Genomic DNA, 57,671 nt, shown 5'->3' with positions numbered 1-57,671 from the left:
TGTCCTTCTACCGGCGTGAATTACTTGCGCAGACCCAGTTTCGTAATCAGCTGTCGATAACGTTCCAGATCCCGGTTTTTCAGATAGTCGAGCAATTTACGCCGTTTGCTGACCATGCGTAGCAGCCCCTGGCGGGAGTGGTGATCCTGCTTGTGCATTTTGAAATGGTCGGACAGTTCAGTAATTCGAGCCGTCAACAGTGCAACCTGGACTTCCGCCGACCCGGTATCACCGGTAGAGCGGGCATATTCGTTGACTATCGTGGACTTATGTTCGGCGCTTAAGGCCATTCGCAAGCTCCTGTTCTACAATCATTTTGCCTAAAAATCAGAGCGCGTATTCTACCCGCGCACCGGTCCGTTATACAAGCACTCCGCAAGGAAATGCCCTTTTTTCTTTGTCAGGCGCGCCTCAGCCGGCGCTGCTTACCAGTCGCTGGGGCGCCACCCGGCCGTCAGCCAGAACCCGGCCCACCCCGATAAAACGGTGTGCATCGCCGACAAACAGGCGCACCAGTCCGCTGGTCGGAGCTCGTGCGATCTGCACTGCCTGACCCTGGCAGAGATAATAGGCTGTGTTATCCGTCAGCACCAGCTCCGGCCAGTCATCCAGCGCCGCCTCGATCGGCAGCAGGGCCCGATCCAGAGCCGCCAGTTCCTCCTGTTCGGCCCGCTGTTCCAGCTCGTCCAGGGTGATCGCATCCGCCACGGAAAAGGGGCCGGCGGTAGTGCGACGCAGAGCCGACAGATGGGCCCCACAGCCCAGCTGGTGGCCGATATCTTCGGCCAGGGTGCGAACGTATGTTCCCTTGGAACAATGCACCTCCAGCACCATCTGATCGCCCTCCAGGCTGATCAGTTCCAGACTGTGGATGGTTATCCGGCGCGGCTGCCGCGCGATCTCCTTGCCCTGGTGGGCAAGTTTGTAGAGCGGCTGGCCATTGACCTTGATCGCCGAGTGCATTGGCGGGATCTGCTCGATCTCGCCAATAAACCGTGCCAGAATCGCCTCTACCTCGACCCGGCTGTATTCTCCCACCGGCTTGCGTTCCAGGACCTCGCCCTCGGCATCGGCGCTGGTGGTGGTCACCCCCAGCTGACAGGTGGCCCTGTAACGTTTGTCCGAATCGAGCAAAAAGCCGGAAAACTTGGTCGCTTCACCGAAACAGAGCGGCAACAGACCGCTCGCCCCCGGATCCAGATTGCCGGTGTGGCCGGCCTTGGCGGCCTTGAACAGCCGCTTGACCTGCTGCAAAGCGGCATTGGAGGTCAGTCCGATCGGTTTGTCCAGTAACAGAATGCCGTTGACGGGACGGCCTTTGGGACGACGCCTTGCCACTAACTGACTACCTCACTCGTCGCGTTGTTTATCGGATTTAACCGCTTCATCGATTAAACGCGACAGTTCATTACCCCGGGCCATGGATTCGTCGTACACGAAACGCAACATGGGAACTGTGCGCAAAGTCATGCGACGACCCAGTTCATGACGCAGGAAGCCACTGGCCCGGTTAAGTACTTCCAGGCTTGCGGCGATATCCTGTTGTTGATCGTCGAGCACGGTAATAAAGACCTTGGCATGTGCCAGGTCGCGCGAGACTTCCACCGCAGAGACGGTCACCATGCCCAGGCGCGGATCCTGGATCTCCTGCTGAATCAGGGTTGCCAGTTCGCGCTGCATCTGCTCGCCGATACGCCGGGTTCGGCTGAAGTCTTTAGCCATGGAGCCTGCCGTTGGGTAATAAACGTTGTCTGTGGCGGATCAGATCTGACGTGCGACCTGGAACCGTTCATAGACTTCGATTTGATCGCCGACCTTGACGTCATTGTAGTTCTTGACGCCGATGCCGCATTCCATGCCCTGTTTCACTTCGTTAATGTCGTCCTTGTAACGGCGCAGGGATTCCAGTTCTCCTTCGTAAATCACCACATTCTCGCGCAATACGCGGATCGGATTATGCCGCTTGACCACACCCTCGGTGACCATGCAACCTGCAATAGCGCCCAGCTTGGGCGAGCGGAAAACATCCCGAACTTCCGCCAGACCGATGATCTGTTCCCGGGTCTCCGGTGAGAGCAGACCACTCATCGCGGCTTTCACTTCATCAATCAAATCATAGATGACACTGTAGTAATGCAGGTCGACCTCTTCCTCGTCGATCAGGCGTTTGGCCACCGCATCAGCACGTACGTTAAAGCCAATCAAAATGGCATTGGAAGCCACGGCCAGGTTCACATCCGACTCGGTAATTCCGCCCACCCCACTGGCGACGATCTTGACCTTGACCTCGTTGGTGGAGAGTTTCTCGAGTGCGTCGGTAATCGCTTCGACCGAACCCTGTACGTCCGCCTTGAGCACAATGTTGACCACCCCGACTTCACCTTCTTCCATCTGCGAGAACATGTTCTCCAGTTTGGCGGCTTGCTGACGGGCCAGTTTTACATCACGGAATTTGCCCTGGCGGTACATCGCCACTTCACGCGCCTTGCGTTCATTGGGGACCACCACCGCATCGTCACCGGCACTGGGTGTACCGGAAAGACCAAGAATCTCGACCGGAATCGAGGGACCAGCCTCTTCAACCTGTTCGGCTTTTTCATTGAGCATGGCGCGCACACGGCCGTACTCAAGACCGGCCAGCAGAATGTCGCCTTTACGCAGAGTTCCTTTCTGGACCAGAACCGTCGCGACCGGGCCGCGGCCCTTATCCAGACGGGATTCGATCACCACGCCCTGGGCATTGCCCTCGCAGGTAGCCTTGAGCTCCAGAACTTCGGAAACCAGCAGGATGGCTTCCAGTAGCGACTCAATGCCCTCCCCGGTCGCGGCTGAAACATGGACAAACATGGTATCGCCACCCCACTCTTCAGGAATGACATCCAGTTGCGCCAGTTCATTCTTGACCTGGTCGGGATTGGCCTCGGGTTTATCCATCTTGTTGACCGCGACGATCAACGGCACACCGGCAGCCTTGGCATGTTGCACTGCTTCCTTGGTCTGCGGCATGACGCCGTCATCAGCGGCGACCACCAGAATCACGATGTCCGTCGCCTGGGCACCACGGGCACGCATGGCCGTAAATGCGGCATGGCCCGGGGTATCAAGAAAAGTGATATCCCCGTTTTCCTGTTCGACATGGTAGGCGCCGATATGCTGGGTAATGCCTCCGGCTTCCCCGGACGCCACCTTGCTGCGACGAATATAATCGAGCAGGGAGGTTTTGCCGTGATCGACGTGGCCCATAATAGTCACCACCGGCGCACGATGAACCGCTTCGCCGACTTCGCCCTCGAGAACCAGGTCATCTTCGATCGCGTCAGCCTTGTGCAGTTTCGAGATGTGTCCCATCTCCTCGACCACCACAGCAGCAGTTTCCTGATCCAGAACCTGGTTAATGGTCACCATGGAGCCCATACCCATCATGACCTTGATCACTTCAGCGGCCTTGACCGACATTTTCTGCGCCAGCTCGGAGACGGTAATGGTTTCAGGCAACGCCACTTCATGCACGATCGGCGCATTGGGCCGTTGAAAACCGTGCTCCCCGGATGAACCGGCTGCCACAGGACGGGATTTTCCCGAGGAACGCTTGCGCCGTTTGCCTGACTTGTCAGCGGTAACGTGCAATTCCTTGCGGCCATAGCGAGTACCGCTGTCATCCTGGTGCCGTTCCTTACCTTTTTTCGCCTTGGCGGGGCGAGCGCCCGGTTTGGTTTCCTTGGCTTCCTCGGCCTGTTTGCGCGTAATCTCTTCCTGCTGCTGTTTGGCGGCAAGCGCTTCTTCTTCGGCCTTGCGCTTGGCTTCAAGCTCAGCTTCGCGCGCCTTGCGTTCTTCTTCCTCGGCGCTGCGTTTAGCCTGAATTTCCGCCTCACGCTGCTTGGCCGCTTCTTCAGCCTGACGCCGCTCTTCTTCCAGCTTGGCCTTTTCAGCCAGAACTTGTTCTGCCTTTTCCTGTTCCTGCTCCATCACCGTACTGCGCTTGACGTAAGTTCGTTTCTTGCGCACTTCGACGGTAACTGACTTACCTTTACTGTGTCCGCCGGTCTGGCGGAGCTCGCTGGTGGACTTGCGGCTCAAGGTGACTTTCTTCGGTTCCTTGAGGCCATTGCCCTCTGCGCCATGCTTATTGCGCAGGAACGACAGTAATTCCATTTTTTCGGCATCCGTAATCGTCGCATCAGCGTCGGACACCGGCAGGCCTGCTTCCTTGAATTGTTCCAGCAGCCTATCTACCGATATACCTACCACTTCTGCGAACTGTCGGACGGTTACATCTGCCATATAATCTCTCTCCTGCTCCTCAGCGTTTTAGCTTGTTTTACTGACTTTGTTCTTCAGCAAACCAAGGCTCGCGCGCTTTCATAATAAGTTGCGCGGCTTTTTCTTCATCCATTCCATCAATCTCCATCAGCTCGTCGACAGATTGCTCGGCCAGGTCTTCCATGCTGCAGATTTCCTTGCCGGCCAGCTTGTAAGCCAGGCTCTGGTCCATACCTTCCATGTTGAGCAAATCTTCGGCTGGTTCGGCACTGTCAACGGTTTCTTCAGTACTGATGGCGCGGGTCAGCAGGACGTCCTTGGCCCGACCACGCAATTCTTCAGCGATCGACTCGTCGAATTCCTCAATCGCCAGCAGTTCATCCATGGGAACATAGGCGACTTCATCTATAGTTGTAAAACCTTCCTGTACCAGGATTGAAGCCACTTCTTCATCCACGTCCAGCGAGTGCATAAACTGCTTCTGAACCCGCTCGGATTCTTCTTCGCTCTTGCTTTCCATGTCAGCGACAGACATGACATTTAATGTCCAGCGGGTCAGTTCACTGGCCAGTTTAACGTTCTGGCCACCCCGACCGATGGCCTGGGACAGCTGCTCCTCGGCCACGGCGATATCCATGGTGTTGGTATCCTCGTCCACCACGATGGATTCAACGTCCGCCGGTGACATGGCGTTGATCACAAACTGGGCAGGATTTTCATCCCACAGAACAATATCGATACGCTCACCGGACAACTCGTTGGACACTGCCTGGACGCGCGAGCCGCGCATACCTACACAGGCGCCGACCGGATCGATGCGTGAATCGTTACTGCGTACCGCAATCTTGGCCCGGGAGCCGGGATCGCGAGAAGCACCGAGAATATCAATCAGACCTTCACCGACTTCAGGGACTTCAATCTTGAACAGTTCGATCAAAAACTCGGGAGTGGTACGGCTGACAAACAGCTGAGGGCCACGGGCTTCGGGACGAATTTCCTTGAGATAGCCGCGTATCCGATCACCGGGGCGCACCGATTCACGCGGGATCATATCTTCACGTGGAATAATCGCATCGGCGTTTCCACCCAGGTCGAGATAGACGTTGCCGCGTTCAACTCGCTTGACCACGCCCATTACCAGCTGGCCGACCTTGCTTTCATATTCTTCAATAACCTGCGCGCGCTCGGCTTCACGAACTTTCTGTACGATAACCTGCTTGGCAGTCTGGGCGGCAATACGACCAAACTCGATTGATTCGACCTCTTCCTCGACAAAATCGCCGACCTGGATATCAGGCTCTTCAAACTGTGCCGCACTCACCGTGGTTTCGCGCTCCGGATGCTCCATGGCGTCATCTTCCACCACTTCCCAGCGACGAAAGGTTTGATAGTCGCCATTGTCCCTGTTGATACTGACGCGCAGATCAACATCGGTGTTGTAGCGTTTTTTGGTCGCCGTGGCCAGCGCACCCTCGATGGCGCCAAAAATGGTATCCTTGTCCACGCCTTTCTCGTTGGATACCGCATCAACCACCATCAAAATTTCTTTATTCATAACCCGGCCTCTGAAAGCAAAATCAAATGCAAGCTAACTGTTTAAATTCGTTATCGCTTCGTTTCATAAGCGATTAATGACTCTGCATAATCGCATCGTAATCGGGGTTCAGATTGGCTTTTTCAACCTGATCCACGTTTAATTCATACACCTCACCGGCGTCATCAATAATCCGCACGACATCGCCGTCGACGCTCTCGATACGTCCCGCCAGCTTGCGTCGCCCGTCAAGCATATGGCGCAAGCGCAGTTTGACTTTCTCACCGATAAAACGGGCGTAATGTTCAGGCGTAAACAGGGGTCGGTCCAGTCCCGGCGAGGAAACCTCGAGATTATACTGCCCCCGGATCGGATCCTCGACATCCAGTACACCGCTAATCTGATGGCTGGCCTGCTCACAATCTTCCAGGGTGATACCTTCCGGCGAGTCAATGAAGACCCGAACCACTGTATGCCTGCCCTGGGACTGATGCTCGACGCCCACCAGCTCATAACCCAGCGCCTGTACGGCCGAGGCGATCAGTGTGGTTAGCCTGTCTGTTGCCCGTCCCATTTTTCGGTACACCCCTAAACAAAAAGTGGGCGCGAGGCCCACTTCCTGAATAACACCAAATTCGTGCCGGATTGTAACACCTTATATATAGGCCCGGCAATCCTGCAAAGTGAAATTTACCCCCTTACCCCGCAGCCAGCAAGGCCCTCGACCCCCCACCGGCTCAGGGAAAGGCCGGAATAGTCGGGTCGACGTCACGCACCTCGGCTTCCGGATGGTGCTGTTTGACCCTCTTCGAGAGCGTTTCGACCTGCTCCACGGGCACATCGACCATTATCAACAGATATCCCTGCTCGATCCTGGTCCGGAATCCCTTCAGCCGGCTATTGGGTATATTGACCGCCACCATGGTCGAGGCAAACAGCCCGATCAGGGCCCCGCCGACGGTAATCGAGCCAACCGACAAGACCTCGAGGCCCGGGACGATATAACCCATTATCACGGCCAGAGTGCCGAGCAATACCCCGGCAAAAGCGCCGACAATGGCCCCGAGCTGGGCACCATGTATCAGATCACTGCGTTGCAGGAGGGACGCTTCGGGCAGGTCACCCAGTTCCATATCGGAACGGGCCAGTACATGAATGTGCCGTTCTTCAACTTTTGCCAGCAACAATTCGTCATGAACCGACTGGGCCGATTTAACATCGGGAAGTATGAAATATAATCGTCTTCTCATCGGATATCTCCTTCCTCTTATCGAGGGTTGGTCGGGCCGAACCCGATCGTTGGAGAAGAATTTCGCCTTGTTATTCCCAGTATAGTTGACAAAAACAGTTTGAATAGCGTGTTCCACCCCATCTGGATTGTGCCCATATGCCTCATCGCCTTTCCCCCTGAATACAAGCCCCGGCCCCTTGCGTTGGGAAGAAGACACCTGCAGCTCCCAAAACAGAACGCCCCGCCCCTCGCCGGCGGGGCGGGAAATCGCCCAGGCCTGTCTCTTATCGGCCGGTATTGCGGACACCTGTTTTGCGTGTAGAGTGTCCGATAAAGCGCCAGCCGGGGGGCAGGCAAAACAGGGGGAGTATGGCAACGCTGCAGTTTCTCGGCGCCACCGGCGAAGTCACCGGATCGGCCTATCTGATACGCACTGACCGCAGTACCCTGTTACTCGAGTGCGGGTTACATCAGGGTCGCGGCGCCGATCAGGCCAATGAAGCGCCCTTTGTGTTTAGCGTGGCCGAGATCGACGCGGTCGTACTCTCGCATGCCCATCTGGACCACAGCGGCCTGTTGCCTAAACTGGTGAAGGAAGGCTATCGGGGACCGATATACATGACCCGCGCCACCCACGATCTCATCGAGATCATGCTGCACGATGCGGCCTTTTTGCAGATGAAAGATACCGAATGGGAAAACAAACAGCGCAAGCGTGCTGGAAAATCCCTGCTTGAGCCGCTGTACACTGATAAGGATGTCGAAAACACACTGCAACTGCACCAGACACTCGATTACAGGCAGCGTACCCCGATTACCCCGGACATACAGCTCCAGTACCATGATGCCGGCCATATACTCGGCTCGGCGATTGTGGAACTGACATTCGATGATTCCGAGCCTCCCCGCCGACTCGTCTTCTCCGGCGATCTCGGGAATATCCACCATCCGCTGTTACAGGACCCCGCGTTTTTGCAACAGGCCGATACCCTGATGCTGGAATCCACTTACGGGGATCACAACCATCGTTCTTATCCTGACACTGTGGAAGAATTTTATCAGGCCCTGCAAGCTGCCAATGATGCCGGAGGCAATGTCCTGATCCCCTCTTTCGCCGTGGGCCGCACTCAGGAGATCCTGTTCTGGCTGGGCAAGTTTTATCGCCAGGGACGCCTTTCCCAGCAGCAGATCTTTCTCGACAGCCCCATGGCCATCTCTGCCAGCGAACTCTATTTTCGCTATCTGCATCTGTTCAATGACGATGATGCACAGACTTTTGTCAAAACAGTCAAACATCGCTGGGAGGAGTGGTTACCCGGTCTGCGTTGCACACGAACGACCGAGGAGTCAATGCAGATCAACCAGATTCACGGGGGAGCGATTATTATCGCCGGAAGCGGCATGTGTACCGGTGGACGTATCAGCCATCATCTGAAAAACAACCTCTGGAAAAACAATACGCACCTGATCATCGTCGGTTTTCAGGCCGCCGGAACAGCCGGCCGAGCCCTGGTCGACGGTACCAGACAGCTCAGACTGTTCGGTCACGAAGTCCAGGTAAAAGCTCACATTCATACCCTCGGCGGGTTCAGCGCCCATGCCGACCAGCAACACCTGCTTGAATGGGCCGGCCACTTCAAACCGCGGCCGAAGCTCTACCTGGTACACGGCGAACAGGACAAGCGCGAAATCCTGCAGGCACAGTTTCGCCAGCAATACGACTGGAATGCCCACTTGCCCGCCTACAGGGAAAAAATCGAGCTGTAGGAATAAACACCTTTTCAACGCAGAAGCGCAAAGAAAACCTGTAATAGTTGGCAGATAGCAAATGGCAGTTGATAGAAGCAGGGGTGGCTGTACTGCACTTGAACAGTGCAGGCTACTATGCACCATGCTGAGGCAGTGGCATGGAGGAAGAACGAGGCATACGGACGGGTATGATTATCGCGACGGATATTAGCATCAGGCAAGAAAACAATTGTGTCTTTGTGTCTTTGCGCCTCGGCGTTAGTCTCTTATTTTATAATCACGCCTCCACTGTGCTAAGTTAATAATATCATTTCAACGAACGGGAAAATTCATGCGTATTGCACTCATTGGTCTGGGCAAGATGGGCGCCAACATGGCCCGGCGGTTGTTGCGCCAGGAGATCGAGGTGGTCGGTTACAACCGCTCGCCGCAGATCGTTCGCGAGCTGGCGGAGGAAGAAAATCTGATCCCTGCTGACAGCCTGGAGCAGGCGATCGAACAGTTACCGGCACCGCGCATTGTCTGGTTGATGTTGCCCGCCGGCGAAGTGACCGAGCAGACCTTGCAGGCCCTGCCCGGCCTGCTGCAACCGGGCGATATCGTGGTCGACGGCGGCAACGCCAATTATCACGACAGCCAGCGCCGCGCGGCCTTGCTGGCAGAACACCAGATTGGCTTTGTCGATGCCGGAACCTCCGGGGGTGTCTGGGGACTGAGTGAAGGTTACTGCATGATGGTCGGCGGAGAGCGGGCCCACGTGGAACCGCTGCTGCCGGTATTCAAGGTGCTGGCTCCTTCTGCCGACAATGGCTGGGCCCATGTTGGTCCGCCTGGCGCCGGGCATTTCACCAAAATGATCCACAACGGCATCGAATACGGCATGATGCAGGCCTATGCCGAAGGCTTCGCCCTGCTGCAGGGGAAACGGGAGTTTGATCTGGATCTGGGACAGGTCAGCGAGCTGTGGCGTCACGGCTCGGTGGTACGCAGCTGGCTGCTGGATCTGAGCGCCGGGTTTTTACAAGAGGATCAGCAACTGACCAACATCAGCCCCTACGTCGCCGACTCTGGCGAAGGTCGTTGGACAGTGATGGAGAGCATCGATCAGGGGACCGCCGCACCGGTGCTGGCGTTGGCTCTGCATATGCGCTTCGCCAGCCAGGATGACACGGCCTATGCAAATCGTATCCTGGCCAAAATGCGTGAGGCCTTTGGCGGCCATGCGGTAAAATCAGAATGATGGAACTGGACCCCTGCACCTTTATTGTTTTTGGCGCGACCGGCAATCTGGCGCGTAACAAGTTGCTGCCTGCCCTTTACCATCTGGAAGAAGCCAACCGGCTTCCGGAAGAGATGTGCGTGGTCGGGTTTACCCGCCAGGCGATGAGCGAGGATCAATGGCATAAAGAGGTCACTGAACTGTTGCGCGAGCGTGCGCGCGACGGCCTCAACGATAACGTTATGCAGCGCCTGTTACAGCGCCTGCATGTATTCAGTGGCGATATGACCCACGGCGAGTCATTACAGGATCTCAAGGCCTATCTGGAGTCCAATCCCGGCATCCCGACAAACCTGGTCTTTTACATGGCGATCCCGCCTTCCTACTACTCGGCGGTCAGCCAGGCCATTGCCAGCGCGGGACTGAACAACGAAACTCAGGGCTGGCGTCGGCTCGTTATCGAAAAGCCCTTTGGCTATGATGTGCAAAGCGCCACCCAGCTGGACGAAAATCTGCAAAAGACTTTCCACGAGAAACAGATCTTTCGAATTGATCATTATCTTGGCAAGGGCATGGTGCAAAACGTGCTGGTCTTCCGTTTTGCTAACGTGATGCTGGAGCCATTATGGAACCGCAATTACATTGATCATGTGCAGATCACCCATTCGGAGACCCAGGGGATTGCCGGCCGGGCCGCGTTTTATGACCGGGTCGGCGCCATGCGCGACATGATCCAGAGCCACCTGTTGCAGATGCTGACACTGGTTGCAATGGAACCGCCCGCCAATCTGGACGCCGAGTCCCTGCGGGACGAGAAGGTCAAGGTACTCAAGTCGATCCGCCCCATTCCCCGGCGCGCCACTAACGCACACGCCTATCGTGCCCAGTATACTCGCGGCAAAATCGACGGCCGGAATGTAGCCGGTTATGTCGATGAAGACGGTGTTCCCACCGGCAGCGCCACCGAAACCTATGCCTCGCTGAAACTGTATATCGATAACTGGCGCTGGCGCGGCGTACCGTTCTACCTGCGTACCGGCAAGCGACTGGCCCAGAACAGTTCCATGATCAGCATTCGTTTCAAGCATCCGCCGCAACAGCTGTTTCGCAAGACCCAGATTGAGAAACTCAAACCCAACTGGATCCTGCTGGGTATACAGCCCCGGGAGTGTCTGCGTATGGAACTGCAGGTCAAGGAACCGGGGCTGGAGATGCAGACCCACACTACCCGCATGGACGCCAGTTATTGCGGCATCAACGCCTATCCGCTCGATGCCTACGAAACCCTGTTGCTGGATGTCATCGAAAACGACCGCTCGCTGTTTTTACGTTACGACGAAATCCAGCTGGCCTGGGAAGTTGTCGATCCCATCGTCAAGGCCTGGGACAGTGACAACGAATTTATCCCCACCTACCCCGCCGGTAGCTGGGGACCGCCCGAAGACACCCGTCTCTTCGACCACGAAGACCACGACTGGCGCAACTCGCTCGACGAAGAATGACAAAAGACTCAACGTAGAGGCGCAAAGTCCGCAAAGGAATAATTTATTACTTAATTTATTGCACAATCCGCAAAGATAACAGTACTTATCCGAATGCCTTGCTATTCATCCCTCTGCACTGCCCAAAGGGTGGCGCATAGCAAGGCATCCTATCCGGTTTTTAATTGACGCACAGCCGCGTCCACCTCTGCTAACTGTCACTGCCAACTTTTACATATTTTCTTTGCGTTCTCTGCGTTCTCTGCATCCTGTGCGTCTTTGCGCCTCTGCGTTAAAAATTCACTGATTCCCGGCATACCAGGCGGCGCCGAGCAGGCCGGCGCGTGGGGTGGTGATGGCTTTGATCGGCATTGTCTCCAGCAGTCCGTTCATCGGTGGCTTGTTGTTGAAAGTAGAAAGAAAATCGCTTTTGTCCAGAGCCGCAAGCAGATGGGCGGTAATACCGCCGGCCAGATAAACGCCGCCGGTGGCCAGGCCCACCAGGGCCAGGTTGGCGGCGCAGCTGCCATAGATACGCAAAAACAGTTTCAGTGTCTCTTTGGCCTGTGGATCTGCCTCCGCCAGAGCCAGGCGGCTGATGGTCTGCGGCGGGTCATCACTTTGCATCACGGATTCGGCTTCAACACCGTGACGCCAGGCATAATAACGATACAACCGTACCAGCCCGGGCCCGGAAAGGATCTGCTCATAACTGACTCGTGCACTACTGCGCTGTAAAAACCGCAACAGATCGGCCTGTTCATCATCCAGCGGAGCGAAGTCCATGTGTCCGCCTTCCGAAGGCAAAACCACCCTCTCTCCCTTATGTGTAGTCACCAGGGCCATTCCCAGACCCGTACCCGGCCCGAGTACGACCCGGTTGCCATCGGTCGTCTGCCCTGTTTGCAACAGGTGATAATCGCTCGGCTGCAGAGTCGCCAGGCTGTAGGCATTGGCAACAAAATCATTGATCAGGTGGACCCTCTGGATGGTAAAGCGCTGTTCCAATCGCTCGCTATCAAGCGTCCAGGGCAGATTGGTGAGGGCAACGCGGCGATCCCGCACCGGTCCGGCCACGGCAAAACAGGCCGAGACGATTTGTGAATGAATGTCGTAATCACTCACAAAACGCTCCAGTACCGTCTCAAAATCGGTAAAGTCGCTGGCCGGATAGTGCTGCTCACTGTGCACTACAATCTGTCCCGCCTGCACCTCGGCCAGCAGGAGCCGACAGTTTGTCCCCCCGAGGTCCCCGGCAATAATCATGACGACTCCTGCAGCTCATGGGCGGCGGCCTCGTCCAGATACCATTCAATGCGCCCCGACGGGGCCAGTTTCTGAACCGGATACCTGCGCTCGGTATCAGAACCCAAAACCCGGGCGATCACCGGGGCCTTCGCCTCACCGCTGACCAGCAACATGAGATAGCGAGCGGTGTTGAGCACCGGATAGGTCAGAGTTACACGCCAGCTGTTCAGTTTCTCGACATAAACACTGACCACCGGGGTGTTGGTTACAGTCAGGGCCGAGCTTTCAGGGAACAGTGACACGATATGCCCGTCATCCCCGACACCCAGCATAATCAGATCAAAACAGGGATGACCATTGGTTCCCCGATGAAGATTATCCAGTACCTGGCGATACTCCTCCACGGTGGTTTCAATATCGGGCAGGACATGGATGGGGTGCACATTGGCTTCCGGAATCGGAACATGATCAATCAGGGCTTCACGGACCATTCGGTAGTTACTGTCGGGATGATCGGCCGGGACATCCCGCTCATCACCCCAGTAAAGATGGATTCTGTCCCAGTCAAGATTTTCCCGCTGCAGCCGTTCGTAAACCGGTTTCGGCGTCGCACCACCGGCCAGAGCAACATGAAAACTGTTGCGGGCACGGATCGATTCATTGGCCAGTTCCATCCACCGTTGCGCGGCGGCACGAACCAGTTGTTCCCGGTCGAGAAAAACCTGATACGACTGCTGAGATTTCAAGCATGGCCTCCTGCGTTGATTCACGGTTCAAATCAACATACACTAATTAGGGTAAAGACTCTCTATAACTTGGCCAGTTCCTGTTCTCATGTCAAGACATACAGCCTCCAGTGACATCGAAGAAAACGGCTACCAGAAAGCCTGCGAACTCCTGCATGAATGCCGGACTCGTGTGGGGTTTCTGGCCAGCCCGACAGACAACGATAATTATCGGCGCATCTGGTCCCGTGACGGGGTTATCCTCTCTCTGGCCGCCCTGCTGACCGGAGAATCTGAACTGATCGAGGCGTCCAGAGAAACATTACAGACGCTGGCGCGTTATCAGGGACCGCATGGTGAAATCCCCAGTAACGTGGACCCGGCCGCGCAACGTGTCAGCTATGGTGGTACTACCGGCCGGATAGACGCCTGTCTCTGGTTTGTCATTGGCTGCGGGGAATACTGGAAAGCCAGCGGCGATCGCGAATTCATCGAAAAGATGGTGCCGGTACTGGAAAATATCCGCTTCCTGCTCGGTGCCTGGGAGTTCAACAACCGCGGCCTCATTTATGTGCCTCAGGCAGGCGACTGGGCCGATGAATATCTGCATTCCGGTTATGTACTGTATGATCAGCTGCTCTATTTACAGGCCCTGCGAAGTCTGCGAACCGTGCATCAGGATCTGCAGGGCACCAGCGACCATCCTCTCAAGGAACGCATCGCTCATCTCAAACACCTGATTCAGGCTAACTACTGGTTCCATAACGGGGAAGGAATTCCTGATGACGCCTATCATGAGGTTCTTTATCGCAAGGGGCGCGAAGCGGCGTCAGGCTGTGCCGGACGATACTGGATGCCCTTTTTCTCCCCTACCGGCTATGGTTATCGTTTCGATGCGTTTGCCAATATTCTTGCCTCCCTGCTGGATGTCGCCGAGGAGAAACAGAGTGAAGCGGTAGACGACTTTATTCACTCCATTACACCGAAAAAACTGTCTCTGATTCCGGCATTTCATCCGGTTATTCATCCCCCGGATCAGGACTGGACGGATCTGCAAATGACCTTTTCCTATACTTTCAAGAACAAACCGCATGAATATCATAATGGGGGTTTATGGCCGATGCTGACCGGCTTTTATGTTGCCGATCTGGCCAGCCGGGGCAAAGACTCACTCGCCCGGCAGTACCTTGCCGGTATACACCAGGCCAACGCGCTGGACAGCGATGATGAAGCCTGGAGCTTTCCCGAGTTTGTCCATGGCAGAAAATTGACGCCCGGCGGGACCCGAAAACAGGGCTGGAGTGCCGCCGCAGCATTAATCGGCCACTGGGCTCTCAAGGGCAAAAGCCTGTTTCGGATCGACCATGACTGAGCGCGTTCTGATCTGTACCGATCTGGATCGAACCCTGCTCCCCAATGGCCATCCGCCCGAGTCCTCCCTGGCGCGTCCACGTCTGCGCCAGCTGGTTGAACGGGACGAGGTATACCTGACCTATGTATCCGGGCGTGACAAAGTGTTGTTGAACGAAGCAATCCGGGAATGGCATTTACCTATGCCCGATTATGCGATCGGGGATGTGGGTACTACCTTATACGCCATTGAAGGGGATCGCTGGCAGCTGATCAGCGCATGGCAGGAAGAAATCAGCCGGGACTGGGGCGATTACCAGCGCACCGATATTGACGGATGGTTGCAGGATATTGACGCACTGACGCTGCAGGAAGCTCACAAGCAGAACGATTACAAACTCAGTTATTATGCCCCTGTCGATATATCCATTGATGCGCTACTGGACGAAATCAGACAGCGACTGGATGCACGTCCCATACGTTACAACCTCATCTGGAGTATCGATGATCCCAAACAAATCGGCCTGCTGGATATTCTTCCGCAGCGTGCCAACAAACTGGAGGCAATCCGGTTTTTAATGCAGTCGCAGGAATTCACGGTGGATTCGACTGTCTTCTCCGGCGACAGCGGTAATGATCTCGAGGTACTGACCAGTGAGATCCAGGCCACCCTGGTCAACAATGCCAGCGATGCCATCAAACAGCAGGCCACCGAAATAGCCTGGCAAAACGGCTATGCCGACAGACTGTATATTGCCCGGGGCGATTTTCTCAAAATGAACGGCAACTACGCCGCCGGCATCCTTGAAGGCCTGGCTCACTACATTCCCCAAATCAAGCAATGGCTATCAGAAGCGGGAAGCAGTCAGGATCGTGGAAATTAACGCAAAGGACGCAAAGACGCAGAGTTCGCGAAGAAAGCCGTTTATTCTTAATACAACAATTCAACTATCCAAATAATCCAGAAATAAAACTTTGCGTTCTTCGCGTCTTTGCGTCCTCTGCGTTATATATCCCCAACCATCTATTTAGTCATTAGGAATCCTGATTTTATCGAGGAAGTTATAGTATTCGATCCCTTCGATAATGCCATCGGCATAACTTTTTTCCGTAAAATAGATGCGGGGCTTGTCGCGCAGTTTATCCAGTTCCGGACTGTGGTTGGCCACCACGACACCAAGAGTACTGCCTTGCAGCATTTCCTCATCGTTACCCGAATCGCCGATGACCAGGATATGGTCAAGCGGCATACCCCATTTGATTGACAAATAACGAATGGCCAGCCCCTTGGAGCACCGGATGGGTAACAAATCAAGATTGGTTTTTTCCGAAAGAATCGCCTTGGCATGCAGGTCATGGCGACGTAGATGACGTTTGATTTCCCGAACACCCGGTGCTTTTTCAGGATCAATGGTATAGGTAATTTTATGTTCGCGTTGTTCTGACTCCGGGGCCAGTTTAATACCGGGACATTCGCACATGACTTTGCACAGTTCTGCCGGCTTCCAGCGATAATCCAGGTTCCGCCGCCAGGCATTATCTTCAACGATGCGTTTATCCTGATGGACATAGTGGATTTCGGAACCTACCGAAGTAATCAGGATATCCGGAGTAGGAAGATCGTAGTCTTTTAAAAATTCCAGCGTAGATTCAAGGGTTCGGCCGGTCGCCAACCCCATGCCGATGTGCGTGGCATTTTGTTCCAGATAAGCCATCAAACGTTTCAACGCTGCCTCGTCACCAAACAGGGCGTTATCGATTGCTGTAAAGCCAATTCTATCAAGCGATACCAGCCGGGTCTTTCCCTCAGGGACAAAATAGGCACGATACTGGTGTTCACGAAATCCGCTGATTTTTTCAAGATAGGTCATAGCATGACCTTCCCAGCTGTAATGTCGATGGGAACCTTCGTAGCCCTGTTTTGACCAGAATTCCCATTGTTTTTTATCGGACAGGGCTTTGAACAAGGCATTGGCAATATCCTCACTGTCATGAGGATCGATCAGAATACCGTTCTGACAGTTGGCGACGATTTCATTTGGTCCGCCATCATTGGTCGCAACGATGGGCAGACCACTGGCCGCTGCCTCGATCAGCGTCAGGCCAAACGGCTCGGTCAATGCCGGATTAACGAATACGCCACCGGTTCGGGCGGCAAGCCGGTAAAGTGCCGGAACATCGTCACTGCTGTGATGCTTTGGATAAGCGACTTTACCATAGAGGTCGTACTTGTCGATTAATAGCAGTAGTTCCTTGAGAACTGCCCGCGCTCCTTTTTCCATTTCGCTGATATCATTACGATTGCCCGCAACAATCACCAGGTTGGCTTGTTTTTGTAGCTCGGGCGACTCACCATAGGCCTTGACCAGGGTGGTGATATTCTTGCGTTCGTCAGCACGGGACAGGGCCAGTATCATCGGTTTTTCCGGCTGCTGAAGAAAGCGCGCCAGTTCACTGGCGATTTCCGGCAATTTTTCATCTTTCTCGGGCGGGCGGAAACGGCTGATATCCACGCCGGGTGGAATCACTTCCTTCCGCGAAGGATGGTAATTGTCGTATTTGGCGTACTGCTGCTCAACTTCCTGATGCGTACTGGCGACGATCATCGCGGCAGTACCCAGTGCGATCTCCTCGGCTTCGATGCGCTGGCTGAGATTGTACTGGGATTCGAGTTTTTCCTTTTTAACGCCTTTGTTCAATAACTGACGTTGTTTTTCCCGGCCCAGTGAATGGCCGGTAAAGATCATCGGTGTGCCCAGCAAACCGGCCAGGCGTGCCGCTACCAGACCTGCATCGGCGTAATGACCGTGAATAAAATCCGGCACCTGACCGAGCGAGCGGATATGTTGCAAGGCATGGTCGATAAACTCATCGAGGTAAGGCCACAGGACTTCCTTACGCAGATAACGGCGAGGGCCGCAGCGCAGGCGGATCAGATTGGCTTTGGGGGAGAGTTTTTCCTGCGCGTGACTGTAATCAGTAGCAACTTTGGGATCTTCTACCAGTCTGGTCAAAAGATCGACACGTTCGACATCGTCGCGGGCTGCCAATGCTCTGGCCAGCTCAACCACATACAAACTTTGGCCGCCTGTATCGGCATCCCGTCCCAGTTCGAGATTATTGGCACGGATCAGCCCATGTACACTGATTAAAACAATATAAAGTTTGTCGTTGTCATTATTATTTTTCATAGTGTCCAGAGATAACGGTAGTAACGATAAAATTCCTCGTCCTGATTGATGGCCCCACGCAGGCTGCAGATAACTGACGCGAATTCCACGGCTCGCTGCAACTTGACTTCATCAGGCCAGTCTCTGAGCAGTCCCGCCAGCCAGACAGCACTGAAGCCATCGCCTGCCCCAACGGTATCGACCAGGCGTCCAACCTCGACAGGAGGGATATGGCGGGTTTCCTCTGATTTTACCAGCATGGCACCTTCGCTGCCGCGTGTCACAATAGCCGCTTCCCAGCTATAGCTTTCAAGCATCCCCCGCGTGGTTTCCTCGATCAGTTGACTATTATTGCTCTGGCAACCACTCAGAGTAGTCAGCTCATCGTCATTCAGTTTAATCCAGTTTATGCCCTGTAATAGTTCATCCAGTTGCATCTTGTTCCACCATGGCGCACGCAAATTGATATCCATGAAAATGGCGGGCGCGCTCTGACGCAACAAGGAAAGCGTTTTGGCAGAATCTGGCGTGCGACCGATCAGTGAGCCATGATATAGTGGGCCATAGGCGGGATGGTCATACAGGTTTTTGACCATGCCGGGCATGACATGGTCATAGGCAACATCGGAGACAATATCAAAATCGGGTTGCCCGTTTTCCAGGCTGACCCGGACCTGGCCGGTGGGGTGGTCCGGATCCTGAAACACTGCCGAGGTATCCATCCCCCATTCATCCATGGCGCGCAGAATCCGATCTCCGAGCCTGTCATGACCGACCCGGCTAACGAACAACGGCGCCAGGCCCAACCCCTGCAGATGCCATGCGACATTGAACGGAGCACCCCCGAGCACCTCGGTGCCATCAGGGAACATGTCATACAATACTTCACCAAAAATAACCGGTCGCATCGGCGTAGACAAACCTGTCATGCCCGTCTCCCCTGGGCGTAAATCAATTTATTTATCATACAAGAGCTACATTCGGTCATACAGGCGAATTCCAGGCTTTTCTGGCATAAAAATTGTAGGGTATTTATGATAACCGAACATGTGGTTATAATCGTCATCGACTCCATTCCTGACCAATCAGGTTAAGCATTTATTATGTCTGTAGAACACATCATAGAACGCGCCTACGAGATTCTCAATCAATCGATTGTCTATTATCGTGGTAAACCGGTAGGTACTGTTGCCGCACTGAAACAGACGAATCTTGCTGCAGCGAACTATGAAGAATGCTTTATTCGTGACTTTGTTCCCTCCGCGCTGGTATTTCTGGCGGACGGCAAACCCGAAATTGTTCGCAACTTTCTGGAGGCGGTTCTGGAATTGCGAACCAGCGAACGCACGGTTGCCGGTCATGAAATCCAGCCCGGTGTCATGCCGGCGAGTTTTACCGTAGCCACCGACTTCGACGGTAACGAGCGGCTACAGGCCGACTTTGGCGAAAAGGCCATTGGTCGTGTAGCCCCGGTTGATTCCATGATGTGGTGGTTGATTCTGTTGTTTATCTACACCCGTAGTACCGGCGATAATTCACTGGCCAAACGAGCCGACTTTCAGCAGGCTATGCGGCAGATTCTGCATCTTTGTCTCAAGGACACCTTTGAGATCACCCCGGCTCTCCTGGTGCCCGATGCCTGCAGCATGATCGATCGACGCATGGGGATTTATGGCCACCCTCTGGAGATCCAGGCCCTGTTCTACGGGATCTTGCGAATTATCCATTCCCTGCTCGAGGAAAAAGAGCCTGAAAGCGATAACTCACTGGTTAATACCGCCATGACCCGTGAACAGGCGCTGCAGAGCTATGTGCGTCTGTTTTACTGGCTCGATCTGCGGCGACTGAATGAAATTCACCGCTATACCACCGAGGAATTCGGACACGACAGCGTGAATGTCCTCAATGTCTATCCCGAGTCAATCCCCGACTGGGTGATTGAGTGGATGCCCGACGACTGCGGATATCTTGTCGGTAATGTGGGCGTCGGACGCATCGATTTTCGTTATTTCTCCCTGGGGAATCTGCTGGCTATCATGTTCGGTCTGGCATCCGATGAACAGTCCGAGCGAATTATTCGTCTGTATGAGTTACGCTGGCCAGATCTGGTCGGCGCAATGCCGCTGAAAATTATCTATCCGGCCATGGAAGGACTGGAATGGCAGGTCCGAACCGGTAGTGATCCCAAAAACGCCGCCTGGTCATATCAAAATGGCGGCAACTGGCCTGTGTTGCTATGGCCTTTCGTGGCTGCAGCACAGAAAACCGGTCGCGGAGATCTGGCCGAACGCGCCTTCCAGATCGCCCTGAATAAACTACCACTGGACGAATGGCCTGAGTATTATGACGGCCGTTCCGGACGCCTGATTGGCCGGCGCTCGAACAGCCATCAGGTCTGGACCGCGGCTTCGCTCATTTTCTCCTACAAACTACTGGAGAATCCCGGCTTGCTCGATCTGCTTCCCCATTAAGGGGACAGCGGTATTCCTGCAACACTTGTATCCGGTATAATTCCAGCTTTATCAAACAAACCCTCAGTCATGTCAGACGAACCTGTTGAACTCAATGCCGCCGAACTGCGGCAAAAGCTAAACCTGGAAACCGGACAACTCTCCTGGTCCGAATTGCAACGTCACTTCGCCCGGGGGGTGGTAGTCGTCGTCGGCCCACATCTGGACCTGATCGACGTTGCTGCAGCATTTGCCGAGGATAACAGGCGCCAAATCGAACAGTGGATTCAGCAGGAACAGCTTGCCCGTGCGCATGACGAGCATGCATTGAAATGGACCGAGCAGGAAACCGACTTCTGGAGCGTTGTTGTCGCTCCCTGGGTGATCGTGCAGGAAATCAGTGCACACTGATAATTACGATTAACCCGGTGTTACACCCGGTATTCGATATCGCCATCCAGTTCCTGTTTCAGTACCGAGATCACTTGCTTGCGTGACTCATCATCATAGGGACGGGCAAGCACCTTACCCCATACCGGGTCCGGCCAGGCCGTATCCTCCTGGTATCGCACAACATGATGGATATGCAGCTGCGGAACCACGTTACCCAGCGCGGCCACATTGAGTTTATCCCCGTTAAATCCGCGCATAATGGCCTGTCCCAGTCTTGAGGACTCCCTGACCAATTGTTGTTGATCGTCGGCAGTCAGCTGATAAATCTCCTCTATATCGTCGCGATCCGGAACCAGGATAAACCAGGGGTAGTTGGCATCCTCCATCAATAGCAGATGACACAGTTCCATTTTTCCGACCGGCAAACAATCTTTCAGCAGTGTTGGGTGAAGGCCCTTCAAGAAACCACCTCCTGATTCGTTGTTATAAAATCTTCTGCCAGCGCAAGCTTTTGCTGGCGAGTCAGTTTGCGGATTTCGGCTTCGCGTTTCGCGGCCATCGAACGGCTGGCGCAGGGTTCCTGGTAAACCAGCTTGACCGGGCGCCGGGCACGCGTATACCGGGCACCCAGTTTATTGTCCTGATTATGCTCGAGAATACGACGTTCCGGATCGATTGTGATACCGGTATAAAGACTGTTATCGCTGCATTGCAGCATATAAACGTACCAGGCATTCGAATTTTTAACCATTTTGTGCAAAATCAAATAAGTGTTATAACAATCGCTAACCCGAGCTGCTAATTATGAAGTAAATCATGACACCCGGCATCTTTCAATTCTCACTGTTATTTAGCATCCTGATTTTCCTGGCTGCCGCCGTTGTTATCGCGATATTCGGTGTCAGGATGACCCATGTCGCCCGTCAGCTGGCAATCCGAACCCGTATGGGCGAGGCTCTGATGGGGACCATCTTTATCGGCGCATCCACTTCCCTGTCGGGTATTATGACTTCCGTTACAACGGCCAGCTACGGCTATGCCGAATTGTCGGTCAGCAATGCGCTTGGCGGAATCGCTGCCCAGATGTTGTTTCTCGCCATTGCCGACATGTTTTATCGCAAGGCCAATCTGGAGCATGCCGCCGCTTCCGCAGAAAATCTGATGATGACGGCCTTTCTCATTATATTATTGAGTATCCTGTTATTCGCAACAACGGTACCCCATATCAGTATTTATGCAATTCATCCCGCCAGTCCGCTACTGATCATATTTTATCTTTTCAGTATCCATATCCTTGCCAGAACACACAAAATGCCGATGTGGGTACCTAAAAACACTCGCGATACCCGCCATGAATCGACCAACAAGCCATCTCGCCGTGCCCCCGGTATTGAAAAATTGTGGTTACAGTTTGCCTTTTACGCTGCAATGGTTGCCACGGCAGGCTGGGTCCTGGCCCAGACCGGCATGCAAATCAGTCAGCAAACCGGTTTATCCCAGGGGGTGATCGGGGGTGTATTTACTGCGATCTCTACCTCATTACCTGAACTGGTGATTGCCGTAGCGGCAGTGAGAATGAAGTCATTGACTCTCGCGGTCGGCGATATCATCGGCGGTAATCTCTTCGATACCCTGTTTATTGCTGTTTCAGATTTTGCTTACCGCGAAGGGTCAATCTATGCGGCCATCACGTCGGTAGAATCAACCTGGCTGGCGATTACGCTGATAATGAGCGGTATACTGATGGTCGGGTTGCTGCACCGCGAACGTCATGGCCCGGGCAATATAGGCTGGGAGAGTGTTTTGTTGATAACAGTCTATTTGCTGGGATTGCTGGTGCTGCTGCTTCAATAAAACCTGCCAACCGGTGTTTCAAGACTCAGGATAGATTCAGCGGGGATACATTTAACCGTTTCACAGATATTCCGGGAAAGAATGCACAAATATAAAACCGACAACATTCCTTCTATAGCTTGTTATCAAGCTGGCCAGCCTGCTTACCTCTGGCAGACGATATTTTAAATCAAGGAAACTGGCCCGGTGTGGATTATCGAGGGGACAAGGTGTAACCCCGAAGTTCTCTGGCAAACTCTTCCAGAGCCGCTATACCCGTGTGTTCTGCATCACTGCACCATTGTTGTAACCATTGCAGACGCAAGGTAGAACTGGCTGCCGAACGGGCCCACAGTTCCTTGAGTTGCTGTTTATAGCGATAAACCGTTTCCAGAGTCTGGTTTTGACTCAACGCCTCATTTAAAATCCGGTTGTCCTGACTGTCGAGTTTCAGATCTTCACGCGTCATCCATTTACGCAACCGCCGATAAAACCGGCGGTAACTGACGCCCAGTTCATATCGTTCCGACTGTAAGACCGGGGTCACGACCTGACGACCATACAACTTGAGTACATGGAAACGGTTACGCATCACCGCACGCAGAGTTTCCATATCCAGAGCGCACTTGTCAGGCAATCGACGGGGGCGCGGTGCAACAGTTCTAACCCGTGCCAGCCCCAGCAAGCTCAACAGGCGAATATAGACCCAGCCCATGTCCAGTTCCCACCACTTATTGGCCAGTTTGGCTGACACCGCATGTGCATGGTGGTTGTTGTGCAGCTCCTCCCCGCCGATCAGAATTCCCCAGGGAACAATGTTGCGCGAAGCATCGCGGGTTTCATAATTACGATAGCCCCAGTAATGACCGATGCCATTGATCACGCCGGCCGCCCAGATCGGGTTCCAGAGCATCTGCACGGCAAAGATGGTAATTCCGATAGGGCCGAACAGAATCACATTTATCACCAGTAGCAACATGATGCCGGCAAAGGGATGGGGGGTGTAAAGTTGGCGTTCCAGCCAGTCATCCGGGGTACCCTTGCCATACTGTTGCAAGGTTTGCTGATTGGCCGCCTCGGCGCGATACAGCTCGCTGCCCTGCAACAGCACCTTGCGTATCCCCTTGACCTGCGGACTGTGGGGATCCTCCTCGGTTTCACATTTGGCGTGATGCTTGCGATGAATCGCCACCCACTGACGGGTCACCATTCCGGTGGTGAGCCACAACCAGAAACGGAAGAAATGACTGATGATCGGGTGCAGTTTGACGCTGTTGTGCGCCTGGGCCCGGTGCAGGAAAATGGTCACACTGGCAATAGTGATATGAGTCACAACCAGCGTCCATAGTACCAGTTGCCAGGGGGTCAGGGACCAGAGGCCTTCAAGATAAGTCGTCATTAATATTCTCGCTAAATCGGCGTTCGTTTAAAAATAGAAGTAAAAAGGATCATTTTCCACGCCACTGGACATTATAAAGGTCGTGACGGCGATCATGCAGATTCTGGACCGTACCACTGTTACGCGCCACCTGCAGGGTTTCGGGTCGTAAATCAGCGATGGCGACCGTTTCTGCATTCGGAGTGGTATCGGCTGCAATCCCGTCTCGCGCAAAGGGAAAATCACAGGGCGTCAGGATGCAGCTCTGAGCATACTGAATATCCATGTTATGTACATTCGGCAGGTTCCCGACATTACCTGACATAACGACATAAAACTGGTTTTCAACCGCCCGGGCCTGGCAACAATAACGTACCCGCAGATAGCTCTGGCGTTCATCCGTGCAGAACGGCACGAACAGAATCTGGACCCCCTGGTCCGCCAGGTGCCGGCCCAGTTCAGGGAATTCCGAGTCGTAGCAGATCAACACCCCTATCGGACCGCAGTCGGTTTCGATGGCATTGACTGCCCGGCCACCCTCGATATTCCACCAGTAAACCTCATTGGGCGTGGGGTGGATCTTGGCCTGCTCGTGAACCCGTCCGTCACGCAAAAATACATAGGAGATATTCTCCACCCGGCCGCCCTCAACCCGGGTCGGATGAGAGCCGCCGATAATATTGATGTTGTAACGCAGCGCCATCTCGCGCAACGCTTCGACAAAATGAGGCGTATACTTGGTCAAAGCTTCAATCGACTCGGACGGACGCAGCTGCTGATCTTCGATGGACAGCAACTGGAGGGTGAACATCTCCGGAAATACCACGAAGTCGCCCTGATAGTCGGCCACCACATCAACAAAGTATTCGACTATGCCCAGGAACTCATCGAAGGATCGCACCCGGCGCTGCATGTATTGCACCGTGCCGATGCGTACCGTATCCGGCAATCGCTCGCCATAGCGCTTGCTGCGTTCCTGTTCCTCCTCCTGCGGCACCTTGGGGTTATGCCAGACGAGGTGCACGGCATAACCCAGCGATTCCCGATCGGAATCCAGATAGTGCTCGATAATCCCGATAATCTCGAAACCATTGCGCAACTGGAAAGACAGGACCGGATCGCGCAATTTTTTCTGTTTGACCTGCTCGACATAGTCCTCGACCGAGCTGAACCGCTTGATGCGTTTGGCCAGGGTCGGCAGGCGTCCGGCAAACACAATTCCCTTGAGTCCCAATGATTCGCAGAGTTTCTTGCGTTCATTGTACAAGCGGTTACCGATCCGGTAACCGCGATACTCGGGATCGACCACCACTTCCATGCCGTAAAGCCATTCGCCTTCGGGGTCGTGCCGGGACGCATAACCATTACCGGTAATTTCCGCCCATGTATGCGGTCGCAATGCCACCTTGCCGGAAATACGAAACGTGGCGCAGTAGCCGACTACCTTGTCATCCGCCAGCACTACGAATTGACCCGCCGGATAATTATTGATCTGACCGCGAATCGAGCCTTCCGAATAACCTGACTGGCCGCTGCTACTGCGATATGCCCTGTCAGTCAACGCGGCAATCGCCGGGACATCCTGGTTGGTGGCATTACGGACTGTCAGATGACTGCGTGGATTTTTAAACGGAGTTGAACCACCCTGTTTCGCCATAGTGTCAGTGCCTGTCAGGGCCGGTCAAACTATACCGGCAAGTTAATCTAAAATTCATTCAAATAACTCTGTGTTGTTCCGGATAAACCGGATTACTGCATGTAGGCATAGCCTTCTTCATTCTGCAAGCGGATAATTTCCGCATCGGCCATCGGGACCATCTGGACAAACCCATGAATATCTTTCGGCTCGAAACCATGTCCCCGGGCGGCAATCCGGCACATCCGAATCTCGATCACATCGCCCACTGTCAGGCTCCGGGCACGAGTGACCAGATCCTTGTACTTTAGATAGTTCTTTATACCGAAAAAGGAAATTTCGTCGCCATGCAGAACCAGTACGATCGAAGCAGCAAACGGATCGGCATTATAGACCTGACTAAGATAACTGGCCCGATCCAGTATCTGCTCGAACTCCCCGGAACTCGATACCGCCACATCATAAACAACCTTTTGAGGCTGGTAGTCATACTCCTGCGCCTCGGCCCTGCCCCATGGCGCCTGTTCAGCGGCACTAACGCTCCAGCTGCTCAGGATCAGCACCATTAGCGGTAATATTCGGTTCATAGCAGAGCCTCTTGTTGGATTTTGCTTGAAAAATTCTAGCATCTTGCGTCAGTCACAGAACATGAGGAAGCCGGTGATGGCATTCACTCACATGGTGGTTTTTGTGGATAATTCTGATCGCAACGTTGCAAGGCTAGCCGTACCATGGGGCACATTCGGCCGGCGCACGCTCCGCGGCCAGCTCCTGCAGGCGAGCCTGCCAGTCTTCCAGGCCGGCTTTCCAGTCGGCCACAAACTGTTCGAGCGACTCGACAAATTCGGGCTCGTGCTGTTGCCGGTTGATTGTGCAATGGACCACCACCTGACCGGAGTGCCTGTCCGCCTCGGCGGTCACGGTCCATTGCAGAGCATTGGGGCAACCCGGCAGGGTAAAACGCACGCCGTCGCGCAGGATTTCCTGGTGGATGGCAAATTCGCCCCAGAGGCAATAAATGCGCCCCCGGTCACCCTGATGGGACAACACCGTCTCGATCGAGGCACACCATAATGGCAGGTTATCGATACGCAAATAACGTTGCAGTTCGTTCGGGGTAAATGGCAGGCGGGCAGTCGCGTAAAATTCCATAATAGGTGTCAGAACAGTCGAAAACTTCGTTTTTGCTATCCAGTCCGGACGAGTGTCTTCATCATAACAAAGCCACTCCTGAATACCAGCCTCGAGCTGTGTGCTGTGCACAAATTCCCGGCAAAATAAATTTCTCGCAAACCTTCCGGGACTGCCCGCAACCGGGCATTAAAGGGTAAACTACCCGCTTTTCAGCGGTTTAACCCATCATGTCCGATTACGCTCTGTTTGTCACCGCCCCACTGCACCTGGAATCGCTCCTGGCCGAAGAGCTGCACGCCCTGGGCATTGACCAGGCACAGGAAACCCGAGGCGGAGTCAGTTTCCGCGGCACACTCGAAGAGGCTTACCGGGTCTGTCTGTGGAGCCGGGTGGCCAATCGGGTCCTGCTGGAACTGGCCAGCTTCACTGCCGATTCACCCGAAGCCCTGTACCGGGGCGTGCAACAGATCGACTGGCGTGACCATTTCGGGGTCGCCGATACCTTTGCTGTCCAGTTTCAGAGCAGCCAGTCGACCATCACCCACAGTCAGTATGGTGCGCTCAAGGCCAAGGATGCGGTGGTGGATCAATTCCGCGAGCGAGAAGGCGAGCGTCCGTCGATCGACACCGGCTGGCCGGACGTGCGGATCAATGTCTATGTGCAGCGCAACCAGGCCAGCGTCAGTCTGGATCTCTCCGGCGATTCACTGCACCGTCGTGGCTATCGACGCGCCGGAGGTGCGGCACCGCTGAAAGAGAATCTGGCGGCGGCAATTCTGTTGCGCGCCGGCTGGCCGACGATTGCCTGTGAACAGGGGACACTACTGGACCCCATGTGTGGTTCTGGCACCCTGTTGATCGAAGGCGCCTGGATCGCCGGGGACATTGCCCCCGGGTTGCTGCGAGGTTACTGGGGTTTCAGCGGCTGGCGCCAGCATCATCCGTCGCTGTGGCAGAAGCTGTACGACGAGGCGCAGCAGCGCCGCGAACAGGGCCTGACCCGACTGCCGGCGATCCACGGCTATGACATTGATGAGCGGGCTATCGACGGCGCCCGGCAAAATGTCCAGGCCGCCGGACTGGAGGACGCCATCGAACTGCACTGCCAGTCGCTGCAGCAACTGCAGCCCGACCCGGAACTGAAACCCGGTCTGGTCATCGTGAACCCTCCCTACGGCGAACGACTGGGTAGCGATTCCGATCTGCCCGGGGTGTATCAACAGCTCGGCCAAGCGCTCAAACAGCAGTTTGCCGGCTGGCAGGTGGCCCTGTTCACCGGCAACCCGGAACTGACCGGCCAGTTACAACTGCGCAGCCAGCGCCGCCACAGCCTGTATAACGGCCCCATCGAATGCAAGCTGTTTCACTACACGGTGGATAAACAGCACGATATCAGTCCACGCGGCTATCCCCGACCGCTAACGCCAGCCGAGTTCACCGACAATGCCCGGATGCTGGCCAACCGGCTGCAGAAAAATCTCAAACAGCTGTCACGCTGGCTGGCACGGGAGAATATTCACTGTTATCGGCTATATGATGCCGACATGCCCGAATACGCGCTGGCTATCGATGTTTACGAAGGGGACCAGCGTCGGGTCCATGTACAGGAATACGCACCGCCGCGCAGTGTGGATAGCACCAGAGCCCGGCAACGGCTGCGGGAAGCACTTGGCGTGATTCTCGATACGCTGCAGATCGACGAGCAGCAACTCTTTTTCAAGGTGCGCCAGCGACAAAAAGGCACAGCCCAGTACGAGAAACTGGCCGAGCAACGCCACTTTTATCCGGTGACGGAGAACGGTTGTCGTTTCTGGGTCAATTTCGAGGATTATCTCGATACCGGGCTGTTTCTGGATCACCGCCTGGTTCGCGCCCGCCTCGGTGAGCTGGCCACGGACGGCGATTTTCTTAATCTGTTTGCCTATACCGGCACGGCCACGGTCTATGCCGCCCATGGCGGTGCCCGCAGCACCACCACGATCGATATGTCAAAGACCTATCTCGACTGGGCGCGGCGCAATATGGAACTCAACGAGCTGAACGACAGTGAGCATCGCTTTATCCAGCGCGACTGTCTGGAATGGCTGCAACAGGAAGTCACAGCCCCGCAGTACGATCTGATCTTTCTCGATCCGCCCAGCTTCTCCACCTCCAGGCGGATGCAGACGAATCTGGATATCCAGCGTGATCACGTCTGGCTCATCCGCCAGTGCATGAAACGGCTACGCAAGGACGGGATATTGCTGTTTTCCACCAATCTGCGTAACTTCAAACTGGATGAAACAGCTCTTGTCGCTTTGGCGATAACCGATATTCATCGTGAAACGCTGCCGCGTGATTTTGAGCGCAACCCCAAGATTCATCATTGCTGGGAATTTCGACACCGGCACAAACCGGTTCTGTCGCTGAAATAAACTGTAACTGAACCGGCCTTCCCGAGGCCGGTCCGGTTTGGTTTGCTTCGAAGTGGCTGGTATGGAATACCTGTTCAGCGCAGACCGGCACGATTTTCACACTGGCCGATCTCCTCGCTATTCATACCAAAGATTTCCTGCAAGCCACTGAACACGCAAGTGGCATATTCATCGGCTGAATTATCAAAGTTCTGGGTAGTAATGACACCGGGTAGCCGACGACTGCACTGGTCAACCAGCCTGTTGACCTGCTGCAAGCATTGCTTTTCACTGGAGCCGATACAACGAACAAAGGCCGGATCCTTGCAGGGTCCCAGCAGGTCGTCATAGGACTGGGCGACATAGGTTTCCCGACTGATTTGCTCATCAGCAACCAGGAGTGATGGCAATACACCCAGAAACAAAAACAGTACAACAAAATACCCACACTGAGCCGGGGCATGCGCCCGGCCTGACAGCCTGCGGTGTTGAGAAAGAGTGAAACGCATAACTTATCCCCTGACGCGTCAATCGACGCTCGAAAACCCCGTCGCTAGCGACTATGCTTGATGAAAGCCCTGATGAGCGATACCCATGACGTTGAGATTCGCCCGACTGTTGTTGTTATCTTTCAGTTTGATTTTCACCTCCGCCATAGCGGCCCAGACAACCGACAATACCCCGACCAGAAGCATATTGCAGCTGACTGTCGAGGAAGTCATCGGTCCGGCCACGGAGGATTATATCATCCGGGCCATCGAACGTGCGCCACGTGAACAGGTTGGCCTGATAATCATTCGTATGGACACGCCGGGCGGGCTCGACAGCGCCATGCGCGGCATTATCAAAACTATCACCAATTCCCCGATTCCGGTTGTGACGTATATCGCACCAACCGGCTCACGCGCCGCCAGTGCCGGCACGTACATTCTTTACGCCAGTCATGTTGCCGCCATGGCGCCAGGTACCAACCTGGGGGCCGCTACTCCGGTTAAACTCGGTGGACCTGGCCAACCGGACAAACAGCCCGACAGCGAGTCGGACAAAGCCGGGGACGCTCAATCAGCCAGCGAACGCAAAGCCATCAACGATGCTGTGGCCTATATTCAGGGCCTGGCAAAATTACGCAATCGCAATGCCGAGTGGGCCGAACAGGCGGTTCGCCAGGCCGCCAGCCTGTCTGCTGGCGAAGCCCTGGAGAAAAACGTCATCGACCTGGTCGCACGCAGCACGGCCGATCTGCTGAAGCAGCTCGACGGACGCGAACTGGAAGTACTGGGTCAGACAGTAACCCTCAATACACTGGAGATGGATGTTAACACCGCCGAGCCCGACTGGCGTAGTCGTTTGCTGAGCGTGATCACCAATCCCAACATCGCCTATATCCTGATGTTAATCGGTATTTATGGGCTGATATTCGAATTCTCCAATCCCGGGGCCATTGTTCCCGGTACCATCGGCGCTATTTGCCTGCTGCTCGGACTTTACGCCCTGCAGTTACTGCCGCTCAATTATGCCGGCATGGCGCTGCTGCTGCTGGGCATCGCCCTGATGATCGGCGAAGCCTATCAGCCCAGCTTCGGCATTCTCGGTATTGGCGGGCTAAGCGCCTTTGTCTTTGGTTCCATCATATTGATCGACACCAGTGCGCCCGGCTACGGCATTAACCCGGGCGTCATTGCCGCATTTGCCCTCAGCAGTATGCTGATGTTTGTCGTAATCATTGGCCTGGCCCTCAAGGCAAGGCGACGACCGGTCGCAAGCGGTATGGAGCAACTGCTGGCGGATACCGGCACGGTGATCACTGCCGGCGATCACCGGGCCACCATTTTTATTCACAGCGAACACTGGCAGGCTACCAGCGATCAACCGCTACAGCCGGGACAACGGGTCCGGGTGATTGCGGCCGATGGACTGACTCTGCAGGTGGAACCACTGGGTGAACCGGCCAACGAGGAGAAGTAACATGAGCGATTATACTTTATATATTATTATCATTCTGGTTGTGGCGTTTTTATTCAGCGCCATCCGCATTCTGCGCGAGTACGAGCGTGGTGTGATTTTCACTCTCGGGCGCTTCTGGAAGGTCAAGGGCCCCGGTTTCATTATCGTTATCCCGTTGATCCAGCAGATGGTCAAGGTGGATCTGCGGATTATCGTAATGGACGTCCCCAGCCAGGATGTCATTTCTCAGGACAACGTCTCGGTCCACGTCAATGCCGTGGTTTATTTTCGGGTCGTTGATCCGGAGAAGGCCATCATTCAGGTGGAAGATTATTATTCGGCCACCAGCCAGCTGGCCCAGACAACCCTGCGATCGGTGCTGGGACAACATGAGCTGGATGAAATGCTCTCCGAGCGCGACAAACTGAATGCCGATATTCAGGAAATTCTGGATACACAAACCGATGCCTGGGGCATCAAGGTCAATAATGTCGAAATCAAACATGTGGATCTCGACGAGAGCATGATCCGCGCCATTGCTAAACAGGCCGAAGCCGAACGGGTGCGGCGCGCCAAAATCATTCATGCCGAAGGCGAACGCCAGGCAGCGAGCGAACTGTCCAACGCGGCGGAAATTCTGGCGCGGCAGGGTTCCGCCCTGCAACTGCGTTATCTGCAAACACTCACAGAAATCGCCAACGACAAGACCAATACCATTGTCTTCCCGCTGCCCATGGACATGCTGGAAACCCTGACCAATAACCTGAAGAAATAGTCACGCTCAGGCCGAAGGCTATCGAGCCTGCAAGGCCATATTCAAGGCATGCCCGGGCAAACACGGTAACCCCGGTGAACATCCTTTGCTCGGGCCTGCCAAACCCCGCTTTCAGGGCTTGGGCTTGCACAGCATCTCATAGGCGGCATTAATGGCCTGGAGGCGCCAGGCCTCACCGCCTCTGTCGGGGTGATGCTGCATCGCCAGACGCCGATAGGTCTGTTTAATCACGTCATCCTCCACCGGATCGTTCAGGCCCAGCTCCGCGAGGGCGTCTGCCCGACTGTCAAAACGAGCAAAGTTACGCCAGAATGACTCGATCAATCCCGCCACCTCTATTTCGGACATATTCTCCAGATTTTTGATATCCAGATAATAATCACGTAGTGGATCCGCGCTTGTGAGGCCGCTGTGCCCGGCAACATAGGGGCGCAGGCGAATATTCAGTGGGGATATTTCCAGCACGGCACGCTGCTGACGCAAACAATCGAGCTGTAAATGATACAACGCATGAAACAGCAGAAAGTGCATCTGAAACAGCTCAAGCACGGGAGCCGGCCGTTCGTTGGAAAAACTGAAATAGCCCCTCTCTTTCAGGAACTGCAAAAGATCGTACTCAGCAATTCCGTCAGGGGCTTGAGTCAATATTTTCTCAATATCCTGGTAAAAGTTACCGGGCAGAAGGTATGGGACAGGGGCAGAATGCTTTGACATAACCGGGCGGGAAAACCGCTTTATCGATCCAGAATCAATTGCAGATGTATTTCACCCATCACGTGTTCAACCTCGACAGTATTGAGGTCCGGAAGCCGCTGCACCAGATAGGCGCAGGTGGCAGTGATCATGGATTGATTGTTTTCATCAAATGCCTGTAATAAATGCATAGCCACGTATCGGGCGCGTTGCAGCTTATCCGGACTCGAAACAGGTTCACCAGCGAACAGGAAACCTCGATCCATATCCTCATCCATCTTCTTCAGAAAATCACGTTGCCGGCCAGGCAGGCGGCTATTGCGGTCAAACTCAAGCACGATATTTCCGTCTATTTTCAAACTCAGTAGCGACTGCATCATATTACCGTAATGAATGAAAAACAGGCAGTCAGAAACCTACTGCACATCGGGCTCAGGTGTTATCGCTTATATCCCAGAAAGCATGCTGCTTGTCCAGAAATTCATCATAAGGAATATAGTGAGAACCATCGCAGGAAAAAGTCAGACCGACAAGACCATTGAATATATTCAGTGTTCCTGAACGTAAATAAAGTGTTTCGTCCATAAAACGTAAAACTTTAAACGCCTCAAGCACCTCGCTGATTTTGTCAGCCGGAACTGCCGCTTCACCCGAATATGACTGATGTGGATAAGCAAGGCAGATAGCAGGATCAATTAGTGAGTCGATATCGAGCAGCCGGTAACGATAGGGGTCTTCCATTTGCCAGATGATCGCGCGGCTACTGGAAAAATGGAGGATCACATGATACACCCCATGCTTGGTCATCAACTCCTCTACCACGGAAAGAACAGTATCGAGTTTCTTATCCATTTCACTGTCGACGCGTGACTGGTGAAACACCGTACCCCGAATCGAAGGATCGCCCTTGATTTGTTGCCAGTAACGCGGCTCCTCGTAAAGTTCACGGGTCAAGGGAAGATCACGCAGGTCAAAATCAGCGCCAAGAAAACCCAGAACCTTGCCGTCATCATTTCGCACCAGCTGAATCGCTGTTAACGAGGGACGCATGGCACGCAAACTGATATAGGCATCGGACAAGAGAAACCCAGAGCTGGGAACCGCCTCGCACATATAAGGGCGTGCAGAGCGATCCCGGCCAAAATCATTTTCAAAAATCCCTTCGCGTGAAACATTGTCGCTTATCTGGACCGCATCTGTATCCATTGCATACAGATACTTGCAGTTAGGTACCCTGTCCAGCTTCTCCTGCAATACCGCATCTATCGCCCGGCGATCACCCCATACCCGGCTGCAGGCTTCGGCGATTTCATACAGGGGGTATTGCAGTAATTTTCTCAGCGATTCGCGCTGACGAACAATGCTCTCTTTCAGAGCGGCTTTGGGATCAGTCACTACACTTTCCGACGATGTTATTAAAAAGATGATTCAAACTGACGCAGGCGTGAGCGTAATTCGCTGACCTCATCCAGCAATTCCAGTGCCAGGGCGACGCCGGCAAGGTTAAGCTCCAGGTCATGATACAGGTGCATGGCGGCTCGCACGCGAGGCAACTGACTGGCCACAAATTGCCACTCGGCCGTTTCCAGGTCGAAGGGTTCAACAATTCCCTCCTCGACCAGTGCCACGATGGCGTCACGTTCGACCCGGCAGGCGCCACTGAGATCATCCAGCGTCAGTGTCGTCGTTTCATCGAGAATGATACCGGAAAGCGGTTCCTGCTGCCCCGTCATGATTCACACTCCCATCCCGGCACGCGGGTTAAAGTCGAATTCCTCGGCCATTTGCTGATAAAAGTGCTTCGCCTTGTCACTCTCGGCCGGAGGCTGGATAATTTTCAAGGTGACAAAGAGATCGCCCGGTGTTTTGCCCGGGATACCCCGGCCCTTGAGCCGCAACTTGCTGCCGCTCTGGGAATTGGCCGGAATCCGCATATCCACTTGACCATCGGGCGTCGGCACCTTGACCCGGGCCCCCAGCGCCGCTTCCCAGGGCGCCAGTGGCAGATCCAGATAAATATCCCGGCCTTCGACGCGATATAACGGATGCGGTTTGAAGTCCACTTCCAGATACAGGTCGCCGGACTGTCCGCCGCCCATACCGGGATGACCCTGTCCCGCGAGACGGATGTGCTGCCCCTGACAGACTCCCCTGGGAATGCGTACGTTCAAACTGCGTTCGCGGGTCCGCACATGCCCCTGCGGGTCTACTTCCGGCGCCTGCAGAGTCAGATTACGCACCGTACCGTGGAAAGCATCCTCCACATCGATCAATACCCGGGCATGATGATCTTCCCCGCGGCTGCGAAAGCCGGCGTCGCCCATACCGCCATGCTGGCCGAACAGCGTTTCAAAAAAGTCGCTGAAGGATGCGGCGCCGGCGCCTCCCCTGCCGCTGAATTCAAATCCGGCATCCCAGTCCGGCGGCGGCCGAAAATCCTGGCCACCCTGCCAGTTGGCGCCCAGCTGATCATAAGCGGCGCGCTTTTCGGGATCCTTGAGCACTTCATAGGCTTCCGCCATCTCCTTGAAACGCTCCTCGGCATCCGCTTCCTTGCTGACATCAGGGTGATACTTACGCGCCAACTTGCGATAGGCGCGTTTGATCTCATCCTGTGTGGCGTCGCGCTCAACGCCCAGTATCTGATAATAATCCTTATATTCCACCTTCGGCTCCCGTTAAATACAGCTTTCTTATGATTAGGGGGTGCAAAGTGAAATTTCAAGCAACCCCGCCATCAATCCTTCACCGTCAACCTTGTCCCCTCAGGAAGACTCCTTCAGTTTGGCGAACGCGGCGGCCATGGTGGTATTGGCCTGCTTGCCAGCCGGCTGCCTGTCCGTTTTGGCGGGCTTTTTACTGGTCCGTGGCTTGCTGCGGGAATTACTATCCCGTGGCCCGCCCGCCGGTTTGCCGGGCTCATCCGTCAGGCGCATTGATAATCCCACCCGGTTACGGGCAATGTCCACTTCCATCACCTTGACCTTGACGACCTGACCGGCTCTGACCACTTCGCGCGGATCGCGCACGAAACGATCGGCCAGGGCCGAAATGTGGACCAGACCATCCTGATGAACGCCGATATCGACAAAGGCCCCGAAGTTGGTCACGTTGCTGATCACCCCTTCGAGTAGCATACCCGGTTTCAGATCCTTGAGGGTCTCCACGCCTTCCTTGAAACTGGCAGTCTTGAACTCGGGGCGGGGATCCCGCCCCGGCTTGTCCAGCTCGGCGATAATATCGCGTACCGTGGGCTCGCCAAACCGCTCGTCGATGTAGTCATTGGCCGCCAGGCTGTTAAGAAAACGGCTGTCGCCGATCAGCGAGTGAATCTCCCGGCCATTATGTTTCAGAATGCGTTCGACCACCGGATAAGCTTCGGGATGTACCGCCGAGGCATCCAGCGGATTGCGGCCATCACGAATCCGCAAAAACCCGGCGGCCTGCTCAAAGGCCCGCGGGCCCAGTCGCGCTACCTCCAGTAACTGCTGGCGATCTGAGAATGCGCCGTGTTGTTCCCGATGCGCGACAATATTGGCCGCCAGCAAGTCACTCAATCCTGCCACTTGTGATAATAGCGGCGCCGAGGCGGTATTGATTTCCACCCCCACGGCATTCACACAATCCTCCACCACGGCCTCGAGCTGGCGGGCCAGCTTGCCCTGGTTGACGTCATGTTGATACTGGCCGACACCAATCGATTTGGCGTCGATCTTGACCAGCTCCGCCAGCGGATCCTGCAGGCGCCGGGCAATGGAGACCGCGCCGCGATAGGACACATCCAGCTCGGGAAACTCCCTGGCCGCCAGCTCCGAGGCCGAGTAGACCGAGGCGCCGGCTTCACTGACCATCAGCGAATGAACGGCGGGCTGGGGATACTGACGCACCAGCTCCTGCACCAGCCTGTCGGTCTCCCGCGATGCGGTGCCGTTGCCGATGCTGATCAGTGCCACCTGATGTTCCCGGATCAGTCCGGCCAGAGTCTCGATCGATGCCTGCCATTGCTTCTTGGGCGGATGCGGGAAAATCGTGGTCGAGGCGACCAGTTTGCCAGTCTGATCCACCACCACAACTTTGACGCCGGTGCGCAGACCGGGATCCAGCCCCATGGTAGTACGTGTGCCGGCTGGTGCGGCCAGCAGCAGATCACGCAGGTTTTCACCGAAAACGCGGATCGCCTCTTCCTCGGCGCTCTCGCGCAGGCGCATGAACAGTTCACTTTCCATCTGCAACGACAGCTTTACCCGCCAGGCCCAGCGAGCTGACTCCAGTAACCAGCCATCTGCGGCCCGGCCCGCATCGCGCAGCCCGAAATGGCTGGCTACCATGGCATCGCAAAGCCCCATGGCGGCAACATTCTCGAGATCATCCTGAGCGGGCACCATTAACTTCAGGCGCAACACGCCTTCGGTACGACCGCGAAACAACGCCAGCGCCCGGTGCGAGGGGATCTTTTTCAGCGCTTCACTGTAATCAAAGTAGTCAGAGAACTTGGCTCCCTTTTGCTCCTCGCCGGGCGCTACCCGGGCCACCATCTGGCCCCTGTCCCAGAGCCGCTCGCGCAGTTGCCCGACCAGATCGGCCTGTTCGGCGGCGCGCTCCATGAATATCTGCCGGGCCCCTTCCAGCGCGGCGTCGGCTTCCTCCACCCCGACATCGGGGTTGAGGTACTCACCGGCCAGTGACAACGGATCCCGGTTGGGATCCTCGAGTAGCGTATCGAGCAAGGGTTCCAGCCCGGCTTCACGGGCGATCTGCGCCCGGGTCCGGCGTTTGGGTTTGTATGGAGCGTAAAGATCTTCCAGCCGGGTCTTGGTCTCGGCTTCCGCCAGAGCTGTTTGCAGTTCCCCGGTCAGCTTGCCCTGCTCGCGAATCGATTCGATCACGCTGGTACGACGGTCCTCGAGCTCCCGTAAATAGCCCAGCCGCTCATCGAGCTGACGCAACTGGGTATCATCAAGACCGGCTGTAGCCTCCTTGCGATAACGGGCAATGAACGGCACGGTCGCCCCATCGTCCAGCAAACGCACCGTAGCCTCGACCTGAACCGGCCTGACGCCAAGTTCTTCGGCAAGTCGTTGAATAATGTTCATACAGTAAACAACCTGAAAATTTGATTCAAAACAGAGTCCGGATCTTAACAAAGCCATCGCCGGGGCAGGTTTTTAAATCGGCTTGATTTGATCCTGCAAACACGCTAGCTGCAAGACGCAAATGGCTTGAAGTGGTCCGTCTCTGATCTATCCTCGTATACCGGTGCAACACAATTCCCGATAAGGAGAAGCCGCAGAGCAGAAGAAAATCTTGGCCGGGGCAGCGTTTCGGAAAACATAACAAGTCGGGCCTGTTTCATTATGTCGTCACTTATGGGGAGGTATTGTTACCGGTGGCAAACCGCGTAACATCGAGGATGCCAGAGAGCTCATCATCTCGCGTGTGCCATTCAAGTTAAAACGCAACGACAGTGAAGACAACGTCATGCGAACGTCCTGTTCGAATCCGTCACAGCCTGCTGCCGGGGGTATAGCTGCCAATATTGGCGATTACAGACCGCGAACATACTCGAGCATACGTTGTCGCAGCTTTGCATCCGGCAAACGCCCGTAACAGGCCCCCATGTTCTCGCGCATATGTTCCACCTGCGAGGTCGCCGGAATCGCGCAGGTCACAGCCGGATGCGAAATAATGAATTTGAGGAAAAACTGGGCCCAGGTCGTACAATCGATCGCCGACGCCCAGCCTGGTAATGATTGTGATGCGAAACGATTGAACAACCTGCCGCCCTGAAACGGTCGGTTGACCAGCACAGCAATGCCGCGCTCCTTTGCCTGCGGCAAGAGACGTTGCTCTGCCTCCCGATCCAGCAGATTGTAGGTCAGCTGCACAAAATCGAGCGGTTCCGTTTCCATGATCCGGGACAGTTCTGCATGGCGCCGTCCGTGCGACGTGGTTACACCCAGATACCGGATTCGTCCCGCCGCTTTCCACTCCTTGAGCGTCGCCAGGTGCGTCTCCCAATCAAGCAGATTATGCACCTGCATCAGATCGAACCGTTCTACGTCCCATAACAGTCCGGAACGCTCCATCTGCCGCACACCGGCACGCCAGCCCGAAGTCCAGACCTTGGTGGCAGCGAACAGGGCGGGCGTCGCTTCCAGCTTTTTCAGACATTCACCGAGAACTTCTTCCGCCGTGCCGTACATGGGCGAGGAATCGATAACCTCCCCGCCCAGATCAAAGAAGGTTTTGAGAATGGCCGTACGAGTACGCAACGCGGCGCGATCATCGAGATCGATACCAAAGGTGAGCCATGTTCCCATGCCGATGGCCGGGAGAGTTTCGCCACTGGATGGAATCTGCCTGAGAATTTTTTTTGGCTTGTCAGCCCAACCGGTACGCGGTAGATTCAGACTCAGGGCCAGAGCCAGGGCCTGCTGCAACAGGTGTCGCCGACTCAGGGAAATATACCGACCTCGCTTCGACATGATTCGTTTGCTCGTGGGTTTAATAAACCGGAATTACGGCGTGTAATAACTCGTCCTGCAGTTGATCGATCTGTTCCAGCCGGGAGCGGGCGATGGCATCCACCCGGGAGCGGAGTGGTTCCAGTTCGGCCCCGTCAGCCAGTTGCAGACGCACTTCCACAACCCATGGTTCACGAACCGGCTGGCCAATGCGGCTGACCAGAAAACACTGGGCCGCCAGTACCCCGGTTAACTCCCTGACCAGATCTGCTGCCAGGCGTTGTGCGGTAAGATTATATAATTTGCCAACATGGGTTACCGGATTTTTGCCGGCGGCTGCTTCCATGTTCATGGGGCGATAGGGTGTAATCAGGCCGTTGGTGCGATTCCCCCGGCCAACCTCGCCATCATCACCGGCTTCTGCCGAGGTGCCTGTCACCGTGAGATAGAAACTGCCCTGTTCAGGAACATCGGCGGTATTCAGATTAACCTGCAAGGAAAGATCGGTCATTCCTGCTGTTTGCTGTTGCACCAGTTCGACTATCTGCTGTTTGTGTGTCATATAGTCATCGGCATCACGCACATACCGATCCACCATGGCACAGGCAACGGTCAGTTCAATCGAACCGGCACGACGCACACCCATCACCTTGATGTCCTCGCCAATAACCGGATAACGCTGCTTTACCTGTGGTGCATTCAGCTGCTGTTCGGTGGTATATACAATTTTCTCAAGTTCATCGAGCGGGGCATAACCGACGCCGCAGGAGGTATCATTGGCCAGGGCAATACCGGTACGTTGCTGGCGCTCATAGAGTTCCACCAGATCCTGTGAGCCATGGCGAACCAGGTGATGCACCACCGGTGCGGGCGTCTCCTGCAAGGCGTGCAGATTATTTTGCAACCAGCGATGCACTGTCTCTTCGACCAGCTCACCAATCGGGATATCAACGTCTTTATAACAGGATGTCGCGCGCCCGGCCAGGAAGATCTCCATCGGCCTGATGATCTCGCCACCCCCGAATGCCGGATTGGATTCGCCGCCCCACAATAATGCCTTGTCAACATTGTGATGCAGGATCAATCCAAACTGATCCCGGTAATAGCGACACAAGGCCAGGCTGAGGTTCTCGGCCAGAGCATCGCAAATCGTATCGGGATGTCCAAGCCCCTTGCGCTCAACGACCTCCACCGCAGAACCGTCCGGGTCCAGATTTGGATGTGCCGAGATCAGTGTATCAACCATGATTCCTCTCGCGTAGCCTTGAACATAAGCTCCGGATACCCGAACGCTGTGTTAAGCATAATGTATCCTCGTCTACGGAGCGCCACGTGAACGGAGCCCGCTCAACAAATGCGATGATTCAGAAAGCAACCCTGAATGCCGCGACAAATCTATCATAGTCCTCTGTCGGCAAATGATTGATGCCCGCCGCGGCCTGACGTCCACCCCCGGTTTCAAACTGCCGACAGAGTTCGTCGGCTCCCTTCAGGTTATTCATGGGCGCACGCACACTGACCACATAACCCCCTCCCGGACGGTTCGTCAACAAGGCATGGGCCCGCTGCGGATTCTGTTGTGCCAGCTGGTTGGCATAGACACCACTGACCCGCCTCGCCCAGCGGGCATCGGGGAGTACATACAGGGCATGTCCGTCATCTACATAATCCGGCGTAATTGCCGTCACCCGGTCGAAATCTGTGTGATAGGCTTGCTGCAATTTCGCATAACCTGGCTCTTCATGAATAAAGGAAAACGGGTCGGAATATGGCGCCAGCAATCGATACAGGGCATCCGGATGATAAATCAGATCATCAAGACTCGATCCATAACCGTTATAGTTAAGACAGGTACCCAGCAGTTTAAGTTGTTCCGATTTTTCGGAACTTAAATCGAGCGGAACAGCCGCCTGTTGTGCGGCGCTGTACAGGTTATCGCCAAATGCCGCAGTCACTGCCCAGGCCAGATATGCACTATCCAGATAACGGCTGACCAGCAGACTGGTGCATACGTTGGCGTCAGTATCAATATGTGTTTCCAGTGCCGCATGCTGCGGAATTTCCCCGGCGTAATGATGATCGAAATAACGTACCCGGGCACCGGCTTCCAGCAGCCGGTGCAGATCATCACGGTTTTTATCCAGTGAAATATCCAGTACGTTCACTTCATCCCCGCTACCGGCCTGCACCTTTTGCAACAGGCTGACGTCCCGTTTGATGCCGGTGACCAGCTGGCTTTTCTGTGGACTGGCCAGGCGAAGCTGGTGCAAAGCACAAATACCGTCAGCGTCACCATTGAAAACATCAACATAACTCATACGTTTTCTGCTTTATTTAAAAAAGGCATTTTCCATTTCACGGTAGAGATAATTGGCATTGGCACGATGATTTTCTTCATATAGCCGCGTATCTTCCCAGTCCTCGAAATGGCTTGACTCAACCGCCTCAAGCATAGGCACCCCCTGTTCCACAGCCTCGCGCATCTCTTGACGCAGACGTGTAACATATTCGTCAGTCTTTCCAACCATCGGGAAAGGCTTGGTTTGCGGGCCGCCGTGGCCCGGCACCATCAGTTGCACGTCGGAAAAATTGTTCATCAACCATTCATGACCTTCCAGTATCTGTTTGCTATCACCATCTCCCATATAAGTGGTGCGTTGATTGAACGCCAGATCGGAAATCCAGAGTATCTCCTGCTCCGGCTGATAAACCACCAGATCACCATAAGAATGGTGGTGCCCGGTGTTATAGATTTGAAAACGCTGACCACCTGACTCGATCACAACTTTTGAAAATCGCTCTTTTTCAACATACATATCCGGTTGCACTGGCTCAAAGCCCTGCATATCTTCGGGCAAAAGATCACGCCTATAGGCGACAGATTCTTCCAGGGTCGTGGAATTGTTGTACTCTCGGGTACCGGGATGACCGATGATGGTGACGCCCTCGAGTTTTTGAAAGGCAGCTGCTCCATATGCATGGTCGGGATGATTATGGGTAATAATCAGGTACCGGATCGGTTTATCCGTCACACTACGCACGCTACTGATCAGTCTCTCACCCAGTCGGGGTGTACCCAGCGCATCGATCACCACCACCCCTTCATCAGTTACGATGAAACCGGCATTGCCGTTCCAGCCCCGGTTATCCTTGTTGAGCGTCGAGATTGTGCCAAACAAAAAATAGGTATTATCACTCAACTGATACATCGGCAGTGGTTTGTTTGCGGCATTCTTTTCCCGCAGTGAAAAGCGAGGTAACACATCAGTATCGATTACGTTAGCGGGCAGGACCCATTCGTTGTCGAACGCCGCCGGATTGACCTGTTGACCATTGAGCGCCGAGGCCATTGCGAGGACAAAGAATCCCGGCGTCAGCCCCAGCCAGACGAACGCCTGAAATATCCTGTAGAAGCTCCTGGACATAATCGCCACCCATGTATGAATTGATTGACAGATTTACCTGATAACTTCAAGTGTAACAAGGGGTGGCAGTCCATGCCATGTTCCTGAAGAGGACGCCAGCGAAGATATAACCGGCATAACTTACCCGTACACCAGCAAGACTGCCATTTGTCCCGGGATGTTCTATGCTGTTACCAGAGACCCCGTTGCAGCAGGAGTGCCCATGCAGATAAAACAACTACTCAATGAATGGGCGGGCAGCGCCCGCCACGAGGAACCGGTAACCCGCATCATCCTTGACCTGCCCCTGGAAGAAGCAGCGCGGCTTCTGGCCCTGCAGGAAATGTATCCGGGCCGTACCCGGGAACAGCTATTGCTCGATCTGCTGACCAGCGCCCTCGATGAACTGGAAGCGGCACTGCCTTATGTTCCCGGTGAGAAAGTCATTAGCGAGGATGAATACGGCGATCCGATCTATGAGGACGTTGGTCTCACTCCCCGGTTTCTGGCGCTGACACGCAAATACCGGGAACAGCTGCAACAACAGGCAAACGAACAGTCCACCGGTGAAGCGACCCCGCCCCACTGAGTCTTGCCACGATCGCGTCGGAGGAGCCGTTCACGACCCATCCACTTTATATAGTATAGTGTGAATCCGCCCTGTTTAATGTTTGTTTATCCGTATGTTTGATCATGAACTCAGTACCGCACAAATCATTGCCATCGCTATTCTGCCGACCCTGTTCGGTATCGTGGTACATGAAGTGGCACACGGCTGGATGGCCAACCGACGGGGTGATCCAACTGCGGCCAGGCTGGGCCGGCTGACGCTTAACCCCTTGAAGCATATCGATCCGGTCGGTACCGTGCTGGTGCCGCTGATCCTGATCCTGACTGTCGGTTTTGCATTTGGCTGGGCCAAACCTGTCCCGATCAACTGGGACAACCTGCGTCATCCCCGTCGTGACAGCGCCTGGGTCGCAGCCGCCGGTCCTGGCGCCAATTTTCTCATGGCCATTGGCTGGGGCATTATTGGCAAACTCGCCAGTCTGTTGCCGGCAGGTCTGGAAACCGTTGCTATGCCCTTGATGTACATGGGGATGTTCGGCATGTTCATTAACATTCTGTTGATGGTACTGAACCTGATTCCCCTGCCACCGACCGACGGCGGACGTATTGCGACCAGTCTGTTACCGCCCCCGCTGGGACAGGCGCTGAGCCGTGTGGAACCCTTCGGTATCCCCATCCTGCTGGTATTGCTGTTGACCGGCCTGCTGTGGCGCATTATGACCCCGCTGATCGCCGCCACACTGGGGCTGATTCGCCAGCTCGTCGGTTTTGGTTAAAACCGGCCATTACCCGGTACAGATACCGTTTGCCAACCCGGTTTTCGACTCAACCCCTTGTCTTCAGTGTTACAGCCCCCATCACGAGTACAAACACATTACGGATAGGCGAACTATCCGATATCTAACAGGAGAATGTTATGACAGAGCAGATGACCACCCGGGCTCGCTTTACCATCGGTCAGGTCGTCCATCATCAGAAGTTTGACTATCGCGGCGTCATCGTGGATGTCGATCCGATCTTCGAAGGCAGTGACGAGTGGTATGAGCAAATCGCCCGCAGTCGGCCACCCAGGGACCAGCCCTGGTATCATGTACTGGTGGATAACGCCGACCAGATGACCTACGTGGCCGAACGCCATCTCGAAGCCGACGACAGCGGCGATCCGATTCATCACCCGGCACTGGAAAACTACTTCAGTGATTTCAACGGCAGTAATTACCAGCCCCGTCAGGCACTCAACTGAACCCGAACGGGTCTGATTACGTCATGACAACGCCGCAGGAGCCTCAATTACGTCAGGCCGGCAGTCACGATCTCCCGGTACTCAATGCCATTATCGAGGCCGCTGTCATGAGCTGGGATCTGCCCGAACGGGTCAAACGCCTGGCCCTGCCCAGCTACCGTTACGATGCGCACGATCTGGAACACCTGGATTTGTGGGTCGCATTTATTTCCTCCACGATCGTCGGCGTCCTCGCACTCGAGCCGGCCGACCCGCGGGACGTGCCCGACGGCCAACGCGGTTTGCTTGTGCATGGGCTCTACGTCCACCCCGATTACCAGCAGCAGGGGATCGGCCGTCGGTTGTTGCAGCATGCTGAACAGCAGGTACGCGAGCGCCATCTCGATGGCTTGCTGGTCCGCGCCCAGAGCGCTGCCGGTGAATTTTTCGCGGCTCATGGCATGCAGGCCCTGGCAGCGCAAAATGCCGGGCGTGACTATCAATACCGATACTGGAAAACCGTTACGCCGTAGCAGCGGCATTATGCCGCTTTCGCACCTGTCGCCGGTGCGGCCGGCAGTAATGCATAATTATAGTGACCATCTCGCTCAATTTCGTATCCGGGCGGGATTTGTTATGCTGTGTCCCCTTTCTCTTACAAAGACGTAATTATGAAGTGGTTGATACGTTATTTTTTCAAGGGTCTGCGCGCACTGCTCGGGCCGATTATGCTGTTGACGGACAAGCTCACCGCGCCGCGTGGTATCCAGCGCTCGGAACAAGAGCAACAACAGGTTGACGAACAGACCCGCAAGCTGGCGCTATACCAGTTTCGCACCTGCCCCTTTTGTATCAAGGTCCGCCGTGCCGCCAAACGACTGTCACTGAATATTGGAAAACGCGATGCCCTGAAAAATCCGGAGCACCGGCAGGAACTGCTCGAAGGTGGCGGTGAAATCAAAGTCCCCTGCCTGCGCATTAGCGAAGATGACGGCCAGGTGCGCTGGCTGTACGAATCGGACGATATTATCGATTATCTGCAGCAGCGTTTCGCCTGAATAACGAATCAGCAATCAGCCCCTACCCGCAAAGCGGGTCGGTTGATGAAATCCCTCCGGTGAGGCTATGTCAGGCAAAAAGTGCAAGGAGGCACTCCATCTAGCCGGCTATCATACTCTCGCCAAGACGCAGAGGCGTTGAGAATGCGAAAATCAGATTTCTCTGCGCCTTGGCGTCTCTGCGAGAGATAAGCTTTTCCTTCTACTTCAAAAACAACCACTTTCCAACACCGTACTTTGCAAAATCCACAATCGGGTTATATCTCACCGACAAAAGCGGCGATATAGCAGGGTTTAATCATGGTTCAGTGGCGCGTAACATCATTCGTATTTTTGATCGTTGATCAGGGGAACAAAGGCGACGCCGAGAATCCTGCGCCTGTGAATATCCCCGGACGGTTCCCGTGTGACCTGCAATAATTCCTGATAACTGCAGGGCGGTCCCACCGGGATCACCAGCCGGCCGCCCGGTCCGAGCTGTTCGATCAATGCCGGCGGAATCTCACTGGCCGCCGCGGTTACGATGATACCGTCAAACGGCGCCTTCTCCTGCCAGCCGTCACAGCCATTGGCACAACGCACCTCGATATTGGTAACACCGAGATCCGCAAACCGTTTTCGGGCGACCTCGGCCAACTCCGGGATGCGCTCCAGGCTATAGACCTGTCGGGCCAGTTGCGCCAGAACTGCGGCCTGATAACCCGAGCCGGTTCCTACTTCCAGTACCACGCTGTCGGGCGTCAACTCCAGTAAGTCTGTCATTAATGCAACGATATAGGGCTGGGAAATAGTCTGACCGTTGCCAATGGGTAGTGGCCCGTTATCATAGGCCTGTTCGCGATTGACCGCCGGAACGAATGCGGACCGATCCACTTCTGACATTGCCTGCATCACGGCTTCGCTGAACTGCGTCCGCCCGGTCATGCTGGCCGTGTATCGGGCTTCGGTGGCGATCGTGTCGAGCATCTGCTGCCAGGTATCGGCCATGATGCTGTCTCAGGTTCCTTCCTGCCAGCTGGCCAGGTAGGCCTGCTGCACATCGGTGAGAGTATCGATATCGATCGCCATGGCCGCCAGTTTCAGCCGGGCAACTCGCTGGTCTATTTCCTGCGGTACACTATGCACTCCCGGGCCCAGCTGCGTCTGTTGTTGTGCCAGATGAATCACACCCAGCACCTGATTGGCAAAACTCATATCCATCACCGCCGAGGGGTGCCCCTCGGCGGCAGACAGGTTTACCAGGCGACCCTCCGCCAGCAGACGAACCCGACGACCGTCCGCTAACCAATACTCCTCCACGTGCTCACGCGGCCGCTGTTTATCGCGACTCATTGCCTGCAATGCCTCCAGGTTGATCTCCACATTGAAATGACCGGCATTGGCAATCACACAACCGTCCTTTATAACTTCCAGGTGCGGCCGATCAATTACATGCTTGTCACCGGTCACCGTCAGCATGAAATCGGACTGACGAGCCGCCTCCAGCAGGGGCATCACCCGGTAACCGTCCATGGCCGCTTCCAGAGCCCGTAGCGGTTCGACTTCACAGACAATGACTTTCGCTCCGTGGCCGTCCACCCGCCGGGCCACCCCTCGTCCGCACCAGCCATAACCGATAACAGTAAAGGTCTTACCGGCCAGCAAAATATTGGTCGCCCTGATAATACCATCGAGGGCGCTTTGCCCGGTGCCGTAACGGTTATCAAACAGATGTTTGGTCATGGCGTCATTCACTGCCAGCACCGGAACGCGCAGGGCACCGGCGGCCGCCATGGCGCGCAAACGGATCACACCGGTGGTGGTCTCTTCGGTTCCCCCCAGCATCTGCGGCAGCAGATCCGTGCGATTTTGATGCAGCTCGCTGATCAGATCGGCGCCGTCATCCAGCGTGATTTGCGGCTGATGGTCCAGGGCAGAGCGCAAATGCCGGTAATAGACTTCAGTTGACTCGCCACGCCGGGCGAACACCGGGATGCCGTGCCGTTCCACCAGCGCTGCCGCTACATCGTCCTGGGTACTGAGGGGGTTGCTGGCACATAACACCAGATCGGCTCCGGCAGCCTTGAGCGTGCGGGCCAGATTGGCGGTTTCAGAGGTGATATGCAGACAGCCACTGAGGCGCAAACCATCCAGCGGACGCTCTTCGGCCAACCGCTGCATCAGATCCTGTATCACCGGCATTTCTGCCAGCGCCCAATCGATACGTTTGCTGCCCTGGTCCGCCAGGGCCGGACGGGTAATATCCGACATGGATACTCCTGTTGTTAATGGTTGTATTCAGCAGGGTGTGTAATCTCTCTTGAACTGACGGAAAACATCACCCAGATAGAAATTATAGGACTATATCCTTTAATATAAGTGTAGCCGGAAAATCCGCCACCCAACATGAGACAAACATGGTCAGTGTCAGTCGCAAACATCCCGAAATCGCCGCCGACAGCCCGGTGGATATCGATGCCTGGCTGGAGAGCCTGAAAGCCAACTACAGCCCCGACGATCTGACACTGATTCGCCGCGCCGCCGCACTGTCCCGCGAAGCCCATGAAGGTCAGCAACGCGCTTCGGGTGAACCCTATTTCATGCACAGCCTGGCAGTGGCGCAGATCCTGACCGAACTCAACCTGGACGCCAACAGTATCAGTGCCGCCATGCTACACGATGTAGTAGAAGACACTCGATTTACCCTGGAAGATATTCAAAGCGAGTTTGGCGAGGATGTCGCGCGTCTGGTCGACGGAGTTACCAAAATGGATATCATCGCCAATCTGCGCGGCGCAGATCCCCAACAGCAAAAGGAACACCTGCAGGCGGAAAACCTGCGCAAGATGTTGCTGGCCATGGCCGAAGACGTTCGCGTGGTGCTGATCAAGCTGGCAGACCGCCTGCACAATATGCGTACGCTCTGCGCCCTGCCCGGCGAAAAACAGCGTCGCATCGCCAGGGAAACCATGGATATCTTCGCGCCGCTGGCCAATCGTCTGGGTATCTGGCAGCTCAAGTGGGAGTTGGAAGATCTCGCCTTCCGCTATCTACGTCCGGCCGATTACAAACAAATCGCCGAACATCTGGCCGAGCGTCGCAATGAACGGGAACACTACCTGAGCCGGTTTGTACATCATCTGCAGGCAGAACTGGATAAAACTGAAATTGAAGCCGAGGTCAAGGGTCGGGTCAAACACATCTATGGCATCTGGAAAAAGATGCAACGCAAGCAACAGGCTTTTCATCAGATTTATGATGTGCTCGCAGTGCGTATCTATGTCGAGACAATTCCCGCCTGTTATGCAGCCCTGGGGATTGTTCATACCTTATGGAATTATCTGCCCGGTGAATTCGACGATTACATTGCTACTCCCAAGGAAAATAACTACCGCTCTATTCACACGGCGGTGATCGGTCCGGAAGGCAAAACCGTGGAGGTACAGATCCGTACCTGGGATATGCATCAGGAATCGGAATATGGCATTGCGGCACACTGGCGTTACAAGGAAGGCATCCGGAGTAATCAGGCATTCGATGAGAAAATCGCATGGCTGCGCCAATTGCTGGAATGGAAAGAGGACATCGCCGAGGCGGGTGAATTTGTCGATCAGTTCAAGTCAGAAGTATTTGCCGATCGGGTCTATGTCTTCACTCCTATGGGCAACATCATCGATCTGCCCGCCGGTGCCACCCCACTGGACTTCGCCTACCGGATACATACCGAAGTGGGCCACCGTTGCCGTGGCGCCAAGGTCAATGGTCGTATGGTTTCCCTGACCCAACCACTACATACCGGCGATCAGGTGGAAATACTCAGTGTTAAAAAGGGCGGGCCCAGTCGCGACTGGATGAACCCCCAGCTGGGATACCTGGTGACCAGCAAAGCGCGTCAGCAGGTACAACGCTGGTTCAGGCTGCAGAACCTGGAACAGAATATTGCCGATGGACGCTCTATTGTCGAGCGGGAACTCAAACGACTCGGGTTTGGCGATATTAAATATGAGAAGCTGGCCAACCAGATGGGTTACAAACAGGTGGACGAGTTTCTCGCCGCACTGGGACGGGGGGATATCAAACCGGGACGCATTGCCACCGTGGCACACCAACTCAGCGAACCGCCCCCCCAAAGTGAAACCGAGGCACCGCTGCTGAGAAAACCCCGCGCCCGCCCTGCATCCTCGGGCATTGAAGTCCATGGAGTCGGCGATCTGTTGACCAAGTTCGCCCGTTGCTGCAAACCGGTCCCCGGCGACGCCATTGTCGGTTTTATCACCCAGGGAGAAGGGGTCTCGATACACCGGCGTGATTGTCATAATGTGTTGCGCGCCGTCGCCGAGCATCCCGAACGCTTCGTTGAAGTAGAATGGGGACAACGCGCCAGCGGCAGCTACCCGGTGGATATCGAAATCCAGGCTTATGATCGTCAGGGGCTGTTGCGCGACATCACCACCTTGCTGGCCAATGCCGGTATCGATGTGACCGCAGTCAGCACCCAGTCACATAAACAGAGCCACACCGCCACCTTGACCCTCACCGCTGAAGTTCCCGACATCGACGCCCTGAGTACCGTGCTGGCACGCATCAACCAGCTGAGCAACGTCACCGAGGTTCGGCGCAAGACCAAGTGAAGATCATTAACGCAGAGGCGCAAAGACGCAGAGAAACGCAGAGATATTTTTAATGTTGAATTGTGAATGCTGAATTAAAACCATTTCTTCATGCCTGCGAAATTCTGATTCCCCTGAATCAACATACCGGTGTCGTGTGGAACCGCTCCGCCTGGTCCAGTCCATCAGCTTAAACCCGAACAGTGGTTCAAGCCGAAGGCGGATTGAGCAGAGCCTGTGCTTTATCTCGCCCCTCGTAACTCGTAACTCGTACCTGCCCGAAGGGCATTGCCTCTGCGTTGAGATCTTTGCTTTGCGCCTCCGCGTTAAGTTCTTGTTAAAACAACCCCATCTGATCCCCGCTTTTGGGCGGTACCCGGAATCTGGAACAGTCGAGTTCCAGGCTACGCCGGTTTAGCCCCTGTTTCTTGCGGGCCAGGGAGAAGCGGTGCGCGATCAGCTCGGCGTACTGGCCGCTGCCACGCATGCGTTCGCCGAATTCGCTGCGATACTCATGTCCGCCACGCAGGTCACGAACGCGATTCATGACATGTTCGGCCTTGAGAGGATAATGTTCCTGCAACCACTGGACAAACAGATCTTTGACCTCATGGGGCAAACGCAAAATGACATAAGCAGCCGAGTCGGCGCCGGCGGCGGCGCACTCCCCCAGCAGATGTTCGATCTCGTGGTCATTGAGCGCAGGGATAACCGGGGCCATCAACACCCCGACCGGAATCCCCGCCTGCTGAAGACGGCGTATTGTTTCCAGACGACGTTGCGGCGCTGCGGCACGGGGTTCCAATTGTCGTCCCAGGTCCCGATCCAATGTGGTCACGGACACAAACACCTTGACCAGGTTCATCCCGGCCATAGGTGCCAGCAGATCTATATCCCGCTCTACCAGCGCCGACTTGGTAATGATCGCAACAGGATGATTATGTGCGTGCAGAACTTCAAGAATGGAGCGGGTGATTCGCAGGTCTCGCTCAATTGGTTGATAGGCGTCGGTATTGGCGCCCAGTGCGATCACCTGTGGCGTATAGCGTGGCCTGGCCAGCTCGGTCTCCAGCAAAGGTGCGGCACCGGGTTTGCAATAGATCTTGCTTTCAAAATCCAGTCCGGCGGAGAGATCCAGATAGGTATGTGTCGGGCGGGCGAAACAGTAACTGCAGCCATGCTCGCAACCCTTGTAAGGATTGATGGAGGCGGTGAATGGGACATCCGGCGAGTCGTTATGGCTGATAATTGTGCGGCAGTTATCGGTAAATATCTCGGTACGCCGTGGCGTGCGTTCCTCCTGTTCCCAACCATCATCGACGACTTCACGTTTGTGTTCAACAAAGCGTGAAACGATATTGCCGCCAGCGCCGCGGCCTTTTCGGAAGGAGACTGTGCTATCTGACATAGATCCGTATCTCGCTCAGCAGCAAATCACCTGGTCGCAGCGCGATCCAGACCCTGTTGCATACTGACATCCTGTCACACAATGCTTTTTTCCCTGCTCAGAAAACCAGGGGAGTGAAAGCGATTCAACTCGTGATGCTTTCCTGAACCTTGTGCTTGGTTTTCATCATGTCCTTGTGGGAAACATATAACAGTTCAGCAATACGTCGAATCATATGTTCTTCGTGTGCATCAAGATGATTATCGGAATAAGCAATATTCCAGAGGAATTCAATCACCTTGATTTTCTTTTCCGGCGAGAAATGGTCATTAATCAGGCGAGTGAACTGGTAGAAGTCAACAGCCTGACGTGTCTCTTCCCGGGCCAGCTCGAACAGCGTTTCGGTTTCCGATTCGGTCAGTCCGAATTTGATTTGCAGGGCAGATTTAACAGCCTGAACCTCATTATCCGTCGTCTTGCCGTCCTGTTGCATCATTTCGATCAGCAATGCGGCGGTAGCCAGCTTTAACGCGTGTTCCTGATCTTCTGTCTGCTCGGGCGACAGATTTTGTTCAAAAAACTTTTTAATTGCATTTAGCATGATTCATCAATGGTTTGATAACCGGACATGAGTTGAAGATTTTCGGTACGCAGGCAGTTTAGCAAATGCCCTGCCAGGGTAAAAGCCGGTATAACACAATGATTTATAACACGCAGCCAATACTCAACTTCCCTTTCATGCTATACATCGCCGTGTATACACGGAGGTGTATCATGGCTATCGCAAGCACCCTGCAAACTTATCTGAGCCAAAAGAGCGTCGCTTACGCGCTGTCACCCGCTATATGGACACCCGCTTTAACAGTCCAGGCGTGCACATATCCTGCCGGATCAGCTGGTCAAATCCGTGATTTCAGAAGAGGAGAACGAATATGTGATGGCGATGATTCCCGTTAACCCCACGCCCGGATTGCTCCTCTCAACCGGGTAGTTAATCAATGCATTAGAGTATCGACTGAAGCCGGATTATCCCCGCTGTACAGCGATTGCGATCCCGGCGCCCTGTTCCCTGTGGGCAATGCCGGAGGGGTTATGAAAGCCTCCGGGAATGCCCCGAGGTGTATCCGGAACCCGACAATCACGAGGACCCGATTTATCTGCAGGTAGCGCCCTTTCACCGGCTCATGCACGGTTCACAGGATGTCCGTATTTATTAAACCGGCGTTTCGAAGACTCTTACAGTCAGGAAGTATTCGTCGAGCCTTCTCAAAGGCAGGACAGCACCGATATCGATCGCTCATCCCCTTCAAAACAAACAGGCGTGTGAAACACAGTTCCAATACACAGGAAGGATAAAAGTAAATACAGACCGGGACAGGTAACGCGTAACACGTCGCCAGCCGGGCCTGTTTCGTCTTTAATAGACGATACTGCGGGCCAGAACGATCATCAGTACAAAAAAACCAAACAAGCCGGCAAACAGGTAACTCAAGGTTCGTTTAACCGCTTTATCTTCCATTTATTGTTCCTTATGGTTGAGAAAGAATGGGTGTTTATCACCGCGCAACACTCTGCCGGGAATCACACCCGACTGTTGCAGTGTATGACCGGGGGACACAAAGCGACACTTCAGATATTTAATTCATGCATAAGTCAATTTTTGAGTAAAATACTCAGGTATTTTTCAGGGAATTGCATCTGGCGCGAAAAACACTACACTGGAGAAACACAAAACAGAACGATTCCAGGAGGAAACATGAATCAAAATATGGGCACTGCCGATCGCGCCATCCGGATTATCATTGCGATTATCATTGCCGCGCTGTATCTGACAGACGTGATTTCGGGCACCCTGGCCATTGTGCTGGGTATTATTGCCCTGGTGTTCCTGCTCACCAGTATTGTCGGCTTTTGTCCGGCCTATGCGCCCCTGAAGCTTTCAACCAAGGGCAAAGGTCCCGGCAAGTAAACCTCTTCACAACTGTCTGTAACGGCTGCGCGGGGTGTAAAGACGACCCCGCCCGGCTTTTACTCTCTTTCTATTTATTTTACAGTTAACTCGATCGTTGCATTGAGTGTCACTCTCAGGGTCTGTGTCCCCGGCTCAACAACAGGGGCCGTGACCGCACTTTCCGACATAGCGGAGACACTTCGCATCACCCTGGGCTGTGCCGCTTGCCCCTGTGTATTGATATCCATTTCGACCAGGCGGAACTCCTTGCGCCCCAGCTGACGGGCCACATGTTCGGCGCGCTGTTTGAATTGCTTGATGGCGCGGCTGATCAGGGTCTGTTCCATGGCTTCCCGACGGGTGGATGAAACCCCATAACCCAGTGAGTCGAGCGTCATCGTTTTCTGTAAACCGCCCAGCAGAGTGCTCAACGCCTCGATATCCCTGCTTCTCAGCTCGATGGCCTGACGGACCTGCCAGCCAATCAAACGTTGTTTTTGATAACGCGGGTGGGTTTGATAAGTCAGAGTGCGAACTTCCACCGCCGACACCTGCTTGCTCTGCTCAATGGCCTGTTTAACCGTCCGGTTAACGGTATCGGCAAGCGTCGGCAGGTGCTCGCCTTCCTCGCGCGCCGACAATACGGCCAGCAGAGTATCGTTATCCACCTCTTCCTGGGCTGAGACGGAGAGATGAATTCGATCATAATGACTGTTGTCGTTCGCCTGGACCATGACACCTGGCCAGAAGAATAACAGCGACAGGCCCGCGGCCATCAGGCTTCGTTGTCCCGGCATTATTTTTCTCCTTGAATATGTTACCCCGGTTTCAGCGCACCGACCCGGCATCGGATCGGATAAACTCAATCGAATACGCACTGCCAAATGAATATCCAGCTACTATAATCCATCAGCAAAATACCACAATTTGAGTCAGCCGCAGGAGGATGATTTGAAAATTCTGGTTATTCAGGGCCATCCCGACCCTGACACATCGCATTACGGCCATGCGCTGGAAATCGCCTATAGTGACGCCGCCCGGGCAGCCGGTCATGAGGTTGAGACAATCAATGTGGCGACACTGGATTTCCCGCTGTTAAAAAGCTTTGCTGAATTTCACGCAGGTGAGACACCGGAGGTAATTCAGGGCTGTCAGCAGCTGGTCCGTCAGGCTGACCATCTGCTGATCATTTATCCCCTGTGGCTGGGCAGTATGCCGGCGCGACTGAAGGGGTTTTTCGAGCAACTGTTTCGCCCGGGCTTCGCCATGCAGCCACTGGATGGGGGACAGCGCTGGAAAAAACTGCTCAAGGGCAAATCCGCCCGGATCATCGTGACCATGGGCATGCCGGCCCTGGCCTATCGCTGGTTTTTCCGCGCGCACAGTCTCAAAAGCCTGGAGCGCAATATCCTTAAATTTACCGGGATCAACCCGGTGCGCGAGAGCCTCATCGGGATGATCGAGGGCCGCCCCGCCCACCGCCAGCGCTGGCTGCGGAAAATGGCCCGGCTTGGGCGGGCCGCTCGCTGAATCAGTATTTTGAAGAACCGTCCAGGCAAGCGGTGCGGCAGCGCCGATCAACCTCAGCCGAAGTGACCCGGCATACAAACTGCCCATTCAGCCAGACCAATATCTAGCCCGCCCCCTCTTTTCAGGCAGCGGGGTGTGTTATCATCGCGCCCTTCTTTACACACTCCTGACCCCGGACGTCTCCCTTGATTACAACCGCCAATATCACCATGCAATTTGGGGCCAAGCCCCTGTTTGAAAACATCTCCGTCAAATTCGGCAACGGCAATCGCTACGGCCTGATTGGCGCCAACGGCTGTGGCAAATCCACACTGATGAAAATACTCGGTGGCGATCTGGCCCCCTCTTCCGGCAATGTCTCGGTGGACGAGAATGAGCGGGTCGGCAAACTGCGCCAGGACCAGTTCGCGTTTGAAGAATTTACCGTTCTGGATACGGTCATTATGGGCCACAGCCGGTTGTGGCAGGTGAAGCAGGAACGGGATCGCATCTATTCCCTGCCAGAGATGAGCGAAGAGGACGGTATGCAGGTGGCCGAGCTGGAAGTCGAGTTCGCTGAACTGGACGGCTATACCGCTGAGGCCCGCGCCGGGGAATTGCTGCTCGGTCTGGAAATTCCCGAACAACAACACAGCGGCCTGATGAGTGCCGTGGCGCCTGGCTGGAAACTGCGGGTGCTGCTGGCCCAAGCGCTGTTTGCCGAGCCGGACATTATGCTGCTGGACGAGCCGACCAATAACCTGGATATCAATACCATCCGCTGGCTGGAGCGCGTGCTGAATGAACGTAACAGCACCATGGTGATCATCTCCCATGATCGTCACTTTCTCAACAGCGTCTGCACCCACATGGCCGATCTGGATTACGGCGAGCTGCGGGTCTATCCCGGCAATTACGACGAGTACATGACCGCCGCCACCCAGGCCCGCGAGCGGCTGCTGAACGAAAACGCCAAGAAGAAGGCCCAGATCGCCGAACTGCAGACCTTCGTCAGTCGCTTTTCCGCCAATGCCTCCAAGGCCAAGCAGGCCACCTCGCGGGCCAGACAGATCGAGAAAATCGAACTCGAAGAGGTCAAACCTTCCAGTCGACAGAGCCCCTTCATTCGCTTCGACCAGGCCAAGAAACTCTATCGCAACGCGCTGGAAGTCAACGACCTGGGCAAGGGTTTCGACGGCGAGACCCTGTTCGAGAATCTGAACCTGCTGATCGAAGTCGGCGAACGCATCGCCATCATCGGCCCTAACGGCATTGGCAAAACCACCCTGCTGCGCACCCTCGTCAATGATCTGGAGCCGGACGGGGGTACTGTCAAATGGTCAGAGAACATCAACATCGGTTACTACGCCCAGGATCACGCCAGTGACTTCAGTCACGATCTGTCGGTATTTGACTGGATGAGTCAGTGGAAACAACCCGGCGATGACGAACAGGCCGTGCGCGCGGTGCTGGGACGGATGCTCTTCTCCCAGGACGAGATCAAAAAATCGGTTAAAGCTCTCTCCGGGGGAGAACAGGGTCGCATGCTGTTCGGCAAATTGATCATGCAAAAGCCCAACGTGCTGATCATGGACGAGCCAACCAACCACCTGGATATGGAATCCATTGAAGCGCTGAACCTGGCGCTGGAAAACTACCCCGGCACGCTGATCTACGTCAGCCACGACACCGAGTTTGTCTCCTCACTGGCGACCCGGATCATCGAACTGTCCCCCAACGGGATTACCAACTTCAGTGGGACTTACGATGAATATCTGCGGGATCAGGCCACTGCCGGGGTGGCGCCCCGCCTAGGGGCCAGGGGCTAGGGGCTAGAAACCAGGAACCAGGGCTATTTCAGTGGCGTAGGTCAGGTTGCGCGCAGCGCTACCTGACATTCCAAGTTATGTCACACCTAGTTCATAGGTTTTGTGCTCTCTTTGAGCTCATCGGATAACCCCTGGATATCCGCCTCATCAACCAACCCTCCCTCGCGTAGCATCATAAGCTGTATTGCAGCTTTTGAGCGACTGTGGTCATCAAAAAGCAAAGCAATCTGCTTATCGTAGTTCTCAATTAATTTATACAAATAACGATATCTTCCATGGTTTGTTGGAATATCACTACACGTCAACCCCTCCGAAATATCTTGCAATATACTCCCGCAGAAGCGCTCCAAAGCCGCTTCTTTGATTTTCTTGAATTTCTTCCAGTCCGATTCAGAGATCATTGTATTTTTTATGCATAACACAAAGCCCCTCCGGCAGGGGCTCGAGCAGGGCCGGAGCGAACTCGAGCGACTGGTTAGGCCTGCTTAAGATGAAGCACCAGATTGTATTCGCCATTCTCGGACACATACGGATTACCTTCTATAACGAAACCAAACTCTTCCAAGAGCGGCATTATTGGATCGTTGTGCTCTCTACTTGTAGCAAACGCATTGCGGCTTGGCTCCTCTTGAAACAATGCGGCTACTAGCCTTCGAGCCAAACCGTTCCGGCGATGCCCCTCAGAAACGAAAATCCAACCTAGTTCCGCCTCCCAGCTATTCGGGGCCTCGGATGTTCCAGATTTGAGAAAAACTGAGCTGCGATACCTCTCGTTCGGTCTCTTTAGCGCCGCGACAGCAACGATTTCAAACCCATCTAGCGCCCAGGCAAGCCGAAATGAACGGTTAATTCGACCGGTAAGGCCTGCCGGAATCACTTCACCCCCACTCAGTACCAGACGCTCAAACTGCTGAAGCTGGTCAAATGTGCAAGAGCTTGGTGCTTGAGTCTCAATCTTATAAGTCATCGCCATAGTGCCTAACGTTTGCGATAAAAAGGGGACGTAGGGATTATTTATTAACCACTCCCTCTACTCTACCTCTATTGGTCAAAATTAAATCTCTACGTCCCCTTTTTGTTATAAGGCGATAT

At 54.7% G+C, this 57,671-nt stretch carries 55 protein-coding genes; 20 read left to right on the top strand and 35 right to left on the bottom strand.

What is annotated here, in order from left to right; all coding sequences use genetic code 11:
• Positions 1 to 20 precede the first annotated feature (20 nt).
• From rpsO to R6U90_RS09445, 7 genes are all read right to left on the bottom strand, one after another.
• Complete coding sequence (gene rpsO / locus R6U90_RS09475) at positions 21 to 290, bottom strand: 30S ribosomal protein S15 (protein ID WP_410352442.1); 270 nt, start codon at positions 288 to 290, stop codon at positions 21 to 23.
• A 121-nt stretch (positions 291 to 411) separates the two neighbouring features.
• Positions 412 to 1,338, bottom strand: coding sequence for a tRNA pseudouridine(55) synthase TruB (gene truB / locus R6U90_RS09470; protein ID WP_410352441.1), 927 nt, complete (start codon positions 1,336 to 1,338; stop codon positions 412 to 414).
• Positions 1,339 to 1,350: 12 nt separating this feature from the next.
• The gene (rbfA, locus tag R6U90_RS09465) at positions 1,351 to 1,722 is read right to left on the bottom strand and encodes a 30S ribosome-binding factor RbfA (protein WP_410352440.1); all 372 of its coding nucleotides are present in this window, start codon (positions 1,720 to 1,722) and stop codon (positions 1,351 to 1,353) included.
• 39 nt (positions 1,723 to 1,761) lie between these two features.
• Entirely contained in the window at positions 1,762 to 4,281 is a 2,520-nt protein-coding gene (gene infB, locus R6U90_RS09460) for a translation initiation factor IF-2 (protein ID WP_410352439.1), read from the bottom strand.
• Positions 4,282 to 4,318: 37 nt separating this feature from the next.
• Entirely contained in the window at positions 4,319 to 5,815 is a 1,497-nt protein-coding gene (gene nusA, locus R6U90_RS09455; RefSeq protein ID WP_410352438.1) for a transcription termination factor NusA, read from the bottom strand.
• A 73-nt stretch (positions 5,816 to 5,888) separates the two neighbouring features.
• On the bottom strand, positions 5,889 to 6,368 hold the full coding sequence (gene rimP, locus R6U90_RS09450; protein ID WP_410352437.1) for a ribosome maturation factor RimP: 480 nt from the start codon (positions 6,366 to 6,368) through the stop codon (positions 5,889 to 5,891).
• Between the two features lie 163 nt (positions 6,369 to 6,531).
• Positions 6,532 to 7,044, bottom strand: a complete 513-nt coding sequence (locus R6U90_RS09445; protein WP_410352436.1) for a DUF1269 domain-containing protein — start codon at positions 7,042 to 7,044, stop codon at positions 6,532 to 6,534.
• Between the two features lie 350 nt (positions 7,045 to 7,394).
• Here R6U90_RS09445 and R6U90_RS09440 point away from each other — a divergent pair, with 350 nt between their 5' ends.
• From R6U90_RS09440 to zwf, 3 genes are all read left to right on the top strand, one after another.
• Entirely contained in the window at positions 7,395 to 8,792 is a 1,398-nt protein-coding gene (locus R6U90_RS09440; RefSeq protein WP_410352435.1) for an MBL fold metallo-hydrolase RNA specificity domain-containing protein, read from the top strand.
• A 313-nt stretch (positions 8,793 to 9,105) separates the two neighbouring features.
• Positions 9,106 to 10,014 (top strand): phosphogluconate dehydrogenase (NAD(+)-dependent, decarboxylating), encoded by a 909-nt coding sequence (gnd, locus tag R6U90_RS09435; RefSeq protein WP_410352434.1) that lies wholly within the window; start codon positions 9,106 to 9,108, stop codon positions 10,012 to 10,014.
• Complete coding sequence (gene zwf, locus R6U90_RS09430; RefSeq protein ID WP_410352446.1) at positions 10,014 to 11,495, top strand: glucose-6-phosphate dehydrogenase; 1,482 nt, start codon at positions 10,014 to 10,016, stop codon at positions 11,493 to 11,495. The genes gnd and zwf overlap by 1 nt, the downstream gene beginning before the upstream one ends.
• Before the next feature lie 279 nt (positions 11,496 to 11,774).
• On the opposite strand, the gene glk is transcribed toward zwf, so the two are convergent.
• Both glk and pgl read right to left on the bottom strand, forming a co-directional pair.
• Positions 11,775 to 12,740: a glucokinase gene (gene glk / locus R6U90_RS09425; RefSeq protein ID WP_410352433.1), complete on the bottom strand. Its 966-nt coding sequence runs from the start codon at positions 12,738 to 12,740 to the stop codon at positions 11,775 to 11,777.
• Positions 12,737 to 13,468 carry a 6-phosphogluconolactonase gene (gene pgl / locus R6U90_RS09420; protein WP_410352432.1) on the bottom strand — a complete coding sequence of 244 codons (732 nt, stop codon included), beginning with the start codon at positions 13,466 to 13,468 and terminating at the stop codon, positions 12,737 to 12,739. Before pgl ends, glk begins: the two co-directional genes overlap by 4 nt.
• A gap of 88 nt (positions 13,469 to 13,556) precedes the next feature.
• On the opposite strand from pgl, the gene R6U90_RS09415 reads away from it, so the two are divergent.
• Positions 13,557 to 14,819, top strand: a complete 1,263-nt coding sequence (locus tag R6U90_RS09415) for an amylo-alpha-1,6-glucosidase (protein WP_410352431.1) — start codon at positions 13,557 to 13,559, stop codon at positions 14,817 to 14,819.
• Positions 14,812 to 15,681 (top strand): HAD-IIB family hydrolase, encoded by an 870-nt coding sequence (locus tag R6U90_RS09410; RefSeq protein WP_410352430.1) that lies wholly within the window; start codon positions 14,812 to 14,814, stop codon positions 15,679 to 15,681. The genes R6U90_RS09415 and R6U90_RS09410 overlap by 8 nt, the downstream gene beginning before the upstream one ends.
• A 144-nt stretch (positions 15,682 to 15,825) precedes the next feature.
• Here the strand turns inward: R6U90_RS09410 and R6U90_RS09405 are convergent, their stop codons facing one another.
• Together R6U90_RS09405 and R6U90_RS09400 are read right to left on the bottom strand one after the other, a co-directional pair.
• Complete coding sequence (locus R6U90_RS09405; RefSeq protein ID WP_410352429.1) at positions 15,826 to 17,988, bottom strand: HAD-IIB family hydrolase; 2,163 nt, start codon at positions 17,986 to 17,988, stop codon at positions 15,826 to 15,828.
• On the bottom strand, positions 17,985 to 18,896 hold the full coding sequence (locus R6U90_RS09400; protein WP_410352428.1) for a carbohydrate kinase family protein: 912 nt from the start codon (positions 18,894 to 18,896) through the stop codon (positions 17,985 to 17,987). The genes R6U90_RS09405 and R6U90_RS09400 overlap by 4 nt, the downstream gene beginning before the upstream one ends.
• A 174-nt stretch (positions 18,897 to 19,070) precedes the next feature.
• Here R6U90_RS09400 and R6U90_RS09395 point away from each other — a divergent pair, with 174 nt between their 5' ends.
• Both R6U90_RS09395 and R6U90_RS09390 read left to right on the top strand, forming a co-directional pair.
• Complete coding sequence (locus R6U90_RS09395) at positions 19,071 to 20,438, top strand: glycoside hydrolase 100 family protein (RefSeq protein WP_410352427.1); 1,368 nt, start codon at positions 19,071 to 19,073, stop codon at positions 20,436 to 20,438.
• A gap of 69 nt (positions 20,439 to 20,507) precedes the next feature.
• Positions 20,508 to 20,828, top strand: a complete 321-nt coding sequence (locus R6U90_RS09390; RefSeq protein WP_410352426.1) for a DUF2288 domain-containing protein — start codon at positions 20,508 to 20,510, stop codon at positions 20,826 to 20,828.
• A 20-nt stretch (positions 20,829 to 20,848) separates the two neighbouring features.
• Here R6U90_RS09390 and R6U90_RS09385 read toward each other — a convergent pair whose 3' ends face one another.
• Together R6U90_RS09385 and R6U90_RS09380 are read right to left on the bottom strand one after the other, a co-directional pair.
• A complete protein-coding gene (locus tag R6U90_RS09385; protein WP_410352425.1) occupies positions 20,849 to 21,271 on the bottom strand; it encodes an HIT domain-containing protein in 423 nt (140 codons plus the stop codon).
• Complete coding sequence (locus R6U90_RS09380; RefSeq protein WP_410352424.1) at positions 21,268 to 21,528, bottom strand: GIY-YIG nuclease family protein; 261 nt, start codon at positions 21,526 to 21,528, stop codon at positions 21,268 to 21,270. Before R6U90_RS09380 ends, R6U90_RS09385 begins: the two co-directional genes overlap by 4 nt.
• 98 nt (positions 21,529 to 21,626) lie before the next feature.
• On the opposite strand from R6U90_RS09380, the gene R6U90_RS09375 reads away from it, so the two are divergent.
• A complete protein-coding gene (locus tag R6U90_RS09375; protein ID WP_410352423.1) occupies positions 21,627 to 22,664 on the top strand; it encodes a sodium:calcium antiporter in 1,038 nt (345 codons plus the stop codon).
• A 193-nt stretch (positions 22,665 to 22,857) separates the two neighbouring features.
• On the opposite strand, the gene R6U90_RS09370 is transcribed toward R6U90_RS09375, so the two are convergent.
• From R6U90_RS09370 to R6U90_RS09355, 4 genes are all read right to left on the bottom strand, one after another.
• Positions 22,858 to 24,042, bottom strand: coding sequence for a fatty acid desaturase (locus R6U90_RS09370; protein ID WP_410352422.1), 1,185 nt, complete (start codon positions 24,040 to 24,042; stop codon positions 22,858 to 22,860).
• A 49-nt stretch (positions 24,043 to 24,091) separates the two neighbouring features.
• Positions 24,092 to 25,678, bottom strand: a complete 1,587-nt coding sequence (locus R6U90_RS09365) for a GNAT family N-acetyltransferase (protein ID WP_410352421.1) — start codon at positions 25,676 to 25,678, stop codon at positions 24,092 to 24,094.
• A 92-nt stretch (positions 25,679 to 25,770) separates the two neighbouring features.
• Entirely contained in the window at positions 25,771 to 26,244 is a 474-nt protein-coding gene (locus R6U90_RS09360; protein ID WP_410352420.1) for a hypothetical protein, read from the bottom strand.
• A 133-nt stretch (positions 26,245 to 26,377) separates the two neighbouring features.
• Positions 26,378 to 26,809 carry a hypothetical protein gene (locus tag R6U90_RS09355; RefSeq protein WP_410352419.1) on the bottom strand — a complete coding sequence of 144 codons (432 nt, stop codon included), beginning with the start codon at positions 26,807 to 26,809 and terminating at the stop codon, positions 26,378 to 26,380.
• A gap of 209 nt (positions 26,810 to 27,018) precedes the next feature.
• On the opposite strand from R6U90_RS09355, the gene rlmKL reads away from it, so the two are divergent.
• Positions 27,019 to 29,205: a bifunctional 23S rRNA (guanine(2069)-N(7))-methyltransferase RlmK/23S rRNA (guanine(2445)-N(2))-methyltransferase RlmL gene (gene rlmKL / locus R6U90_RS09350; protein WP_410352418.1), complete on the top strand. Its 2,187-nt coding sequence runs from the start codon at positions 27,019 to 27,021 to the stop codon at positions 29,203 to 29,205.
• 74 nt (positions 29,206 to 29,279) lie between these two features.
• Here rlmKL and R6U90_RS09345 read toward each other — a convergent pair whose 3' ends face one another.
• Positions 29,280 to 29,693, bottom strand: coding sequence for a hypothetical protein (locus tag R6U90_RS09345; RefSeq protein ID WP_410352417.1), 414 nt, complete (start codon positions 29,691 to 29,693; stop codon positions 29,280 to 29,282).
• 85 nt (positions 29,694 to 29,778) lie between these two features.
• Here R6U90_RS09345 and R6U90_RS09340 point away from each other — a divergent pair, with 85 nt between their 5' ends.
• On the top strand, positions 29,779 to 31,149 hold the full coding sequence (locus tag R6U90_RS09340; protein WP_410352416.1) for an NfeD family protein: 1,371 nt from the start codon (positions 29,779 to 29,781) through the stop codon (positions 31,147 to 31,149).
• A 1-nt stretch (position 31,150) separates the two neighbouring features.
• On the top strand, positions 31,151 to 31,903 hold the full coding sequence (locus R6U90_RS09335) for a slipin family protein (protein ID WP_410352415.1): 753 nt from the start codon (positions 31,151 to 31,153) through the stop codon (positions 31,901 to 31,903).
• 111 nt (positions 31,904 to 32,014) lie between these two features.
• Here the strand turns inward: R6U90_RS09335 and R6U90_RS09330 are convergent, their stop codons facing one another.
• From R6U90_RS09330 to R6U90_RS09285, 10 genes are all read right to left on the bottom strand, one after another.
• On the bottom strand, positions 32,015 to 32,617 hold the full coding sequence (locus tag R6U90_RS09330; RefSeq protein ID WP_410352414.1) for a DNA-J related domain-containing protein: 603 nt from the start codon (positions 32,615 to 32,617) through the stop codon (positions 32,015 to 32,017).
• Between the two features lie 20 nt (positions 32,618 to 32,637).
• Positions 32,638 to 32,934 (bottom strand): hypothetical protein, encoded by a 297-nt coding sequence (locus R6U90_RS09325; RefSeq protein ID WP_410352413.1) that lies wholly within the window; start codon positions 32,932 to 32,934, stop codon positions 32,638 to 32,640.
• Between the two features lie 94 nt (positions 32,935 to 33,028).
• Positions 33,029 to 33,991, bottom strand: a complete 963-nt coding sequence (locus R6U90_RS09320) for a PDC sensor domain-containing protein (protein ID WP_410352412.1) — start codon at positions 33,989 to 33,991, stop codon at positions 33,029 to 33,031.
• Between the two features lie 20 nt (positions 33,992 to 34,011).
• Positions 34,012 to 34,329, bottom strand: coding sequence for a chaperone modulator CbpM (locus tag R6U90_RS09315; RefSeq protein WP_410352411.1), 318 nt, complete (start codon positions 34,327 to 34,329; stop codon positions 34,012 to 34,014).
• A 3-nt stretch (positions 34,330 to 34,332) separates the two neighbouring features.
• Positions 34,333 to 35,262 carry a DnaJ C-terminal domain-containing protein gene (locus R6U90_RS09310; RefSeq protein WP_410352410.1) on the bottom strand — a complete coding sequence of 310 codons (930 nt, stop codon included), beginning with the start codon at positions 35,260 to 35,262 and terminating at the stop codon, positions 34,333 to 34,335.
• A gap of 99 nt (positions 35,263 to 35,361) precedes the next feature.
• A complete protein-coding gene (locus R6U90_RS09305) occupies positions 35,362 to 37,689 on the bottom strand; it encodes a Tex family protein (RefSeq protein WP_410352409.1) in 2,328 nt (775 codons plus the stop codon).
• Between the two features lie 450 nt (positions 37,690 to 38,139).
• Positions 38,140 to 39,081, bottom strand: a complete 942-nt coding sequence (locus R6U90_RS09300; protein ID WP_410352408.1) for an aldo/keto reductase — start codon at positions 39,079 to 39,081, stop codon at positions 38,140 to 38,142.
• Positions 39,082 to 39,100: 19 nt separating this feature from the next.
• Positions 39,101 to 40,306 (bottom strand): methionine adenosyltransferase, encoded by a 1,206-nt coding sequence (locus R6U90_RS09295; RefSeq protein ID WP_410352407.1) that lies wholly within the window; start codon positions 40,304 to 40,306, stop codon positions 39,101 to 39,103.
• Positions 40,307 to 40,424: 118 nt separating this feature from the next.
• A complete protein-coding gene (locus tag R6U90_RS09290) occupies positions 40,425 to 41,378 on the bottom strand; it encodes an acetyltransferase (protein WP_410352406.1) in 954 nt (317 codons plus the stop codon).
• Between the two features lie 12 nt (positions 41,379 to 41,390).
• On the bottom strand, positions 41,391 to 42,485 hold the full coding sequence (locus R6U90_RS09285) for an MBL fold metallo-hydrolase (protein ID WP_410352405.1): 1,095 nt from the start codon (positions 42,483 to 42,485) through the stop codon (positions 41,391 to 41,393).
• A 202-nt stretch (positions 42,486 to 42,687) separates the two neighbouring features.
• Between R6U90_RS09285 and R6U90_RS09280 the strand changes: the two genes are divergently transcribed.
• From R6U90_RS09280 to R6U90_RS09260, 5 genes are all read left to right on the top strand, one after another.
• Positions 42,688 to 43,053 carry a hypothetical protein gene (locus R6U90_RS09280; RefSeq protein WP_410352404.1) on the top strand — a complete coding sequence of 122 codons (366 nt, stop codon included), beginning with the start codon at positions 42,688 to 42,690 and terminating at the stop codon, positions 43,051 to 43,053.
• A 94-nt stretch (positions 43,054 to 43,147) separates the two neighbouring features.
• On the top strand, positions 43,148 to 43,810 hold the full coding sequence (locus R6U90_RS09275; protein WP_410352403.1) for a site-2 protease family protein: 663 nt from the start codon (positions 43,148 to 43,150) through the stop codon (positions 43,808 to 43,810).
• Positions 43,811 to 43,962: 152 nt separating this feature from the next.
• Positions 43,963 to 44,277: a heat shock protein HspQ gene (gene hspQ / locus R6U90_RS09270; protein WP_410352445.1), complete on the top strand. Its 315-nt coding sequence runs from the start codon at positions 43,963 to 43,965 to the stop codon at positions 44,275 to 44,277.
• Positions 44,278 to 44,300: 23 nt separating this feature from the next.
• Positions 44,301 to 44,789: a GNAT family N-acetyltransferase gene (locus R6U90_RS09265; protein WP_410352402.1), complete on the top strand. Its 489-nt coding sequence runs from the start codon at positions 44,301 to 44,303 to the stop codon at positions 44,787 to 44,789.
• A 138-nt stretch (positions 44,790 to 44,927) separates the two neighbouring features.
• Entirely contained in the window at positions 44,928 to 45,314 is a 387-nt protein-coding gene (locus R6U90_RS09260) for a glutaredoxin family protein (RefSeq protein WP_410352401.1), read from the top strand.
• 321 nt (positions 45,315 to 45,635) lie between these two features.
• Here the strand turns inward: R6U90_RS09260 and R6U90_RS09255 are convergent, their stop codons facing one another.
• Entirely contained in the window at positions 45,636 to 46,301 is a 666-nt protein-coding gene (locus R6U90_RS09255; protein ID WP_410352400.1) for a protein-L-isoaspartate(D-aspartate) O-methyltransferase, read from the bottom strand.
• 9 nt (positions 46,302 to 46,310) lie between these two features.
• On the bottom strand, positions 46,311 to 47,564 hold the full coding sequence (locus R6U90_RS09250) for an adenosylhomocysteinase (RefSeq protein WP_410352399.1): 1,254 nt from the start codon (positions 47,562 to 47,564) through the stop codon (positions 46,311 to 46,313).
• 146 nt (positions 47,565 to 47,710) lie between these two features.
• Between R6U90_RS09250 and relA the strand changes: the two genes are divergently transcribed.
• Entirely contained in the window at positions 47,711 to 49,924 is a 2,214-nt protein-coding gene (relA, locus tag R6U90_RS09245) for a GTP diphosphokinase (protein WP_410352398.1), read from the top strand.
• Between the two features lie 316 nt (positions 49,925 to 50,240).
• Here the strand turns inward: relA and R6U90_RS09240 are convergent, their stop codons facing one another.
• Together R6U90_RS09240 and R6U90_RS09235 are read right to left on the bottom strand one after the other, a co-directional pair.
• Complete coding sequence (locus R6U90_RS09240) at positions 50,241 to 51,311, bottom strand: PA0069 family radical SAM protein (protein WP_410352397.1); 1,071 nt, start codon at positions 51,309 to 51,311, stop codon at positions 50,241 to 50,243.
• 124 nt (positions 51,312 to 51,435) lie between these two features.
• On the bottom strand, positions 51,436 to 51,891 hold the full coding sequence (locus tag R6U90_RS09235; RefSeq protein ID WP_410352396.1) for a TerB family tellurite resistance protein: 456 nt from the start codon (positions 51,889 to 51,891) through the stop codon (positions 51,436 to 51,438).
• A 1,155-nt stretch (positions 51,892 to 53,046) separates the two neighbouring features.
• Here R6U90_RS09235 and R6U90_RS09230 point away from each other — a divergent pair.
• Positions 53,047 to 53,259, top strand: a complete 213-nt coding sequence (locus R6U90_RS09230) for a DUF2892 domain-containing protein (protein WP_410352395.1) — start codon at positions 53,047 to 53,049, stop codon at positions 53,257 to 53,259.
• Between the two features lie 74 nt (positions 53,260 to 53,333).
• Here R6U90_RS09230 and R6U90_RS09225 read toward each other — a convergent pair whose 3' ends face one another.
• Positions 53,334 to 54,038, bottom strand: a complete 705-nt coding sequence (locus R6U90_RS09225) for an SIMPL domain-containing protein (RefSeq protein WP_410352394.1) — start codon at positions 54,036 to 54,038, stop codon at positions 53,334 to 53,336.
• Positions 54,039 to 54,192: 154 nt separating this feature from the next.
• Between R6U90_RS09225 and R6U90_RS09220 the strand changes: the two genes are divergently transcribed.
• Together R6U90_RS09220 and R6U90_RS09215 are read left to right on the top strand one after the other, a co-directional pair.
• Complete coding sequence (locus R6U90_RS09220; protein WP_410352393.1) at positions 54,193 to 54,771, top strand: NAD(P)H-dependent oxidoreductase; 579 nt, start codon at positions 54,193 to 54,195, stop codon at positions 54,769 to 54,771.
• 185 nt (positions 54,772 to 54,956) lie between these two features.
• On the top strand, positions 54,957 to 56,579 hold the full coding sequence (locus tag R6U90_RS09215; RefSeq protein WP_410352392.1) for an ABC-F family ATPase: 1,623 nt from the start codon (positions 54,957 to 54,959) through the stop codon (positions 56,577 to 56,579).
• 86 nt (positions 56,580 to 56,665) lie between these two features.
• Here the strand turns inward: R6U90_RS09215 and R6U90_RS09210 are convergent, their stop codons facing one another.
• Entirely contained in the window at positions 56,666 to 56,980 is a 315-nt protein-coding gene (locus R6U90_RS09210) for a hypothetical protein (RefSeq protein WP_410352391.1), read from the bottom strand.
• 74 nt (positions 56,981 to 57,054) lie between these two features.
• Positions 57,055 to 57,552, bottom strand: coding sequence for a GNAT family N-acetyltransferase (locus R6U90_RS09205; protein WP_410352390.1), 498 nt, complete (start codon positions 57,550 to 57,552; stop codon positions 57,055 to 57,057).
• Positions 57,553 to 57,671 lie beyond the last annotated feature (119 nt).

The organism is Thiohalophilus sp. (genome assembly GCF_046483665.1).
Classification (GTDB): domain Bacteria; phylum Pseudomonadota; class Gammaproteobacteria; order UBA6429; family Thiohalophilaceae; genus Thiohalophilus.
The sequence above is the reverse complement of the archived record's forward strand: the minus strand, read 5'-3'. Positions and strand labels throughout refer to the sequence as shown.

Bases quoted from the DNA above. Each gene is read 5' to 3' on its own strand.
- rpsO (WP_410352442.1), bottom strand. From the start codon at position 290: ATGGCCTTAAGCGCCGAACATAAGTCCACGATAGTCAACGAATATGCC.
- rbfA (WP_410352440.1), bottom strand. From the start codon at position 1,722: ATGGCTAAAGACTTCAGCCGAACCCGGCGTATCGGCGAGCAGATGCAG.
- infB (WP_410352439.1), bottom strand. From the start codon at position 4,281: ATGGCAGATGTAACCGTCCGACAGTTCGCAGAAGTGGTAGGTATATCG.
- nusA (WP_410352438.1), bottom strand. From the start codon at position 5,815: ATGAATAAAGAAATTTTGATGGTGGTTGATGCGGTATCCAACGAGAAA.
- rimP (WP_410352437.1), bottom strand. From the start codon at position 6,368: ATGGGACGGGCAACAGACAGGCTAACCACACTGATCGCCTCGGCCGTA.
- R6U90_RS09445 (WP_410352436.1), bottom strand. From the start codon at position 7,044: ATGAGAAGACGATTATATTTCATACTTCCCGATGTTAAATCGGCCCAG.
- R6U90_RS09440 (WP_410352435.1), top strand. From the start codon at position 7,395: ATGGCAACGCTGCAGTTTCTCGGCGCCACCGGCGAAGTCACCGGATCG.
- gnd (WP_410352434.1), top strand. From the start codon at position 9,106: ATGCGTATTGCACTCATTGGTCTGGGCAAGATGGGCGCCAACATGGCC.
- zwf (WP_410352446.1), top strand. From the start codon at position 10,014: ATGGAACTGGACCCCTGCACCTTTATTGTTTTTGGCGCGACCGGCAAT.
- glk (WP_410352433.1), bottom strand. From the start codon at position 12,740: ATGATTATTGCCGGGGACCTCGGGGGGACAAACTGTCGGCTCCTGCTG.
- R6U90_RS09415 (WP_410352431.1), top strand. From the start codon at position 13,557: ATGTCAAGACATACAGCCTCCAGTGACATCGAAGAAAACGGCTACCAG.
- R6U90_RS09410 (WP_410352430.1), top strand. From the start codon at position 14,812: ATGACTGAGCGCGTTCTGATCTGTACCGATCTGGATCGAACCCTGCTC.
- R6U90_RS09405 (WP_410352429.1), bottom strand. From the start codon at position 17,988: ATGAAAAATAATAATGACAACGACAAACTTTATATTGTTTTAATCAGT.
- R6U90_RS09400 (WP_410352428.1), bottom strand. From the start codon at position 18,896: ATGACAGGTTTGTCTACGCCGATGCGACCGGTTATTTTTGGTGAAGTA.
- R6U90_RS09395 (WP_410352427.1), top strand. From the start codon at position 19,071: ATGTCTGTAGAACACATCATAGAACGCGCCTACGAGATTCTCAATCAA.
- R6U90_RS09390 (WP_410352426.1), top strand. From the start codon at position 20,508: ATGTCAGACGAACCTGTTGAACTCAATGCCGCCGAACTGCGGCAAAAG.
- R6U90_RS09380 (WP_410352424.1), bottom strand. From the start codon at position 21,528: ATGCTGCAATGCAGCGATAACAGTCTTTATACCGGTATCACAATCGAT.
- R6U90_RS09375 (WP_410352423.1), top strand. From the start codon at position 21,627: ATGACACCCGGCATCTTTCAATTCTCACTGTTATTTAGCATCCTGATT.
- R6U90_RS09370 (WP_410352422.1), bottom strand. From the start codon at position 24,042: ATGACGACTTATCTTGAAGGCCTCTGGTCCCTGACCCCCTGGCAACTG.
- R6U90_RS09365 (WP_410352421.1), bottom strand. From the start codon at position 25,678: ATGGCGAAACAGGGTGGTTCAACTCCGTTTAAAAATCCACGCAGTCAT.
- R6U90_RS09360 (WP_410352420.1), bottom strand. From the start codon at position 26,244: ATGAACCGAATATTACCGCTAATGGTGCTGATCCTGAGCAGCTGGAGC.
- R6U90_RS09355 (WP_410352419.1), bottom strand. From the start codon at position 26,809: ATGGAATTTTACGCGACTGCCCGCCTGCCATTTACCCCGAACGAACTG.
- rlmKL (WP_410352418.1), top strand. From the start codon at position 27,019: ATGTCCGATTACGCTCTGTTTGTCACCGCCCCACTGCACCTGGAATCG.
- R6U90_RS09345 (WP_410352417.1), bottom strand. From the start codon at position 29,693: ATGCGTTTCACTCTTTCTCAACACCGCAGGCTGTCAGGCCGGGCGCAT.
- R6U90_RS09340 (WP_410352416.1), top strand. From the start codon at position 29,779: ATGACGTTGAGATTCGCCCGACTGTTGTTGTTATCTTTCAGTTTGATT.
- R6U90_RS09335 (WP_410352415.1), top strand. From the start codon at position 31,151: ATGAGCGATTATACTTTATATATTATTATCATTCTGGTTGTGGCGTTT.
- R6U90_RS09330 (WP_410352414.1), bottom strand. From the start codon at position 32,617: ATGTCAAAGCATTCTGCCCCTGTCCCATACCTTCTGCCCGGTAACTTT.
- R6U90_RS09315 (WP_410352411.1), bottom strand. From the start codon at position 34,329: ATGACGGGGCAGCAGGAACCGCTTTCCGGTATCATTCTCGATGAAACG.
- R6U90_RS09305 (WP_410352409.1), bottom strand. From the start codon at position 37,689: ATGAACATTATTCAACGACTTGCCGAAGAACTTGGCGTCAGGCCGGTT.
- R6U90_RS09300 (WP_410352408.1), bottom strand. From the start codon at position 39,081: ATGTCGAAGCGAGGTCGGTATATTTCCCTGAGTCGGCGACACCTGTTG.
- R6U90_RS09295 (WP_410352407.1), bottom strand. From the start codon at position 40,306: ATGGTTGATACACTGATCTCGGCACATCCAAATCTGGACCCGGACGGT.
- R6U90_RS09290 (WP_410352406.1), bottom strand. From the start codon at position 41,378: ATGAGTTATGTTGATGTTTTCAATGGTGACGCTGACGGTATTTGTGCT.
- R6U90_RS09285 (WP_410352405.1), bottom strand. From the start codon at position 42,485: ATGTCCAGGAGCTTCTACAGGATATTTCAGGCGTTCGTCTGGCTGGGG.
- R6U90_RS09280 (WP_410352404.1), top strand. From the start codon at position 42,688: ATGCAGATAAAACAACTACTCAATGAATGGGCGGGCAGCGCCCGCCAC.
- R6U90_RS09275 (WP_410352403.1), top strand. From the start codon at position 43,148: ATGTTTGATCATGAACTCAGTACCGCACAAATCATTGCCATCGCTATT.
- hspQ (WP_410352445.1), top strand. From the start codon at position 43,963: ATGACCACCCGGGCTCGCTTTACCATCGGTCAGGTCGTCCATCATCAG.
- R6U90_RS09265 (WP_410352402.1), top strand. From the start codon at position 44,301: ATGACAACGCCGCAGGAGCCTCAATTACGTCAGGCCGGCAGTCACGAT.
- R6U90_RS09260 (WP_410352401.1), top strand. From the start codon at position 44,928: ATGAAGTGGTTGATACGTTATTTTTTCAAGGGTCTGCGCGCACTGCTC.
- R6U90_RS09255 (WP_410352400.1), bottom strand. From the start codon at position 46,301: ATGGCCGATACCTGGCAGCAGATGCTCGACACGATCGCCACCGAAGCC.
- R6U90_RS09250 (WP_410352399.1), bottom strand. From the start codon at position 47,564: ATGTCGGATATTACCCGTCCGGCCCTGGCGGACCAGGGCAGCAAACGT.
- relA (WP_410352398.1), top strand. From the start codon at position 47,711: ATGGTCAGTGTCAGTCGCAAACATCCCGAAATCGCCGCCGACAGCCCG.
- R6U90_RS09240 (WP_410352397.1), bottom strand. From the start codon at position 51,311: ATGTCAGATAGCACAGTCTCCTTCCGAAAAGGCCGCGGCGCTGGCGGC.
- R6U90_RS09235 (WP_410352396.1), bottom strand. From the start codon at position 51,891: ATGCTAAATGCAATTAAAAAGTTTTTTGAACAAAATCTGTCGCCCGAG.
- R6U90_RS09230 (WP_410352395.1), top strand. From the start codon at position 53,047: ATGAATCAAAATATGGGCACTGCCGATCGCGCCATCCGGATTATCATT.
- R6U90_RS09225 (WP_410352394.1), bottom strand. From the start codon at position 54,038: ATGCCGGGACAACGAAGCCTGATGGCCGCGGGCCTGTCGCTGTTATTC.
- R6U90_RS09210 (WP_410352391.1), bottom strand. From the start codon at position 56,980: ATGATCTCTGAATCGGACTGGAAGAAATTCAAGAAAATCAAAGAAGCG.
- R6U90_RS09205 (WP_410352390.1), bottom strand. From the start codon at position 57,552: ATGGCGATGACTTATAAGATTGAGACTCAAGCACCAAGCTCTTGCACA.